This window comes from Halomonas meridiana, from assembly GCF_009846525.1.
Lineage (GTDB): Bacteria > Pseudomonadota > Gammaproteobacteria > Pseudomonadales > Halomonadaceae > Vreelandella.
The window spans coordinates 1760951-1818621 of the sequence record NZ_CP024621.1; the positions used below are offsets into that span (position 1 = coordinate 1760951).

The 57671-nt window shown below is 57.1% G+C and carries 51 protein-coding genes (2 of these 51 running past the window's edge); 32 read left to right on the top strand and 19 right to left on the bottom strand.

Annotated features, from left to right (window positions below; all coding sequences use genetic code 11):
• The 6 genes from infC to CTT34_RS08510 form a co-directional block, all read left to right on the top strand.
• Positions 1-193, top strand: partial view of a translation initiation factor IF-3 gene (gene infC, locus CTT34_RS08485; RefSeq protein WP_159343739.1) — the final stretch only. The gene continues 347 nt to the left of window position 1, outside the view; 193 of the gene's 540 nt are visible here — the last part of the coding sequence; its start codon lies off the left edge, out of view; its stop codon occupies positions 191-193.
• Positions 194-274: 81 nt separating this feature from the next.
• Positions 275-469, top strand: a complete 195-nt coding sequence (gene rpmI / locus CTT34_RS08490; protein WP_009724291.1) for a 50S ribosomal protein L35 — start codon at positions 275-277, stop codon at positions 467-469.
• Between the two features lie 57 nt (positions 470-526).
• The gene (rplT, locus tag CTT34_RS08495) at positions 527-880 is read left to right on the top strand and encodes a 50S ribosomal protein L20 (RefSeq protein WP_009097607.1); all 354 of its coding nucleotides are present in this window, start codon (positions 527-529) and stop codon (positions 878-880) included.
• Between the two features lie 157 nt (positions 881-1037).
• Complete coding sequence (gene pheS / locus CTT34_RS08500; protein WP_159342031.1) at positions 1038-2057, top strand: phenylalanine--tRNA ligase subunit alpha; 1020 nt, start codon at positions 1038-1040, stop codon at positions 2055-2057.
• Between the two features lie 26 nt (positions 2058-2083).
• A complete protein-coding gene (pheT, locus tag CTT34_RS08505) occupies positions 2084-4465 on the top strand; it encodes a phenylalanine--tRNA ligase subunit beta (protein ID WP_159342032.1) in 2382 nt (793 codons plus the stop codon).
• 67 nt (positions 4466-4532) lie between these two features.
• Positions 4533-4832 (top strand): integration host factor subunit alpha, encoded by a 300-nt coding sequence (locus CTT34_RS08510; protein ID WP_159342033.1) that lies wholly within the window; start codon positions 4533-4535, stop codon positions 4830-4832.
• 101 nt (positions 4833-4933) lie between these two features.
• On the opposite strand, the gene CTT34_RS08515 is transcribed toward CTT34_RS08510, so the two are convergent.
• Positions 4934-5140, bottom strand: coding sequence for a DUF2788 domain-containing protein (locus CTT34_RS08515; protein ID WP_159342034.1), 207 nt, complete (start codon positions 5138-5140; stop codon positions 4934-4936).
• Positions 5141-5296: 156 nt separating this feature from the next.
• On the opposite strand from CTT34_RS08515, the gene CTT34_RS08520 reads away from it, so the two are divergent.
• From CTT34_RS08520 to CTT34_RS08555, 8 genes are all read left to right on the top strand, one after another.
• Positions 5297-5758, top strand: coding sequence for a flavodoxin (locus CTT34_RS08520; RefSeq protein ID WP_159342035.1), 462 nt, complete (start codon positions 5297-5299; stop codon positions 5756-5758).
• Between the two features lies 1 nt (position 5759).
• Entirely contained in the window at positions 5760-6131 is a 372-nt protein-coding gene (locus tag CTT34_RS08525) for a hypothetical protein (RefSeq protein WP_159342036.1), read from the top strand.
• Positions 6132-6280: 149 nt separating this feature from the next.
• Complete coding sequence (tig, locus tag CTT34_RS08530) at positions 6281-7630, top strand: trigger factor (protein ID WP_159342037.1); 1350 nt, start codon at positions 6281-6283, stop codon at positions 7628-7630.
• Between the two features lie 65 nt (positions 7631-7695).
• The gene (gene clpP / locus CTT34_RS08535) at positions 7696-8313 is read left to right on the top strand and encodes an ATP-dependent Clp endopeptidase proteolytic subunit ClpP (RefSeq protein ID WP_159342038.1); all 618 of its coding nucleotides are present in this window, start codon (positions 7696-7698) and stop codon (positions 8311-8313) included.
• Positions 8314-8387: 74 nt separating this feature from the next.
• Positions 8388-9668, top strand: coding sequence for an ATP-dependent Clp protease ATP-binding subunit ClpX (gene clpX, locus CTT34_RS08540; RefSeq protein WP_159342039.1), 1281 nt, complete (start codon positions 8388-8390; stop codon positions 9666-9668).
• 200 nt (positions 9669-9868) lie between these two features.
• The gene (gene lon / locus CTT34_RS08545; protein WP_159342040.1) at positions 9869-12295 is read left to right on the top strand and encodes an endopeptidase La; all 2427 of its coding nucleotides are present in this window, start codon (positions 9869-9871) and stop codon (positions 12293-12295) included.
• Positions 12296-12487: 192 nt separating this feature from the next.
• Complete coding sequence (locus CTT34_RS08550) at positions 12488-12760, top strand: HU family DNA-binding protein (protein ID WP_009724302.1); 273 nt, start codon at positions 12488-12490, stop codon at positions 12758-12760.
• Between the two features lie 111 nt (positions 12761-12871).
• Positions 12872-14689 carry a SurA N-terminal domain-containing protein gene (locus tag CTT34_RS08555; protein WP_159342041.1) on the top strand — a complete coding sequence of 606 codons (1818 nt, stop codon included), beginning with the start codon at positions 12872-12874 and terminating at the stop codon, positions 14687-14689.
• Positions 14690-14771: 82 nt separating this feature from the next.
• Here CTT34_RS08555 and CTT34_RS08560 read toward each other — a convergent pair whose 3' ends face one another.
• Complete coding sequence (locus CTT34_RS08560; protein ID WP_159342042.1) at positions 14772-15542, bottom strand: UDP-2,3-diacylglucosamine diphosphatase; 771 nt, start codon at positions 15540-15542, stop codon at positions 14772-14774.
• A gap of 14 nt (positions 15543-15556) precedes the next feature.
• Positions 15557-16057, bottom strand: a complete 501-nt coding sequence (locus CTT34_RS08565) for a peptidylprolyl isomerase (RefSeq protein WP_159342043.1) — start codon at positions 16055-16057, stop codon at positions 15557-15559.
• A gap of 156 nt (positions 16058-16213) precedes the next feature.
• Here CTT34_RS08565 and CTT34_RS08570 point away from each other — a divergent pair, with 156 nt between their 5' ends.
• The 10 genes from CTT34_RS08570 (at position 16214) to CTT34_RS08615 (ending at position 28739) form a co-directional block, all read left to right on the top strand.
• Entirely contained in the window at positions 16214-17893 is a 1680-nt protein-coding gene (locus CTT34_RS08570; protein ID WP_159342044.1) for a glutamine--tRNA ligase/YqeY domain fusion protein, read from the top strand.
• Positions 17894-17904: 11 nt separating this feature from the next.
• Positions 17905-19290, top strand: a complete 1386-nt coding sequence (cysS, locus tag CTT34_RS08575) for a cysteine--tRNA ligase (protein WP_159342045.1) — start codon at positions 17905-17907, stop codon at positions 19288-19290.
• A 105-nt stretch (positions 19291-19395) separates the two neighbouring features.
• Complete coding sequence (gene osmF, locus CTT34_RS08580) at positions 19396-20319, top strand: glycine betaine ABC transporter substrate-binding protein OsmF (RefSeq protein ID WP_159342046.1); 924 nt, start codon at positions 19396-19398, stop codon at positions 20317-20319.
• 3 nt (positions 20320-20322) lie between these two features.
• Positions 20323-21522, top strand: a complete 1200-nt coding sequence (locus CTT34_RS08585; RefSeq protein WP_159342047.1) for an ABC transporter permease — start codon at positions 20323-20325, stop codon at positions 21520-21522.
• On the top strand, positions 21519-22484 hold the full coding sequence (locus CTT34_RS08590) for an ABC transporter ATP-binding protein (RefSeq protein WP_159342048.1): 966 nt from the start codon (positions 21519-21521) through the stop codon (positions 22482-22484). Before CTT34_RS08585 ends, CTT34_RS08590 begins: the two co-directional genes overlap by 4 nt.
• Complete coding sequence (locus CTT34_RS08595) at positions 22474-23250, top strand: ABC transporter permease (protein ID WP_302476125.1); 777 nt, start codon at positions 22474-22476, stop codon at positions 23248-23250. Before CTT34_RS08590 ends, CTT34_RS08595 begins: the two co-directional genes overlap by 11 nt.
• Before the next feature lie 152 nt (positions 23251-23402).
• Positions 23403-24605, top strand: coding sequence for a thiamine pyrophosphate-dependent dehydrogenase E1 component subunit alpha (locus CTT34_RS08600; protein ID WP_159343741.1), 1203 nt, complete (start codon positions 23403-23405; stop codon positions 24603-24605).
• Position 24606: 1 nt separating this feature from the next.
• Complete coding sequence (locus CTT34_RS08605) at positions 24607-25584, top strand: alpha-ketoacid dehydrogenase subunit beta (RefSeq protein WP_044629412.1); 978 nt, start codon at positions 24607-24609, stop codon at positions 25582-25584.
• Between the two features lie 17 nt (positions 25585-25601).
• A complete protein-coding gene (locus tag CTT34_RS08610; RefSeq protein WP_159342049.1) occupies positions 25602-26849 on the top strand; it encodes a 2-oxo acid dehydrogenase subunit E2 in 1248 nt (415 codons plus the stop codon).
• Between the two features lie 18 nt (positions 26850-26867).
• The gene (locus CTT34_RS08615; RefSeq protein ID WP_159342050.1) at positions 26868-28739 is read left to right on the top strand and encodes a protein kinase domain-containing protein; all 1872 of its coding nucleotides are present in this window, start codon (positions 26868-26870) and stop codon (positions 28737-28739) included.
• A gap of 9 nt (positions 28740-28748) precedes the next feature.
• Here CTT34_RS08615 and CTT34_RS08620 read toward each other — a convergent pair whose 3' ends face one another.
• The 7 genes from CTT34_RS08620 to CTT34_RS08650 all read right to left on the bottom strand — a co-directional run bounded on the left by CTT34_RS08620 (position 28749) and on the right by CTT34_RS08650 (position 36073).
• Positions 28749-29351 (bottom strand): ABC-type transport auxiliary lipoprotein family protein, encoded by a 603-nt coding sequence (locus CTT34_RS08620; RefSeq protein ID WP_159342051.1) that lies wholly within the window; start codon positions 29349-29351, stop codon positions 28749-28751.
• Positions 29348-30289 (bottom strand): MlaD family protein, encoded by a 942-nt coding sequence (locus CTT34_RS08625; protein ID WP_159342052.1) that lies wholly within the window; start codon positions 30287-30289, stop codon positions 29348-29350. The genes CTT34_RS08620 and CTT34_RS08625 overlap by 4 nt, the downstream gene beginning before the upstream one ends.
• Before the next feature lie 5 nt (positions 30290-30294).
• A complete protein-coding gene (locus CTT34_RS08630; RefSeq protein WP_089675199.1) occupies positions 30295-31098 on the bottom strand; it encodes an ABC transporter ATP-binding protein in 804 nt (267 codons plus the stop codon).
• A 17-nt stretch (positions 31099-31115) separates the two neighbouring features.
• On the bottom strand, positions 31116-32228 hold the full coding sequence (locus CTT34_RS08635; RefSeq protein ID WP_159342053.1) for an MlaE family ABC transporter permease: 1113 nt from the start codon (positions 32226-32228) through the stop codon (positions 31116-31118).
• Positions 32229-32310: 82 nt separating this feature from the next.
• On the bottom strand, positions 32311-33132 hold the full coding sequence (locus tag CTT34_RS08640; RefSeq protein WP_044629405.1) for an IclR family transcriptional regulator: 822 nt from the start codon (positions 33130-33132) through the stop codon (positions 32311-32313).
• 142 nt (positions 33133-33274) lie between these two features.
• Positions 33275-34483, bottom strand: a complete 1209-nt coding sequence (locus CTT34_RS08645) for a 3-oxoadipyl-CoA thiolase (protein WP_044629404.1) — start codon at positions 34481-34483, stop codon at positions 33275-33277.
• 57 nt (positions 34484-34540) lie between these two features.
• Complete coding sequence (locus tag CTT34_RS08650; RefSeq protein WP_159342054.1) at positions 34541-36073, bottom strand: 3-hydroxyacyl-CoA dehydrogenase; 1533 nt, start codon at positions 36071-36073, stop codon at positions 34541-34543.
• Positions 36074-36267: 194 nt separating this feature from the next.
• Between CTT34_RS08650 and CTT34_RS08655 the strand changes: the two genes are divergently transcribed.
• From CTT34_RS08655 to CTT34_RS08685, 7 genes are all read left to right on the top strand, one after another.
• Entirely contained in the window at positions 36268-37419 is a 1152-nt protein-coding gene (locus CTT34_RS08655) for an acyl-CoA dehydrogenase family protein (RefSeq protein WP_159342055.1), read from the top strand.
• Entirely contained in the window at positions 37419-39020 is a 1602-nt protein-coding gene (locus CTT34_RS08660) for a class I adenylate-forming enzyme family protein (RefSeq protein ID WP_159342056.1), read from the top strand. Before CTT34_RS08655 ends, CTT34_RS08660 begins: the two co-directional genes overlap by 1 nt.
• Positions 39017-39487 carry a PaaI family thioesterase gene (locus CTT34_RS08665; protein ID WP_159342057.1) on the top strand — a complete coding sequence of 157 codons (471 nt, stop codon included), beginning with the start codon at positions 39017-39019 and terminating at the stop codon, positions 39485-39487. Before CTT34_RS08660 ends, CTT34_RS08665 begins: the two co-directional genes overlap by 4 nt.
• Positions 39484-40869 (top strand): hypothetical protein, encoded by a 1386-nt coding sequence (locus CTT34_RS08670; protein ID WP_159342058.1) that lies wholly within the window; start codon positions 39484-39486, stop codon positions 40867-40869. The genes CTT34_RS08665 and CTT34_RS08670 overlap by 4 nt, the downstream gene beginning before the upstream one ends.
• Before the next feature lie 125 nt (positions 40870-40994).
• Positions 40995-41744 carry an electron transfer flavoprotein subunit beta/FixA family protein gene (locus tag CTT34_RS08675; protein ID WP_159342059.1) on the top strand — a complete coding sequence of 250 codons (750 nt, stop codon included), beginning with the start codon at positions 40995-40997 and terminating at the stop codon, positions 41742-41744.
• Between the two features lie 45 nt (positions 41745-41789).
• Positions 41790-42716 (top strand): electron transfer flavoprotein subunit alpha/FixB family protein, encoded by a 927-nt coding sequence (locus CTT34_RS08680; protein ID WP_159342060.1) that lies wholly within the window; start codon positions 41790-41792, stop codon positions 42714-42716.
• Between the two features lie 204 nt (positions 42717-42920).
• Positions 42921-43880, top strand: coding sequence for an NAD(P)H-dependent flavin oxidoreductase (locus tag CTT34_RS08685; protein WP_159342061.1), 960 nt, complete (start codon positions 42921-42923; stop codon positions 43878-43880).
• Here CTT34_RS08685 and CTT34_RS08690 read toward each other — a convergent pair.
• The 8 genes from CTT34_RS08690 to CTT34_RS08725 all read right to left on the bottom strand — a co-directional run bounded on the left by CTT34_RS08690 (position 43862) and on the right by CTT34_RS08725 (position 54926).
• Positions 43862-44641 (bottom strand): enoyl-CoA hydratase/isomerase family protein, encoded by a 780-nt coding sequence (locus CTT34_RS08690; protein ID WP_159342062.1) that lies wholly within the window; start codon positions 44639-44641, stop codon positions 43862-43864. The genes CTT34_RS08685 and CTT34_RS08690 overlap by 19 nt on opposite strands.
• 10 nt (positions 44642-44651) lie before the next feature.
• Positions 44652-45770 carry an acyl-CoA dehydrogenase family protein gene (locus CTT34_RS08695; protein WP_159342063.1) on the bottom strand — a complete coding sequence of 373 codons (1119 nt, stop codon included), beginning with the start codon at positions 45768-45770 and terminating at the stop codon, positions 44652-44654.
• Between the two features lie 10 nt (positions 45771-45780).
• Positions 45781-46974: an acyl-CoA dehydrogenase family protein gene (locus tag CTT34_RS08700; RefSeq protein WP_159342064.1), complete on the bottom strand. Its 1194-nt coding sequence runs from the start codon at positions 46972-46974 to the stop codon at positions 45781-45783.
• Positions 46971-48419: an enoyl-CoA hydratase/isomerase family protein gene (locus tag CTT34_RS08705; RefSeq protein WP_159342065.1), complete on the bottom strand. Its 1449-nt coding sequence runs from the start codon at positions 48417-48419 to the stop codon at positions 46971-46973. Before CTT34_RS08705 ends, CTT34_RS08700 begins: the two co-directional genes overlap by 4 nt.
• 185 nt (positions 48420-48604) lie before the next feature.
• Complete coding sequence (locus CTT34_RS08710; RefSeq protein WP_159342066.1) at positions 48605-49750, bottom strand: TAXI family TRAP transporter solute-binding subunit; 1146 nt, start codon at positions 49748-49750, stop codon at positions 48605-48607.
• Between the two features lie 20 nt (positions 49751-49770).
• Positions 49771-51777: a TRAP transporter permease gene (locus CTT34_RS08715; RefSeq protein WP_159342067.1), complete on the bottom strand. Its 2007-nt coding sequence runs from the start codon at positions 51775-51777 to the stop codon at positions 49771-49773.
• 49 nt (positions 51778-51826) lie between these two features.
• Entirely contained in the window at positions 51827-52987 is a 1161-nt protein-coding gene (locus tag CTT34_RS08720; RefSeq protein WP_159342068.1) for a TAXI family TRAP transporter solute-binding subunit, read from the bottom strand.
• Positions 52988-53222: 235 nt separating this feature from the next.
• Positions 53223-54926, bottom strand: a complete 1704-nt coding sequence (locus tag CTT34_RS08725) for a SulP family inorganic anion transporter (protein ID WP_159342069.1) — start codon at positions 54924-54926, stop codon at positions 53223-53225.
• A gap of 237 nt (positions 54927-55163) precedes the next feature.
• Here CTT34_RS08725 and CTT34_RS08730 point away from each other — a divergent pair, with 237 nt between their 5' ends.
• Positions 55164-56804, top strand: coding sequence for a methyl-accepting chemotaxis protein (locus CTT34_RS08730; protein ID WP_159342070.1), 1641 nt, complete (start codon positions 55164-55166; stop codon positions 56802-56804).
• Here the strand turns inward: CTT34_RS08730 and rarD are convergent.
• Positions 56778-57671, bottom strand: partial view of an EamA family transporter RarD gene (gene rarD / locus CTT34_RS08735; protein WP_159342071.1) — the 3' portion only. The gene runs 12 nt beyond the window's last position; the window shows 894 of its 906 coding nt (coding positions 13-906); its start codon lies beyond the right edge, outside the window — the gene reads right to left on this strand; the stop codon is at positions 56778-56780. The genes CTT34_RS08730 and rarD overlap by 27 nt on opposite strands.

Here is a 57671-nt window from a genome sequence, read left to right on the forward strand (position 1 = left end):
CCGCTTCTTGGAAGGTGGTGACAAGGGTAAGGTCACATTGCGCTTCCGCGGTCGTGAAATGGCGCACCAAGACATCGGTCGTAAGCTGATGGAACGGATTGCGTCAGACCTGGAAGAGATCGGAGCGGTGGAGTCTTTCCCGAAAATGGAAGGCCGCCAGATGATCATGATTCTTGCCCCGAAAAAGAAGTGATCCAACGGCGAAGTCAACGGGCTAGCGCTTAGGCGCTAGTCGGCCCTGGGTTTTCTAAAAAATATCGAGCGGAGTTTTCTCATGCCGAAAATCAAAAGCAACAGCGGCGCTGCCAAGCGCTTCAAAAAGACTGCGAATGGCTTCAAGCATAAACAGTCTTTCCGTAGCCACATCTTGACCAAGAAGTCGACCAAGCGTAAGCGTCAGCTGCGTGGCATGAAGCAGATCCATGCTTCCGACAAAGCGCTGATTCAGCGCATGCTGCCGAACCTGTAAGGTCGAATTTTCTTATCTGAGTGCCTCTAGCCTCAGTCATAAAGTCAGGAGTGTGTTATGACCCGTGTTAAGCGTGGCGTAGTTGCCCGTCGTCGCCATAAAAAAGTTCTGAAGCAGGCCAAAGGTTACTATGGTGCACGTTCGCGTGTTTTCCGTGTAGCCAAACAGGCTGTTATCAAAGCCGGTCAGTATGCGTACCGTGACCGCCGCAACCGCAAGCGCCAATTCCGTGCGCTGTGGATCCAGCGTATCAACGCTGGTGCGCGCATCAACGGCATGTCTTACAGCCGCTTCGTTGGCGGTCTGAAGAAAGCCGGTATTGAAATCGACCGTAAAGTATTGGCCGACCTGGCAGTACACGAAAAAGCAGCATTTGCTGCTATCGTGGAAAAAGCCAAGGCTGCCCAATAAGGTCATTTGCACTGAGCTGATGCCAGTGTGAGATGACAGAGGTCATTTCAGTGTGACCCATGCAGGGGAAGAGCAGCCGCTCTTCCCCTGTTTTTTTGTCACCTTCAACATGCCAGCCATCCTCAGAGATGGAATCGCTTAATTCGGAGTAAATCGGATGGATCACCTTCCTACTCTGGTGTCAGAGGCCCGCGATGCTATTCAAGCTGCGCAGAGCGTCTCAGCGCTAGATGAGTTGCGCGTACGTTACTTAGGTAAGAAAGGCGAAGTGACGGCCTTGTTGAAAGGGCTGGGCAAGCTGTCGGCAGAAGAGCGCCCTGCGGCTGGCGAGCAAATCAATCAGGCCAAGCAGACGCTGTCGAGTGAGATCGATGCCAAGCGGCAGCAACTGGAGAGCGAAGCGCTCAATGCCCGCTTAGCGGCTGAGCGAATTGACGTCACGTTACCTGGTCGAGGCCAAGAGAGCGGCGGGCTTCACCCCGTTACCCGTACGCTGGAGCGTATCGAAGGGTTGTTTACGCGTATTGGTTACGATGTGGCCGTGGGTCCCGAGATCGAAGACGACTATCACAATTTCGAAGCGCTCAATATTCCTGCTCACCATCCGGCGCGCGGAATGGCGGATACCTTTTATTTCGATGCGACTCGCCTGTTACGCACTCATACGTCTCCGGTGCAAGTGCGCACTATGAAGAGCAGTGAGCCGCCCATTCGTATCGTCTGCCCTGGGCGCGTCTACCGTAGCGATTCGGACTTGACCCATACGCCCATGTTCCATCAGGTCGAAGGTTTGCTGGTGGATGAAGGCGTCAGTTTTGCCGACTTGAAGGGAACGATCGAAGATTTCCTACAGGCGTTCTTCGAGCGTGACGATTTGTCGGTTCGCTTTCGCCCCTCGTACTTCCCCTTCACGGAGCCCTCTGCTGAGGTCGATATTCAGTGCGTGATGTGTAGCGGTCATGGCTGTCGTGTCTGCTCCCATAGCGGCTGGTTGGAAGTCATGGGTTGCGGCATGGTTCACCCTGAGGTATTTCGGCACTCCGGTATCGATACCGAGCGCTATACGGGCTTTGCCTTTGGTATGGGCGCTGAACGTTTGGCGATGCTTCGATACGGCGTTAATGATCTGCGCTTGTTCTTTGAAAACGATCTGCGCTTTCTTCGTCAATTCACCTAAGACCGCTGCCAGCGACGGGAATCAACATGAAATTTTCAGAACAGTGGCTGCGTGAATGGGTAGCTCCGCAGCTGGAAACGCAGGCCATGGCCGACCAGATTACCATGGCGGGCCTTGAAGTAGATGCCGTTGAGCCGGTCGCCGCTGCTTTTAGCGGTGTGGTCGTGGCTGAAGTGCTGACCAAAGAGAAGCATCCCGATGCCGATAAGCTCAATGTCTGTACCGTCAATGACGGCACGGGTGAGCCTGTGCAAGTGGTGTGTGGTGCGCCCAACGTCGACGTAGGGCAAAAAATTCCCTTTGCCCAGGTGGGGGGTGTTTTGCCAGGGGATTTCAAAATCAAGAAAGCCAAGCTGCGTGGCGTTGAATCCCGCGGCATGATCTGCTCGGCTTCAGAGTTGGGGTTGGAGGAGGAAACCTCTCCAGGCATTCTGGTACTGCCCGAGTCGGCGCCGGTTGGTACGCCTTTCCGTGACTACATGCAGCTCGATGATATGACCATCGAGGTGGATTTGACGCCGAACCGCGGCGACTGCCTCAGCATCAAAGGGCTGGCCAGAGAAGTCGGCGTCCTTAACCGTTTGCCGGTGCACGGTCCGGACATGACCGAGGTCGAAGCCACCATCGATACGACTTTCCCCGTTGTGGTCGATGCGCCAGAGCAGTGCCCTCGCTACGTGGGGCGGGTGATCGAAGGCGTGAAAGTGGATGCCGAAACACCGCTCTGGATGGTCGAGCGCCTGCGTCGCAGCGGCGTGCGCTCCATCGATCCGGTGGTGGATGTCACCAACTACGTCATGCTAGAGCTTGGCCAGCCGTTACACGCATTCGATCGCGATCATTTGCAGGGCGGTATTACCGTGCGTCTGGCCAAAGACGCCGAACGCTTGACGTTGTTGGATGGCCAAGAGGTCGCTTTGCGCCCCGAAACGCTCGTCATTGCCGATGAGCGAGGCCCCCTGGCGATGGCTGGTATCATGGGGGGCGAGAACTCTGGGGTTAGCGCAAATACACAGACTATTTTCCTAGAGTCGGCGTTCTTTGCGCCGCTTGCGATTGCTGGGCAGGCGCGCTCTTACGGGCTGCACACCGATGCATCGCACCGTTTCGAACGTGGCGTCGATCCTGAGCTCCCCGTCATGGCAGTCGAGCGTGCCACACAGCTTCTGTTGGAGATCTGTGGTGGTCAGGCGGGGCCGGTGGTAGAGACCGTTAGCGAGGAACACTTGCCCGCACCGCGCGCGATTACGCTGCGTGAAGCTCGTCTTGAAAGCGCGCTTTCCAAGCGGCTATCGGCGGACGATGTGACCGATATTCTCCAGCGTCTTGGGCTTGCCGTCGATAAGCAGGCGGAAGGTTGGTCGGTGGTCGCGCCTAGTTGGCGATTTGACGTCGCCATCGAGGAAGACCTCATCGAAGAAGTGGCGCGTATTCATGGCTACAACAACCTACCGGTGCGTCGTCCCGCCGCCCGATTGGCGCTGCGATCCGCGAACGAAGCCAGCTTGACCCAGTCACAGTTGCGTAACCAAATGGTCGCCCGCGGCTTCCAAGAAGCAGTGACGTACAGCTTCGTTGCACCTGATCTGCAGGCTGCAATGCTACCCGACGCGGTTTCTCCCGTGCTCGCTAACCCGATCTCATCGGATCTGTCGGTGATGCGTGCCAGTCTCTTTCCCGGTTTGGTGCGAGCGCTCGAGCACAACCTGAATCGTCAGCAGACGCGTGTGCGTATTTTTGAAACGGGCTTGGTGTTCAATGGGCCGTTGGATCACTTGACTCAGGTGCCGATGATGGGCGCACTGGTTTGTGGTGGTCGCGAGGCGGAAGGGTGGAATGGTGCCAAGGCGCAGGTGGACTTCTATGACCTGAAGGGCGATCTAGAGAGTCTACTGGCCATGGGCGGCGCTCAGGACGAGTGGCGCTTCGAACCCGGAGAGCACCCTTCGCTGCACCCAGGGCAAACAGCGCAGCTCTTCCACCGGGGTAAACCAGCAGGCTGGATTGGTACGCTACATCCGCAAGTGCGAGCGACATTGGGCCTCAAGGTCGATGCCGTGCTGTTCGAGGTCCGTTTGGATGCGCTGAGCCAAGGGGCGATTCCGGCGTTTGAACCGCTGTCCCGCTATCCAGAGGTGCGTCGTGACTTGGCGTTCATCCTCAAAGATGCCACGCCAGTGCAAGCGCTGTTGGATTGCGCTAAAGCCAAGGCAGGGGATTACCTGAAAGACATAAAGCTATTTGATGTCTATGCTGGTAAAGGCGTGGCCGAAGGTTATAAGAGCATTGCATTGGGCTTGACCTGGCAACACGCTTCGCGCACGCTAAATGATGAAGAAATCAATCAGTTGGTCGACTCGATCATTACTAACGTGCGAGCCGAATTAGATGCCGAACTTCGCGGCTAACTAAGCTATGCCATGACACGACGCTTATCACGTTCTTGGCAATGCGTATGCTACATGGAGGAGCCCTATGGGTGCGTTGACCAAAGCAGAGCTAGCTGAGCATTTACACACAGAGCTGGCGCTGTCGAAGCGAGAAGCAAAAGCGATGGTAGAGGCGTTCTTTGAAGAAATTCGCGCCTGTTTGCGTGAGAACGAACAGGTGAAACTGTCGGGCTTTGGCAACTTTGACCTACGTGATAAGCGTGAGCGGCCAGGACGAAACCCCAAGACCGGTGAGGAGATTCCCATTTCTGCTCGGCGTGTCGTCACGTTTCGCCCCGGTCAGAAGCTCAAGCAGCAGGTGGAGCGCTACGCGAGTAGCCAGTAGTATCACCCTGCCATGGCTGCCCAACGAAAAGGAGTGCCGTCAGGCACTCCTTTTTTGCATCACTCATATGGGCTTCTGGATGTGTCGTAATGAGTGCGAAGTTAAATACCGCGTCCTTCAATCAGCCAAGTGATCACGACTTTAATGACGTAGCCCAGCATGCCAGCGCCTAGCACGACAAACAGCATGATCGTGCCAAACTTGCCAGCGTTCGATTTTTTGGCCAAATCCCAAATGATGAAACACATAAAGATGATCAAGCCACCCACCATGATGGGCGTGATCCATGTCTCGAAGGCCTGCTGCATAAGCGCTCCTGTTGCGCAATTGTCGAAGCCCCACGTGGGGCGTGCGTCGTTTTTGCCAGTCGTGTTAATATTTGAGCAAATTCATCAGGTATTTGTCGACTGAACTTTGTGGAGATCACAACGTAAGGTGCGACACCATTGCCTAGGAGTAGAACAATGCCGACGTTAACCATTCTGGTGGGCACCATGTATGGCGGTGCATTGGATGTGGCGGAACAGGTCAAGCCTCTGTTTGAACAGGCTGGTTATGCTGTCGACATCTCTGAGCAGCCAACGGTTGAGGATATTACCCAGAGAAATGACCTGACCCTGTTCTGTGTTTCGACCACCGGCAGTGGGGATTTTCCCGGTAATTTCGTTCCCTTTGTACGCAGCCTGAAAGACCAAAGCCCTTCACTTACAGGATTGCGTTATGGCCTCATTGCGCTAGGTGACAGCTCCTATGGGGACACGTTTTGCGGCGCGGGCCGGGCGCTGGATGACCTCCTTCAAGACCACGGTGCTCAACGGTTAGGTGAGCGTCTTGAAATCGATGCCATGGAAACCTTCATGGCCGATGATGCTGCGCTACCTTGGGTCGAGGAGTGGATCGAAACTCAGCAGCTGAAGGTCGTTTAACATGCAGCGAGCGCTTTACTCCCCTGAGCGGGTCAGCGTGGCACTGGGGTTGTGCGTCGTGATGCTGTCCGCATTGCCACGTTACATGGCGGGCGGGCACGAAACTCGCCAGACGCTACTGCTGATAGCTTTGGTGTTCGTAGCAGGTGCTGCCATCTTTCAGTGGAAGATGTTGTCACTTGAAGCCCGGCAAGCAGTGCCGCCATTGCTTAAGCGCTTGGCCATGATGCTGGTGTTGGGGGCTTTGGTAATGGGAGCCTGGCATGCCGTGTTTACCGAATGGATCAGTTGGCAGGTCTTCATCTCCCACGCGACGACCTGTGGCCTCCTGCTGCATGCGGTATCGTTATGGTGGCCAGCGCGTGACGCGTGAGTTTTTGTCCTGCTAACCCCTTGTATTTGATGCTCGTGCCCCCATCTTGCGAGCATGGCGCTTGCCACCATGCGTCAGGGTTCTTAAAATTGACCCCTTGAATATATTTTACGCAACTAACACAACGCCCAGCCGCTAGAGGACAATTCATGCAAGTTTCCGTCGAGACGACCTCCCAGATCGAACGCCGTATCACTATTCAGGTGCCGGCAGCAGATATCGACGAGGCCGTCAGCGCTCGCTTGAAAGACACCGCGAAAAACGTTCGCTTGAACGGTTTCCGCCAAGGCCGGGTGCCAATGGCCGTCGTGCGTCAGCGCTATGGCGACAGCGTGCGCAATGAAGTGGTAGGCGAAGTGATGCGTGAACGCTACGTGCGTGCGATCACTGAAGAAGGCCTCAATCCTGCTGGTTTCCCGCAGATCGAGCCAAAAGTAAATCAAGAAGGCAAAGATCTCGAGTTCGTTGCCATCATGGAAATCTATCCGCAGGTCGAACTGGCGTCTATCGAAGGCACTGAGGTTGAGCGTCCGGTGGTTTCCGTTAGCGACGCCGATGTCGATGAAATGATCGACACGCTGCGTAAGCAAAACGCCGCGTGGGAAGAGGTTGACGCGGCCGCAGCGGATGGCGACCAAGTCACCATCGACTTCCAAGGTTTCTTGCGTGACGAGCCGTTCGAGGGTGGTAGCGCTGAAGGCCACGCGTTGGTCATCGGTTCCAATAGCTTCATTCCGGGCTTCGAAGAGCAGCTGATCGGTGCCAAAGCGGGCGAAGAGAAAACCATCTCTGTAACGTTCCCGGAAGATTACCAAGCCGAGCACCTTGCCGGTCAGGATGCGACTTTCAAAGTTACCGTCCACAAAGTCAGCACTCAGAAGTTGCCGGAAGTGGATGCAGCGTTCATCGAGCGTTTTGGCGTAGAAGGTGGTGACGAGACCAAATTCCGCGCTGAGATTAAAAAGAACATGACACGTGAGGCGTCACAGGCGGTCGATAATCGTGTGAAGCAGCAGGTATTGGATGCCCTCAAAAAGGCGAACGACATTCCTGTTCCCAGCGCGCTGGTTCAGCAAGAGACTGACGGCATGAAGCGTCAGGCAGCTCAGCAGTTCGGTTTGGGTGAAGACTTTGATGTCAGCCAACTGCCGAACGAGCTGTTCGAAGAGCAGGCCAAAGGTCGTGTTCAAGTCGGTCTGCTGTTGGCTGAAGTGATCAAAGCCCACGAGCTTGACGCTGACGACGCTGAGATCAAAGCGAAGGTCGAAGAGCTGGCCGAGCAGTATCAAGACCCCTCCGAAGTGGTGGAGTACTACATGGGTAACGAGCAGCTGAAGACCCAGGTAAAATCTGCCATTCTCGAAGAGAAAGCCGTTGATAAGCTGCTTGAGCAAACGAACGTAAAAGACGTGGAAATGTCTTACCAGCAAGCGCTGGCTGCCGCTCAGCAACAGGCTGAGCAAGATGAGAACGAAGAGGGCGAACAGGCAAGCGCCTGATCTCATCGCGTGGCGCACCCTGCTGGGGTGCGCTTTTCCCTTACCGGACGCAAGGAATCACCCGAATGAGTGAGTTTGATATTCAAAACGCCGGCGGTTTAGTGCCCATGGTGGTTGAGCAGAGCGCCAAAGGGGAAAGAGCCTACGACATTTACTCGCGTCTTCTCAAAGAGCGCGTGATTTTCCTGGTAGGCCCGGTAGAAGATTACATGGCCAACCTTGTCGTGGCGCAGCTGCTGTTTCTTGAGTCTGAGAATCCTGATAAGGATATTCATCTTTACATTAACTCGCCCGGTGGTTCGGTGACGGCAGGGATGTCCATCTACGACACCATGCAGTTCATCAAGCCGGATGTCTCCACCGTGTGTATCGGTCAAGCGGCTAGCATGGGCGCACTTCTGCTCACCGCGGGTGCCGCAGGCAAGCGTTACTGCCTGCCTAATTCCCGTGTGATGATTCACCAGCCGCTCGGTGGTTACCAAGGCCAAGCATCGGATATCGAGATTCACACCCGTGAAATTCTCGGTATTCGTGAAAAACTGAATCAAATTCTGGCCCATCACACCGGTCAAGAGATTGAGAAAGTGGCCCAAGATACCGACCGCGACAATTTCATGAGCGCCAATAAGGCCAAAGAGTACGGCTTGATTGACGCAGTGCTGGATAAGCGGCCTACATCCTGATAGCGTGATAGGATTCTGCTTTTCTAACGAGCTTTTAAGGCGGCGTCAGCCGCCGCAGTGACAGAGGTACGCGAATGGCCGACGGCAAAGGCAAGGACGAAGGTGGCAAACTGCTCTACTGCTCGTTTTGTGGCAAAAACCAAAACGAAGTACGTAAGCTGATTGCCGGCCCGTCCGTGTATATCTGCGATGAGTGTGTCGACTTATGTAATGACATCATTCGCGAAGAAGTTCTCGAAGCCGATGCCGAGAGCGATGAGGAGCGTTTACCTACGCCCCGCGAAATACGTCATACATTGGACGACTACGTCATCGGACAAGACCGCGCCAAAATGGTGCTGTCCGTAGCGGTGTATAACCACTACAAGCGTCTGAAGTCAGAAGTGCGTGAAGGCGATGTGGAGCTAGGTAAATCCAACATCCTGCTGATTGGTCCGACGGGCAGCGGTAAAACGCTCCTCGCCGAAACCATGGCGCGGCTACTGAATGTACCTTTTACCATTGCTGATGCAACGACGCTGACCGAAGCAGGTTACGTGGGTGAAGATGTTGAAAACATCATCCAAAAGCTGCTTCAGAAGTGTGACTACGATGTCGAGAAGGCCGAGCGCGGCATTGTTTACATCGATGAAATCGACAAGATTTCGCGCAAATCGGACAATCCGTCGATTACCCGTGATGTCTCTGGCGAAGGCGTGCAACAGGCGCTGTTGAAGCTGATTGAAGGCACGACGGCCTCTGTTCCTCCGCAAGGGGGGCGCAAGCATCCTCAGCAGGAGTTTGTCCAGGTAAATACGGCGAATATCTTGTTCATCGTCGGCGGTGCGTTTGCGGGTCTCGATAAAGTGATTCGTGATCGTGCCGAGAAAGGCGGGATTGGCTTCAACGCCAGCGTCAAGAGCAAAGAGTCCTCTCGCGGTGTGGGAGAGCTGTTGGCAGATGTCGAACCTGAAGATCTGGTCAAGTTCGGTTTGATCCCAGAGTTCGTCGGTCGTCTGCCCGTTATCGCCACGTTGACCGAACTCACCGAAGATGCACTGGTGCAAATCTTGACCGAGCCCAAAAACTCGCTGATCAAGCAATACGCCAAGCTCTTCGAGATGGAAGACGTCACGCTGGAGTTTAGAGACGATGCGCTGAAAGCCGTGGCGGCGAAAGCCATGGAGCGTAAAACCGGCGCGCGTGGCCTTCGCTCCATACTAGAGTCGGTTCTGCTCGACACGATGTATGAAATTCCATCCTTGGAAGGGGTGAGCAAAGTCGTCATCGATGGCTCGGTTATCGCTGGCGAAAGCGAGCCACTGTTGATCTACTCGCAGCAGGAAGAAGCCCGGGTCGACGGCACCGACGGCTAACCCCGACGTGCGTGCCACGGCCTAGCTCTCCACCGCTGGTGCCAAACCAAGGGGTCGCCTAGGCGGCCCCTTGTTGTTAACACACGACTTGAAATGGCTGATCAGCACGCAGTGAGCGTGTCCTGCCATGCCCTTTCACACTGTGAGGTACTTGGCTAAGTACCGTTCAAGTACTCATCCGAATTTGAGGAACGTCTGCGATGCAGCAGAACGCCGATCAGACACAATGTCTACCCCTGTTGCCATTGCGGGATGTCGTAGTGTACCCGCAAATGGTTATTCCGCTTTTTGTTGGTCGTGAAAAGTCCATTCAGGCCCTGGAAGCCGCAATGGAAGCCGACAAGCGTGTACTGCTGGTGGCTCAGCGAGAAGCCTCACAGGATGATCCTGACAATGCGGACCTCTACGCGATGGGGACCGTTGCAGACATCATGCAGCTGCTGAAACTGCCAGATGGCACTGTAAAGGTGTTGATTGAAGGCAGCTTCCGCGCTGATGTCATCGATATCGAAGAAAACGAGGCGGGCTACACCCAAGCGCATTTAACGCCGCGTGAAAGCGAGCCGCTCACCAGCCGTGAGCAGGAGGCGCTGGTGAGAGTGCTGCTGAATCAGTTCGAGCAGTACGTCAAACTCTCCAAGAAAGTCCCCAACGAAGTGCTGAACTCGCTCTCCGGCATCGAAGATCCGAGTCGGCTGGTGGATACCATCTGCGCCCACCTGTCGCTGAAAATCGGTGACAAGCAGGAGCTGCTCGAGATGGATCGCGTACGTGACCGTATCGAGCACTTGATGGCGCTGATCGAGTCTGAAATCGATCTGCTCCAGGTAGAAAAGCGCATCCGCTCGCGTGTCAAAGAGCAGATGGAGAAAACGCAGCGCGAGTATTACCTTAACGAGCAAATGAAGGCCATCCAGAAAGAGATGGGTGAGCTGGATAACGTGCCCAATGAGGCAGAAAAGTACGAACAGGCGATCAAAGAGTCCGGCATGCCCAAAGAGGCATCTGAAAAAGCGACGCAAGAGCTCAACAAGCTCAAGATGATGGCGTCGAACTCTGCTGAGGCGACCGTAGTGCGTTCGTATCTGGACTGGCTCATCGCCGTGCCGTGGAAAAAACGCACGCGGGTCAAGCATGACTTGGTCAAAGCACAAGAAGTGCTCGACGCGGATCATTACGGTTTGGAAGAGGTTAAGGCGCGCATTCTTGAGTACCTGGCAGTCCAAAAGCGCGTGCGAAAACTGAAGGGGCCGGTGCTTTGTTTGGTGGGGCCGCCTGGTGTGGGGAAAACCTCATTGGGGCAGTCCATTGCCCGTGCGACCAATCGTAAGTACGTTCGCCTGGCGCTGGGTGGCGTGCGCGATGAGTCGGAGATTCGTGGCCATCGTCGTACCTACATTGGTTCGCTCCCCGGTAAGCTGATGCAGCGCATGAGTCGTGCCGGTGTGAAAAATCCGCTGTTCCTGTTGGATGAAGTGGACAAGCTGGGAATGGACCATCGGGGAGATCCCGCCTCCGCGCTGCTGGAGGTGTTGGATCCCGAGCAGAACAGCAGCTTTAGCGACCATTACCTCGAGCTGGACTACGATCTCTCCGAGACGCTGTTTATCTGCACGGCGAACTCGATGAACATTCCAGGCCCGCTGCTGGATCGTATGGAGATCATCCGCCTGCCCGGCTACACCGAAGATGAGAAGCTGGCCATCGCCAAGCGCTACCTGCTGCCAAAACAGCTGGAAGCCAACGGTTTGGAAGAGCAAGAGTTGGCACTCGGTGACGATGCGCTACTGGAGCTCGTACGCTACTACACCCGTGAAGCGGGTGTGCGGGAGCTTGAACGTCAAATCGCCAAAGTGTGTCGCAAGGTACTGCGCGAGCGCCTTGAAGCCGAGCGCACCTCGAAAGACAAAGCCGGTAGCAAGCTGCAGGCTCCGCAACTCTTGTCTGCCGATCAGATCGAAACCTATGCGGGTGTCCGTCGCTACAGCTACGGTTTGGCAGAGCAAGAGGATCAGGTAGGCCGAGTCACCGGCTTGGCATGGACGTCCGTGGGCGGCGAGCTGCTCAATATCGAATCGGTCGTCACGCCAGGAAAAGGTCGCATCAATAAAACCGGCTCTTTGGGCGATGTCATGAAAGAGTCGGTGAGTGCTGCTCAGACGGTGGTCAAGGCGCGAGCCGATGCCTATGGTATCGACCCTCAGCGTTTCGAGAACGAGGACCTGCATATCCACGTGCCTGAAGGTGCAACGCCCAAAGATGGGCCTAGCGCGGGTATCGCCATGGTGACAGCCATTGTCTCGGCCTACACGCAACGCCCGGTACGCTGCGATGTGGCCATGACAGGTGAGGTCAACCTACGGGGCGAAGTGCTGCCGATTGGTGGTCTAAAGGAGAAATTGCTGGCGGCCCGGCGGGGTGGTATAAAGACCGTCCTAATCCCTGAGGAAAATCGTCGAGATCTCAAGGAAGTACCGGAGAATATCAAAGGAGCACTTGATATTCGTCCCGTACGGTGGATAGATGACGTGCTGGCGGTTGCGCTGGCGGAGAACGTGACCGAAGGGGCCACGCTAAAAGGCGCCGATAAGTCGTTCAGTACAAATGCTGTTGCAAGCACCCATTAAGCATTAAAGCACCTTCCGCTTTAATTTTACTTAATAAATTTGCCCAATGCCTTGAGCAGCGGGCATTTCACGGCCCGGTCGCTTGACAGGTGTTTCAAGGCATTGCTATAAAACGCAGCTATGCTTTGAGGTTGATGCACTCGGTGACCGTGCCGTTCAGAGCCATTTTTTGAAACAGTTAAGGGGTGAAGTGTGAATAAGTCCGAGCTGATTGAAGCTATTGCCGCGTCTGCAGATATTCCGAAAGCAGCGGCAACCCGCGCATTGGATGCCATGGTGGAGTCTGTCACCGATAGCCTCAAAAAAGGCGAGAGTGTTTCTCTGGTCGGTTTTGGTACTTTCGCAATCAAAGAGCGTGCTGCACGTACCGGCCGTAACCCGCAAACGGGCCAGCCCATCGAAATCAGCGCCGCCAAAGTACCCAGCTTTAAAGCCGGTAAAGCGCTGAAAGACGCCGTCAACTAATTGGCACGCGTTTGCTGTAACCTAATGGGCGCATCGCATCCGCGATGCGCCCATGTTCTTTTCTGGCCCGATGATTTGGGCAATAGATGGCTTTGATGATCTGAGGCTAGCATGCTGCAAAGTATACGAGATGGCTCCAGAAGCTGGGGTGCCAAGATAATTATCGGTCTCATGGTGGCGGCCATGGCACTGTTTGGCGTGGAATCGCTGTTTAGCGTGTTTGGTAGCGACCCCAACGAAGTCGCCAGCGTGAATGGTGAACCCATTATGCGCCAAGACGTCGAGCTGGGCGTTCAGCGTGCACTGCGTTCTGGCCAGGTGCCGCCCGAGCAAGAGCGAGCGCTGCGCAATGACATGCTCGACCAGCTCATTACCCAAACCTTGCTGACCCAATACGCCGAAGACGGCGGTTTTCACGTCTCCGATGCACAGTTGGATCAAATGATCGTCAGCCTGCCGGAGTTTCATGACCAAGACGGGCGTTTTTCGGCCGAGCTGTTCCGTAACCGTCTCGCTGGCGCCGGTTACACGCCACTCTCATTTCGAGAAGAACTGAGAGTCGATATCAAACGTCAGCATTTACAGCAGGGGCTTGCGTTTAGCGATTTCAGTCTACCCAGTGAAGAGCAGCGCTTGGCCGATCTGCAGCGTCAGCAGCGCGATTTTCGCTACGTTATGCTGAATGCAGATGATGTCGAGATCGACGTCAACGTCACCGACGAACAGATGCAGGCGTACTACGATGCCAACCAGTCACGTTTCGAGCGTCCTGAACAGGTGCGCGTCGAGTACGTGTTGATCGATCGCCAAGCTATGGCGGACGACGTCGAGGTGGACGAGCAGGCGCTTCGGGAAGCGTGGCGCGAGCAGAACCAAAGCGCTGACCGTCGTGTATCACACATCATGGTAACCTTCGACGATGAGCGGAGTCGCGAAGAAGCTGAAGCGCTGGCGAGCGAAGCGCTTGCGTCATTGGAAGAGGGCGAAAGTTTTGCGGATACCGCGGCGCGCTACTCGGACGATACGGCCAGTGCCGAGGACGGTGGCGATCTTGGCGTCATTAGCCGTGGTTTTTTTGGTGATGCCTTCGATGAAGCGGCGTTTTCTCTTGGCGTAGGCGAGACCTCTCAGTTAGTAGAAATGGACGGTGCTTTCCACATTCTTCGGGTAACCGAACTGGCAGGCCCATCGTTTGAAGAGCAGCGCGATGCGCTGGCACAGGACGTAGCACTCAGCAGTATCAACGACGAATTCAACGAGCAAGTGCAGCGCCTGATCGACGAGAGCTTTGCTGCCGATGACCTGCAAAGTGTCGCTGATGATCTCGGCCTGACGCTCGAGCGAACGGAATGGATCGCCCGTGGTGAAGGAGAAGGTGTGCTGTCTGAGCCCGGCGTTCTGGATGAAGCTTTCAGTGCAGACGTGCTGGAAGAGGGCTACAACAGCGAAGTAATCGAACTCGATAATGATCGACGTCTCGTGCTGCGGGTGGCCGAGCATCGGGACGCGACGGTTCTGCCCTTGGAAGCCGTTCGCGAGGAAGTCGAGCAGGCTGTTGCGGCTCAGCAGCGCCAAGAAGCACTTCAGGCCCAGGCCGCAGAGCTAATTGCTTCCCTGCGGGAAGGTGAGAGTGTCGAGCTGGAGTGGCTGGAAGCCAATGACGTGTCGCGTCAGTCGGACACCACGCTGCCTCAATCGCTGGTGGGTGAAGTCTTCCGTATGCCTCGTCCAGACGAGGGCGAAAGCGTTTACCGTGCCGTCAACATGCCGCAAGGGGTGGCTGTCGTTGCGCTTGACGACGTTTCCGTTGGCGAGGTGGATGAGCAAATGACGGCGTTCGTGGCCCAAATGGCCGAGCAGCTTCTTGCGCAATCGGTCATCCAGGGCTTGATTGACGACTTGCGTAGCGAGGCGGAGATCGAGCGCTAGGGCATAGCCCCGCGTTGGAGGAACGCCATAGAAAAAAAGCCGATCGATTTGATCGGCTTTTTTATGTCGCAATGAGCGCAGGTTAGGGCGGAGCGTTGAGTGGAAACTGCCGCAATACGGGTTCGGCGTGACGCTCGTCAGAGCGCTCCACTAGCACATCCCAGCCGTGTTCGCTGTCCCAGTCCCCTAGTACGAAGCGTTTGGCAGGCACGTCTTCCACTGTGAGGTCGTGTACGTTGGGCCGGTGAGTATGACCATGAATCATGGTCGATACGCCGCAACGTTCCATAAGTGCCACGACTTCGTCTTGGGTGACGTCCATGATGTCGTCGGCTTTGCCCGCATTGGCATCACCTGACTGCATGCGCAAGCTTTTGGCAAGCTCCAATCGCTGCTCCAATGGCAGCGAGAGAATCTGATGCTGCCACTGCTCGCTTCGCGACTGAGCGCGAAACGCCATGTAAGCTTCGTCTTTGGTACACAGGCTGTCGCCGTGAAGAATAACGGCGGGGACACCTTGCAGTTCGACTTCTTCACTGTCTGGCAGCAGAGTGGCACCACAGCCGTTGATGAAGCGCTCACCCAGTAAAAAATCGCGGTTGCCATGAATGAAATAGATGCTAGTGCCCGCGTCACTGAGTACACGTAGCCGTTGAATGACGTTATGGGCCACGGCGCTCAACGGATGCGGCGTGTCCAGCAGGTCGTCGCCAATCCAGGCATCGAAAAGATCGCCCAGAATGTAGAGCGCGTCTGCACCTTGAGCGGTTTGTTCCAAGTAACGGTAAAACCCCTGATTGATCTCAGGGGTATCGTGACTTAGATGCATATCAGCGATGAGCAGAGTACGCATAAAGCTCCTAACGGTTATTCCGCTTCCTTCACGTAGGCGCGTTCGATGATGACGTCTTCTGCGGGAACGTCAGCATGCATGCCGCGACGTGTGGTGCTCACACCTTTGATGGCGTTGACCACGTCCATACCATCGACGACCTCTCCAAACACCGCGTAGCCCCAACCTTGCAGGCTTTTGCCGCTATGGTTGAGGAAGCTGTTATTACCGACATTGATAAAGAACTGCGCCGTGGCGGAGTGGGGGTCTTGCGTACGGGCCATGGCCAGCGTGCCGATAGTGTTTTGCAAACCGTTGTCAGCCTCGTTTTCGACCGGATCGCGTGTCGGCTTTTGGTTGAACTCTTGGTCGAAACCTCCGCCTTGAATCATGAAGCCATCGATGACCCGGTGAAACAGCGTGCCGTCGTAAAAACCGTCGCGCACGTACTGTTCGAAATTCGCCGCAGTGGCCGGGGCTTTTTCATGATTAAGCGCAATGGTGATGTCACCGTGGTTCGTCTGTAATACGATCATGGATAAATTCCTGTTCAATAAAGGCGTTCGCCTTGGCGCTGTGCATCGGCGTCACGTTATAATAGCGGTTTTGCTCGGCACCGCGAAGCGCAAACCCCGATTGCCTTCGTATCGTTTGCCCAGCACGCCATCCACCATGAGGTTATCAACACCACCATGACCAACGAGACCACCCCAGCGCCGAACTTCATTCGCAACCAAGTACGCGACGAGATAGCGGGCGGCCAGGTCACCAAAATCGTGACGCGCTTTCCCCCGGAGCCCAACGGCTTTTTGCATATCGGCCACGCCAAGTCGATCTGTTTGAATTTCGGGTTGGCAGAGCAGTTGGGTGGTGAGTGTCATCTGCGCTTTGACGACACCAACCCGGCGAAAGAAGAGCAGGCGTACATCGATGCCATCAAAGAAGACGTTAGCTGGTTGGGCTTTGAATGGGCCGGTCCGGTGCGCTTCGCTTCCGACTACTTCGATCAGCTCTACGCCTGGGCCCAACACCTGATTCGCGAAGGGAAAGCCTATGTGGATGATCTCTCCCCGGATGAGATTCGTGAATATCGAGGCACGCTGACCGAGCCCGGCAAGCCGAGCCCTTACCGTGAGCGCAGCGCCGACGAGAACCTGGACCTTCTTGAGCGGATGCGCAACGGTGAGTTTGGTGAAGGCGAAAAAGTACTGCGCGCCAAAATCGATATGGCGTCGCCCAACATCAATTTGCGCGATCCGATTTTGTACCGGATTCGTCATGCTCATCACCACCAAACCGGTGATAAGTGGAAAATCTACCCCTCGTACGATTTTACCCACGGCCAGTCGGATGCCATCGAGGGCATTACCCACTCCATCTGTACGCTGGAATTTGAAGACCATCGCCCGCTGTATGAGTGGTTCTTGAATAACCTGCCGGTGCCCGCAAAACCGCGTCAGATCGAATTTGCCCGTCTCAATCTCGACTACACGCTGACCTCCAAGCGTAAGCTGAAGCTGTTGGTGGATGAGCAGATCGTCGATGGTTGGGATGACCCACGGATGCCGACCATTTCCGGTATGCGTCGCCGTGGCTATACGCCCGCTTCGATTCGTAAATTCTGTGAAATGATCGGCGTGACCCGCTCCGACGGTGGTTTGGTGGATATCGCCATGCTGACCCACGCCATCCGCTCAGATTTGGAAGATAACGCACCCCGCGCCATGTGCGTGCTCAAGCCGTTGAAAGTGGTACTGACCAACGTGGCGGAAGACCACGAAGAGGTCTACGAGGTGCCAGGCCACCCGGCGCGTGACGACATGCCCATGCGGAAGGTGCCGTTTGGGCGTGAACTCTACATCGACCAAGACGATTTCATGGAAGACGCACCGAAGAAATTCTTCCGCCTAGCACCGGGCAAAGAAGTGCGTCTGCGCAACAGCTACGTAATTCGCTGTGATGAAGTGATCAAAGACGATGCAGGTGAGATTGTTGAGCTGCGTTGCTCCGTGGACTTCGACACCCTGGGTAAAAACCCGGAAGGCCGCAAGGTGAAAGGCGTGATTCACTGGGTCAGCGCTGCCCATGGTGTACCGATGGAAGTCCGCCTGTACGACAACCTGTTTATGGTCGAGCAGCCGGACCGTGATAAGGATGTCGACTTCCTGGAGCACCTGAACCCCGAGTCGCTGGTGGTATGTGAAGCCATCGGCGAACCAAGTTTAGCCAGTGCAGCTCCAGAAGATCGCTTCCAATTCGAGCGAGTAGGTTACTTCTGCGCCGATCGTCACGCATCGACGGCTGAGCACCTCGTGTTTAACCGTACCGTCGGTCTGAAAGATAGCTGGGCGAAAATCAAACAGAAGGGTTAAGGAAACGTCATATGCACATTTACAATACGCTGACACGCCGCAAAGAGCCTTTTAGCCCACTGGTTGCTGGCAAGGTCAGCATGTACGTTTGCGGCATGACGGTGTATGACTACTGTCACCTTGGCCACGCCAGGGTGATGGTGGCCTTTGACGTGATTACCCGCTACTTGCGCCACCGCGGTTACGACGTGACCTACGTGCGCAATATCACGGACATCGACGATAAAATCCTCAAACGGGCCGAGGAGAACGGCGAAACCATCAGCGCGCTCACCGAGCGCATGATTGCCGCAATGCACGAGGACGAGGCGCGACTGAACGTGTTGCCGCCTAGCCAGGAGCCACGGGCGACGGGCCACATTGGCGATATCGTCGCCATGATCGAAACGCTCATCGAAAAAGGCTTCGCCTACGCAGCGGCCAATGGTGACGTTTATTACCGAGTGCGTAAATTCGCCGACTACGGCAAATTGAATAACCGTCAGTTGGATGACATGCGCTCTGGTGCACGGGTCGATGTGGATGTGCACAAAGAAGATCCGTTGGATTTCGTGCTTTGGAAAGCGGCCAAGCCGGGTGAAGCCCACTGGCACTCTCCCTGGGGAGACGGGCGACCGGGTTGGCACATCGAGTGTTCCGCGATGTCGACCTGCTGTTTGGGCGATACCTTCGATATCCATGGTGGCGGGCCGGATTTGACCTTCCCCCATCATGAAAACGAGATTGCCCAATCGGAAGCGGCGACAGGGAAAACCTACGTCAATACCTGGATGCATGCCGGAGCCGTTCGCGTCAACCAAGAGAAGATGTCCAAATCATTGGGTAACTTCTTCACCATCCGCGACGTGCTTGACGAGCATGATCCAGAAGTGGTGCGCTACCTGTTGGTGGCAAGCCACTATCGCAGCGCCATCAATTACTCGGTGGACTCCCTGGTCGAAGCGCGTAAGTCGCTGACGCGGCTTTATACGGCATTAGATGGCGTGAACGCTGACGAGCAGGCAGCCGCCAGCGACGCCGCAGAGCGCTTTACCGCGGCAATGGACGACGACTTCAACACGCCTGTCGCCTTGGCCGCGCTATTCGACTTGGCCCGCGATCTCAACCGAGCGAAAAGCGATCAGCCGGCAGAGGCACCGCGTTTGGCTGGTGAGTTAAAGCGCTTGGCCGGGGTGCTGGGACTACTGCAGCAAACGCCACAAACGTTCCTGAAAGGTGCCCAGCAGCAGGTAGCGCTAAGCGATGAGGAGATCGAAGCGAAAATCGCCGAGCGGTATGCAGCGAAAGCCAGCAAGGATTTTGCCCGCGCTGATGCTATTCGTGACGAGTTGGCAGCGCTTGGCATCATTCTCAAGGACTCCCGGGAAGGAACCACCTGGGTGATCGAAGCGCCTTAATCGCGCGCCTGGGTCAGACGTCGTTAACGCGGCGTCTGACTTCAACGCAGCAGGCTCTTATACTGAAACGATAAGCCCTAGACGCTCATTGAAAAGGATGACCCCATGCGCTCACTGTACACACCTTCGTTGGCTGCCTGTCTATCGACGGTAGCCTTTTCTGTCGCCACACTCTCCACCGCCAGTGCTAACGACCCTGTGGTGGTCTCTTCCAAGATCGATACCGAAGGGTCCGTCCTGGGCGAGTTGATCATCCAGACGCTGGAGCGTAACGGGATTCCCACCGAAGATCGCCTGCAACTGGGGGGCACCAGCGTGGTACGCAGCGCCCTGCAAGCAGGCGAGATCGACCTTTACCCCGAGTACACGGGGAATGGCGCGTTTTTCTTCGACATGACCGATAGCCCGGTGTGGAACAGCGCAGAAGAGGCGTATCAAACCGTTAGCGAACGTGATGCTGAACAGGGCTTGATCTGGCTCCAGCCTGCCAGTGCCAACAATACGTGGGCCATGAGCATTCGTCAGGACGTGGCCGAGGCCAATGATTTGGTGACGCTGGATGATCTGGCCGCGTATCTTGCCGACGGCGGGGAGTTCAAATTTGCTGCCAGCGCCGAATTTGTCGAATCTGCCCAGGCGCTACCTGCTTTCCAAGACGCCTACGGCTTCGAGTTGAGCGATGACCAACTGCTGGTGCTTTCTGGTGGCAATACCGCGGCGACGATGCGTGCAGCGGCTCAGCAAACCAGCGGTGTCAACGGTGCCATGACCTACGGGACCGACGGTGGTTTGAGCGCGTTAGGGCTTGTCGTCCTCGAAGACTCCAAAGGCGTCCAGCCGGTGTATCAACCCGCCCCCGTGGTGCGTGAGGAAGTACTGAACGCTTACCCTGAAATGGAAGCGGTGCTGAATGAAGTATTCGCCACGCTCGACCTCGTCACGCTTCAAGAGCTCAACGCAGATGTCGCGGTGAATGGCTTCTCGCCGGATCAGGTCGCCAGTGACTACCTTGACGGCCTGGATGACTAATGAATGTCGTTAATCGACGCTTTGCCATCGCCATCGTTTAAACGACGCCCTTGGTACCCGAATGTTGTGCTGTTGTGCCTAAGCGTTGCCATGCTGGCTGCCGCTTGGCTGTTGAGCTTCGTGAGTGTTGCCCCTAATCGCATCGTTTCCGGTACCACCTTTGGCATCGTCGACGCTATTCGTTGGCCAGGGGCGATACTCGTGTCGCTACTCTTTGTTGCCATGACGACTCTGGCCTGCGTACCCAGCCCCCGACACTACCGGGCGATACTGGGTCTTATCACACTCACCTTGCTACTCATGCCATTTGGCTTGATGGTAGCTGGGCATTGGCTGGTCGACCCTTCACTGCCCCAGGCCCGGCTTGGCATAGGTCCGGCCTATTGGTCCGTGCTGTTCGTCTTACTGCTCTGTTTGGTAGAACTGCGACTGCGCTTGGGATTGTCGCGCTGGTGGCCCACTCTACTGCTAGGAGGGGTAGGCGTGGCTTGGTGGGGGTGTGCGGCACTCTGGCTGGATCACCTTGCGCTCGTGCAGGAGTTTCAGGCGCGCGAGCAGCAGTTTTATCAGGCGGTGGGACAACACATTGCGCTGGTGAGCACCGCCGTAGGCGTCAGCGTGGTGCTGGGGATGTCGTTAGCGATGCTGATGCGTCGCTATCAGCGCCTGCAAAAAGTCGCCTTTACGCTGCTGAACTTTTTACAAACCATCCCCAGCTTGGCGCTTTTTGGACTGTTGCTAGGGCCCCTGGCTTGGTTGGCAGCGAACGTACCGACACTGGCGGCATTAGGGGTGAGCGGTATTGGTAACGCGCCCGCGTTGATCGCGCTCATAGCCTACAGCCTGCTGCCGATGGTACGTAATACCTACATCGCCCTCGAAGAGGTGAGCGAGGACACATTGCAAGCTGCTAAAGCCATGGGCATGCGTACGAGCCAGCGTTTTTGGCAAGTGCGTTTTCCGCTGGCGCTTCCCGTACTGTTAGAAGGCGTGCGTATTACCTCCGTTCAGGCCGTCGGGTTAACCGCTGTGGCCGCGCTGATCGGGGCCGGTGGTTTGGGTACGTTCATTTTTCAAGGGCTGGGTCAAGCCGCCATGGATATGGTGCTACTGGGCGCGCTGCCCATTCTAATCTTGGCACTAATGGTGGATGCAGGGTTAGGCGCGTTAGCAGACGCGCTGCGTCCCGGAGGACAGGAATGATCGAGCTTTCCCACGTTTCAAAACAGTTTGGCGACGACACCGCCGTGGATGACATCACGCTACGGGTCGCAAAAGGAAAGTTCTGTGCGCTGGTGGGGACCTCTGGCTGTGGTAAATCCACCACGCTGCGTATGATCAACCGGCTGATCGATCACAGCAGCGGCGACATCATTTTGGATGGCCAAGCGATCGAGCAGTACGATCCGGTGAAATTGCGTCGTCGAATCGGCTATGTGATCCAGAGTACCGGGCTGTTCCCGCACTGGAACGTCGCGCGCAATATTGGATTAGTCCCTCGGCTGCTGAAATGGCCCGCTACAGAAATTAACGCCCGTGTAGAGGAACTGATGGGCTTACTTGGCCTGCCAGTGGGCGAGTTTGCGCATAAATATCCCCATCAGCTCTCAGGTGGTCAAGCGCAGCGGGTCGGGGTGGCCCGTGCCTTAGCCGCAGACCCCGATATACTACTGATGGATGAGCCGTTTGGCGCACTGGACCCAATTACCCGAGAAAAGCTTCAGGATGAGCTGGCCAAGCTACAGGCACGGCTACACAAAACCATTGTGTTCGTGACCCACGATATGGATGAAGCGCTGAAGCTAGCCGACCATTTGGTCGTCATGCGTGATGGCCGTATTGTCCAGCAGGGCACGCCGCTGGCACTGCTTCAGCAGCCCGCTGATCCGTTTGTGGAATCCCTGCTCGGTGGGCTTGAGCGGGGGTTGAAGCAGGCAGCTTTAACGCGCGTAAAAGATCATATGACATCGCTTGGGCCTACTTTACCGGCACAATCTCGAATTCCCACCGATTTCTCGCTGCGCCAAGCGCTTTCTATGATGCTGCGCGATCAATGCGACCGCTTAACCGTGGTGGATCAAGGCGATGTACCGATAGGGGAGCTTTCGCTGCGCCGCATCGTTAAAGAGGCGCAGTTGGATAAGGTGAGCCAACGTGACGCGTAATTCTGCCACCGTCAGCTTGCCGAATGCACCGAGCATTCAATGGTTTCTGCCGCTTATTTGGGCCGCGCTACTGGCGATGTGCATCGTCGGCATGCCGCTCCTAGAGGGCCTGTTTCGTTGGGTAGAGCCTGACGCCCGGCAAGTCGTCTATGATCGCGCGGCGTTTTACGAGCTGCTGGGCCGCCATGTGTTAGTGGTTGGCGTGGCGGCAGTGGTCACCATTGCGGTTGGTTTGGCGGCAGGTATTGCCGTTACCCGCGAGCGAGGGCGGGATTTTTTGCCTCTGGTGGGGCAGTTGGCCTCTTTAGGGCAAACGTTTCCTCCGGTGGCTGTGTTGGCGCTGGCGGTACCCGTTCTGGGGTTTGGTACGCTGCCTATTATCGTTGCGCTGATGCTTTACGGGCTGCTGCCAATCGTACGCAATACGCTGGCGGGCATTAACGATGTTGACGCGACCATCAAAGAGGCGGCCCAGGCCATGGGCATGACGCCTTGGCAGGTGCTGCGTCACGTGGAGCTTCCCTTAGCGGCTCCTGTCATATTGGCAGGGGTACGTACTTCCGTGACGATCAATATTGCCACGGCAGCCCTTGGAGCGACGGTAGGGGCTAGCAACCTGGGTGATCCGATTATTGCCGGTATCGTCAATGGCAATATGGCCTACGTGCTGCAAGGCGCGCTATTGATCGCGCTGCTGGCGCTGAGCGTGGATAGCGCCTTTAACGTCTACCAGCAGCGGCTTCGCCAACGCCTCTCTGCTTCTTAAGTGCTCTCTGCGTCTTAAGTTGAATCCCTAAACGGCTTGCACTGAGTTACTGTCCAAGTGTTGCGTTGACCCTTGTCAGATAAATCCACTGGCATAAAAGGTCATGACCGACAACACTGCCCTCAAAAGGGGTAAAAACAAGGACAATAATGATGACTCAGTACGTACACCAACCGGCTTTCATGACCGGTGATGAATTCTCGATCGAGACGTTCAGTCTACTCAATCCGGATGGTGAGCTGTATCCGGGTGGCGAAGAGCCCGCGCTCACCCGAGACCACGCTCGTAGACTGTATCAAGCCATGTTAGCCACGCGTATTCTTGATGAGCGCATGATGGCCGCGCAGCGCCAAGGGCGGCTGAGTTTCTATATGCAGTGCACCGGTGAAGAAGCAGCCGTGGTAGGCGCTGCCGCCGCGCTTGATGATGCCGATATGATCATGGCCCAGTACCGCGAACAGGGTGCCTTGATGTATCGCGGTTTCTCTATCGATGAGTTTATGAATCAGCTGTTTGGCAACGAGCTTGATTACGGCAAAGGCCGCCAAATGCCGATTCATTACGGCTCTCGCAAGCTGCACTACATGACCATCTCTTCCCCGCTAGCGACTCAGATCCCGCAAGCCACCGGCTATGCCTATGGTCAAAAGCTGGCCGGTGAAGGTCACTGTACGCTGACCTTTTTTGGCGAAGGTGCGGCCTCAGAAGGGGACTTCCACGCCGCGCTCAATATGGCCTCGGTGCATCAGGTGCCGGTGATCTTCTTCTGCCGCAACAACGGCTACGCTATTTCTACTCCCTCCACAGAACAGTTTGCCGCTGACGGAATTGCTCCCCGTGCCTTCGGCTACCATATGCACGTGATTCGTGTGGATGGTAACGATGCCCTAGCGGTGTATGAAGCAACCCGGCAGGCTCGAAAAATCGCCGTTGAGCAGAACCAACCGGTGCTGATTGAAGCCATGTCTTACCGGTTAGCTGCCCACTCATCGTCGGATGACCCGTCAGGCTATCGCGCTAAGAGCGAAGAGGAAGCATGGCGCGTAAAAGACCCGCTGTTGCGTATGCAGCGCTGGCTGGCTAAGAAAGGCTGGTGGAGCGATGAAGAGGAGGCTACCCAGCAGGAGAGCCTGCGCCGTGAAGTGCTGGAAACCATGAAGCGTGCCGAAAAACGCCCGCCGCCGCCGCTTGAATCGTTGATAAGCGATGTTTACGCCGATGTGACGCCTGCGCTACAGCGTCAGTTGGATCAGTTGAAGCGGCATATTCGCCGCTACCCAGAAGCCTACCCGCGCGGCGCAAAATCACTCGATCTGACGCTTTCGTCAGCCACTGATACCCAGGGAGAGGCGTAATATGGCGACGATGAATATGCTCCAGGCGATTAATAACGCGCTGGATATCGCCATGGCGGAAGATGAAAAAGTCATCTGTTTTGGTGAAGACGTGGGTATTTTTGGCGGTGTTTTCCGAGCCACCAGCCATTTACAAGAAAAGTACGGCAAAGCGCGCTGTTTTAATACGCCGCTGGTAGAGCAGGGCATCATTGGCTTTGCTAACGGACTGGCTGCACAAGGCTCTGTACCCGTCGCTGAAATCCAGTTTGCGGATTACATCTTCCCCGCATTTGATCAAATCGTTAACGAGACCGCCAAATTCCGCTACCGCTCTGGGGATCTCTTCAACGTAGGCGGGCTCACCATTCGCACACCCTATGGCGGCGGCATTTCCGGGGGCTTATACCACTCGCAATCTCCTGAGGCGTACTTTACCCACACGCCGGGCTTAAAAGTGGTGGTGCCGCGCAACCCCTATCAAGCCAAAGGGCTGCTGCTGGCGGCGATTCGTGACCCCGACCCCGTGCTTTTTTTAGAGCCAAAACGGCTCTATCGTGCCGCCGTAGGTGAAGTGCCCGATGAAGATTACCAACTGCCAATTGGTGAAGCAGAAGTGATCAAAGAGGGAACCGATATTACCCTGGTGGGCTGGGGTGCGCAGATGGAAGTGATCAGCAAAGCCGCCGAGCTTGCTGAAGAGCAGGGGATTTCCTGCGAGGTCATCGACCTGCGTTCGCTGCTGCCTTGGGATGTGGATACCGTGGCAGAGTCGGTATTTAAAACCGGCCGTATGATTGTTAGCCATGAAGCGCCGCTCACCGGCGGCTTTGCAGGTGAAATTGCCGCGACGATACAGGAGCGCTGTTTTCTCTATCTGGAATCGCCGATTACTCGGGTTACCGGGCTGGATACGCCTTTCCCGCTTGTGCTGGAGAAAGAGTACTTGCCCGACCACCTGAAAATTTTTGAAGCGATTCGCGAAAGCGTGAACTTTTAGCGCCAGGGAGAACAGCCATGAGTGATTTTTTACTGCCAGATATCGGTGAAGGCATTGTTGAGTGTGAAGTGGTGGAGTGGCGCGTGGCCGAAGGCGACACCATCGAAGAGGATCAGCCGATTGTCGAAGTGATGACCGACAAGGCGCTGGTGGAAATCACCGCGCCAGAAGCCGGGACGGTCACCAAGCTGTATGTGCCCCAGGGTAAGATCGCCAAAGTTCACGCGCCGCTTTATGCTTACCAAACCGCCGGTCAGACGAACAGCGACACTACCGCTACCGAGCAGGCACCTTCAGCGCCGCCCAGCAGCCACGGAGTGGCCGCGGATGAAGGTCAGCCGCCGAAAAGCCAAGCCGTTACCGCGGCTTCTTCAAGCAAAGTGCCCGCTAGCCCTGCGGTACGGCGCTTAGTACGCGAGCACAGCCTAGCCCTGTCGGAAATTTCAGGCAGTGGTAAAGATGGCCGAGTGTTGAAAGAAGACGTGCTAGCGCACCTCAACGCGCCAGCGGTATCTACCCAAACGGCCAGTGTTGCGGTGCCTTCAAGCACAGGCTTAGCACCCTCAAAAGTAGAGCCGCTGCGCGGCGTGCGGGCGGTGATGGCCAAGCGCATGGTAGAGGCCGCTAGCTCCATTCCTCATTTTCACTACGGTGAAGAGATTGATGTCACTGAGCTGTTGGCGCTGCGCGAGCGGCTCAAGCCGCAGTTAGAGGCAAAGGGCGAACGGCTCACGCTGATGCCGTTATTTATGAAAGCGATGGCGCTGGCCGTGGCGGAGACGCCGATCATCAATGCACAGTTAAACAGCGAAGCCAACGAGCTGAGCTACTACGGCCAGTGCAATATCGGCATGGCGGTGGATAGCAAAGCGGGGCTTTTGGTCCCTAACGTGAAGGGTGTCGAGGGCTTAACGCTGTTTGAGATTGCCAAAGAGGTCGGCAGGCTAACCAATGCCGCGCGGGAAGGGCGCGTGGAGCAGGCGGATCTAAAGGGCGGCACCATCAGCATCTCCAACATTGGTGCCCTCGGGGGAACCTACGCGGCGCCGATTATTAATGCGCCGGAAGCCGCCATTGTGGCCATTGGCAAAACCCAGTGGCTGCCGCGCTTTGATGAGCACGGGGCTGTGCAGCGCCGGGCAATTTTGACGGTCACGTGGGCAGGCGATCATCGCTTTATTGATGGCGGTACCATTGCTCGTTTTTGCAACGCCTGGAAAGGCTTTCTCGAGGCGCCGGAAAGCATGCTGCTTCATCTGGCCTAACCGTGTAGGCACCTTGCTATGAGCCAGGCACCGCTGCAGCAGTTTTACATACCCGAAGAGCAGTCGGTGTACCTGCTAAGCCATCACGATGCGCGAAAGCTAAAAGACTGGGTAGCGCTGTGCCAGGCACAGCTTGCCCAGTTGGGCTATTCGAATATCGAGCTGATTGGTAAGGGGGCTTACGGGTTTGTGTTTGCGGGTAGCGCTTGGCAGCAAGGCGTCAAGGCGCACTACGTGTTCAAGTTTTCACGCATTACGCTGCCCACTCATTTACAAGAACGCCTCGAAGAGGAGGCGTTTATGCTTGATCAAGTGTCACACCCTCGGATTCCTAAACTCATCGCCTATCAGCGCTCACGCGGCCAGTCGATTCTGGTCATGGAGCGTGCCCCTGGCTGGAACCTGGAGCAAGTGTCGCTCAAGCAGGGAAGGCTCACACCTCGGTTAATTGTGCGCATCGCCGCACAGTTAGCAGACATCCTACAAGCACTGCGTCGTGAAACAGGCCCGAACGCGCGGCCGGTGGTACATGGCGACATTAAACCCTCTAATCTGGTCTTTGACGCCACCTGCGAGGCCATTGCGCTGATTGACTGGGGCTCGTCGGTGTTTGCCCAGTTGGATGAAACGCTGCAGTTTGTTGGCGCCAACGTGATGGAGTTAATGTCCGACAACCTTCAGCAAACCAATGCTCGGCTGGGCGATGTCTACTTTATTGGCGAAGAGCAGCTTAACGGAGCGCTCTCGTCGCCACGGTTCGACGAGCAGGGGGCGGCAGGTACGCTCTATGCGCTAGCGTCTGCGCAGTCCTGTCGTTTTGGCCATCGAGCGATTCCAGCAAGCGCATTGGGGTTGCCGATCGAGTTCGCGCGCACGCTGGATGGCATGCTCGACCCCGACCCACAGGTGCGGCGTAAAGCGGGGGATTACTTTATTCGTGAAATGCCGCGCATGGCGAAGCTGGTTATGGTTGACCTGCCAATCGCCCCCCAAGCGCCGCTAGTGCCCGTATGGGGAAAAGGTCTGCGTCGCCCGGCTAGCCAAGAGATTGATACCGTGGTGTACAGCTCACGAAAGGCGTTTTTACGCGAGGCAAGCGCTGAAGAGACGTTAAACGACGTTAACGATGTGCAGCTTGATCGCTACTACAAACAGTTTATGCAGGGGATGGGAGAAACCGAAAAAGCCTTTTTGGCTTCGGTGAGCCGGTTGGGCAAATACCCAGTCGTCGGTGGTTTAGCGGTGCGCTGGGAGCGGGAGGGGGTCTATATTGATTCGTCGCTCAACCTGCATGACCCAGCGCTAAAGCCCGCGTTTATCGAAGCGGTGAATAACATGGTGCACTTAGCACGGGCCATTCATCGCCAGGGGGTATTTAAAAGTTGTCTGTTCAATGCCCGCCAAACGCTGCACTTAGAGCGTGCTAGCCCTGAGGAGGCGTTTCACTGCCAGCCAGAGATGGCGATTAATTACGAAGTGAGCGCGGTGCCGGAAATGGAGGATCGCACCCGGCAGCACAGCTACTTTGAAGATGGCCCTGACCCAGAAGAGCTATTGGTGCTGCCGGATACCATTATGCAACTGCTTCAGCGGCTCAATGAGATTCACCATACCGGTATGATCATCTTTGAAGCGCTGCCCAAACATCTCAAAATCCATAGCTACTACCGGCTGCTCGACCCTCAACGTGAGCAGGAGTTTCGCAGCCTACTGAGCCGAATGCTGGCCGCTGTCAGTCAAATCGAGGGGCTGGGCGTGTCAGGGTTTATGAAGATGCCCTACAAAGACACGCGCTTTTTTACCCACTTAGAACGACAGCCAGAGCACTTCTACCCCAAAGACCCAAAAGAGTATGTGAGAAAAAGCGCCTTGCCCGCGCCGCCGCGTTAGGCGGCACTGTTAATTCGGCGCGTTTGTGATTAGCCAGCTCGCCAACTGTTCGGTTAAACGGTCGGTGGCGCTACCAAAGGCGCTCACCACATCGGGTATCCCAGTGCTTGTGGCGCGCTCCCGGATCGCAAAGCTGGTGGAGGCCACGGGCTGTTGGTCCGCGCCGAGTAATTGGACGTCCAACTGCAGGTTAACGCTTGGCGGAGAGGTGTCATACTCGCTCTGAAAGTGGCGCAGCTCGCTTAATAGCAGCAAGTCGTGAGGGAGCCGGTCGCTGCTCACATTGGCGAAAAGCTCTTGCTGCTGAAGGCCTGCAATCAGCTGGGCCTGCAGCATGTCCGGCGCATCTTCATGCCAGCGAGCACCCTCATACACATTGACCACATTGCCTTCAGGAAACACCACGATACGATTGCTGCTGAGCAGGTGGCCCGCTTCTGGTGTAGCGATACCCAGTCGCTCTGGCTGCGTGATGGTGGCAGGGGCGCTCTGCATCGTGGTAGCAGGCAAGCGATACAGCGTCGATGGCGCTTTCTCCGGTAAAATAGAGCAGCCCGAAAGGGTAAGTAAGGCACTTAGAAAAAAGCCGTTACGTAAAGCGTGCATGTTCATGGGTGGAACTCCTCTACTTGGTCGCGGCCTAGGAAAAAGTCCGTGGGGCTCTCCTCAAGCTCCCGTGTAATGCGGTCGAGGGTGGCGAGTGTCGAGCGTAACGCCGCTAGGGCCGGGGCAATGTCGCGAGTGCTTTGTAGAGTGCTTTCGACAGCACCCGCGTTATCGTTCACCAACTGTTCTATCCGCTGGGCAGCGCTGGCAACATTGCGGCTGGCGCTCTCTGCGCTGCGCATCACCTGCTGACCCTCCTGGCTCAGCAAGCGGTTCGCCTCTAGGCTAAGCGATTCGATACTTTCAAGCGTGGTGGAGGCTTGGCGTGACACATCGCCAAAGAGCGCCATGTTTTCATCCAGGGCAGACTGCTGAGAGGCAATCATCTCGGTGATTTGGGCAATATTGGTCAGGATATTGCCTGCTTGCTCACGATTATTGTCATTGAAGAGTTCGTTCACACTCTGCAAAATCGCGTTGAGGTTTTCGACCATCTCTTCGCCTTCGTCAAACAGCGTAGCAATAGGCGACGGGTCGGCTTTAATAAAAGGCGTATCGTCGCTGCTCTGCGCTAGCAAGCGTTGGCTTTCTGGGGTGCCGCCATAGAGCTGCACGGACATACTGCCGGTAATGCTGGCAAAGGCTAGCTTTGCGCGGGTATCCACTTTAATCGGAGTGTCTTCATACACGCGAATAAGTGTGATCACTTGGCGTGGGTCGTCAGGATTGAGGGAAAGCTCGGTAACATCGCCCACTTCAATGCCGTTGTACTGCACCTTGCTGCCCACTGAGAGGCCGCTGACGCTGCGCTCGAACAAAATGCGGTAGGGTTGATAGTCGCGTTGGCCAGCCGCATAGCTCATCCAGAGCGCAAACAGCAAGGCGGCAGCGGCCGTCAGCACGGTAAACAGGCCAATCAAAATATGGTGCGCTCGGGTTTCCATGTGCGTCACTCCTGAGAAGAGGTTGGGCCAGCAGAGCGCTGTGCAGCGCGTCCACGCGGTCCATTAAAGTAATCCTGTACCCACTCGTCGTCCGTTTTTGCGACGTTTTCCAGGGTATCCACCACCAGAACGCGCTTTTGCGACAGCACCGCGACCCGGTCACAGGCCGCATAGAGGGTATCGAGGTCGTGGGTGACCAAAAAAACGCTAAAGCCCATTGCATCGCGCAGCGTGACCAGCAGTTGGTCAAACGCGGCGGCCCCAATGGGGTCGAGTCCTGCGGTAGGCTCATCGAGAAACAAAATATCCGGGTCCAGGGCCAGTGCCCTGGCAAGCGCGGCACGTTTCACCATGCCCCCAGAGAGCGATTCTGGAAATTGTCGGGCGGCATGAGGGGGCAGGCCTACCAGCGAGAGCTTGATACGCGCCAGATACTCGGCCTCTTGCCGAGAGAGTTTGGCGTGCTCGATAAGCGGCAGCGCAACGTTTTCTTGCAGGTTGAGCGAACTAAATAGCGCCCCACGCTGAAAGAGCACCCCAAAGCGCCGCTCGACTTGGCTGCGTTGGGACTCACTTAACTCATTTAACCGCTGGTTCAGCACTTCTACTGTGCCGTCATTTGGCCGCTTTAAGCCCACAATACTGCGCAGTAGAACTGATTTACCGGTACCTGAGCCGCCGACAACGCCGAGAATTTCGCCTCGGTAGAGGGTCAAGTCCAGCCCTTCGTGAACGACGTTGTCGCCAAATCGATTCACCAGCCCCTGCACGCGAATAACCGCTTCCTCGCGCTCGGGCTGTTGAGGCATCTCTGAATATCGCTCGGTCACCAGCCCATCTCCATGAAAAATAACGCCGCTAATGCATCGATGAGAATCACCATGAAGATGGCTTGCACCACACTGGATGTCGTGTGGGCACCCACCGATTGGGCACTGCCGCTAACTTTAAACCCTTCTAGGCAGCCAATGACGGCAATCACAAAGGCAAATACCGGCGCTTTGCTCAAGCCGACCAGAAAATGAGTGACCGACACGTCTTTTTGCAGTGTGGTGATGAACTGACTCACAGAAATATCCAACGATAGGGTGGCTACCACCGCGCCGCCGACGAGGCCGCTCAGCATGCCCACAAACGCCAGCAGCGGTAGGCTGATCAACATCGCCATCACCCGGGGAAGCACTAGCAGCTCAATCGGGTCGAGTCCCAATGTTTTGAGGGCATCAATCTCTTCGTTGGATTTCATCGCGCCAAGCTGGGCGGTAAAGGCGCTGGCAGTGCGGCCCGCCAAAAGTATCGCGGCCAAGAGTACGCCAAATTCCCGTAAAAATGAAAAAGCTACGAGATCAATGGTGTAAACCGTTGCACCGAAATCTTGGAGCACCGTGGCCCCCAAAAACGCCACCACTGCGCCCACCATAAAGGTTAAGAGCGCAACGATAGGCACCGCATTCAAGCCACTTTGCTGAATATGCGCGACGGTGGCGGTAATACGCCAGTGGCGGGGTCGAAACAGAAGTGAGGTAAATGTGGCCAGCACCAAGCCAATGAAAGCCAGTAGCTGGCGCTGCTGAGACCCCAGCGCCACCATTTGCTGGCCCACTGTCGCTAAGGCTTCGCTAATCCGGTTGGGGCGGGGTGTGGGGCTCTCAAGCGGAGCGTCCATAGCCTCGGCAATGCGTATTAGCAAGGCCTGCTGCACCTGGGGAAGATCGCTTGCCCACTCGCCAATTTGTTTGGTTTTTTCAACACCAATTAGCTCAACGATCAGCGCCGCGCCGGCGGTATCCAGCCCCTCAAAGCCGGGTAGCGACAGCGCTGCCGAGCTTAGCCGACCCTGCTGCTGTAGGGCGCGCTTCAGCTCAGCGTAGTGGCGTAGTGTCCATTCGCCGTGCAGCGAGACATGCTCGCCCTGTTGAGTGATCCACTCGTTTGGCATCCCTGCTCCTCAGTGCCTTCACATGCAGTGAAGGCCTATGATGCAATAAAACGAGCGTTAGTGAAAGGTAAGCCGTCGTTTCTTAACGTGACGCACGATACTTGGGGGCCAGCTCCTGCATAATTTTTGCTGCTACTTCCTTGAGTCTGGGGCCAAGGTTGTTGACCAATCGATCATGATCTAAACGCAGGCTAGAGCCACCGCAGTTAATCGCCATCACTTCGGCACCATCTTCTAAAATGAGCGGCATGGCCACGGCGCTGATATCCCGCTGCCAATCCTGTTCGGATAGGCAAAAGCCATACTCGGCATAGTCGCGCAGGCTCTGTTCAATACCGGCATGAAGGCGCGGCCAATCGCTGCCGTGAAACGCGGCTAGCTCTTGCATCACCTGTTGGCGGCGCTCGTCAGATAATCCGCACAGCCAGGCACGACCAATCGCCGAGGTGGCAATCGGTAGACGAGAGCCAACATCTAAGCGAATAATCAGCGGGCCGTGGCCGTGGCAGGTTTCCAGATACACCATGTCGCTGCGGTCGGCACCGCCCAGGCTCACGTTGCAGTCGGTGGCGTCGGCAAAGTGCTGTAAATGGGGGCGAGCAATTTCGCGAATGCCCATATTGGCCAGAAAGCGGTAACCCAGCGCCAGCACACCTGGCCCGAGGCGGTACTTCTCCAGGTGACGGTTGTGTTGCAGGTAGCCTAACTGGGTCAGCGTATAGGTTAACCGGGACACCGTGGGGCGCGGGATGTGGGTGCGATTAGAGAGCTCTGCATTGCCCAGGTACTCTTCCCCTGTTCCAAAAGCGCGGAGCAGTTCTAACCCCCGCGCAAGCGCGGTGACAAAGTTGCGATCTTTTTCGGGTGATTGCGGCTCATCAGCAGCGGCGTCGGTTGGTTCCATCAAGCGTCTCGGCTAATCAATCATTGAATGGCAAGTATCGCATACCTGCGCTGGGGCGTTGCAAAGCGCGATAAGAGAGCTTAGTCAACGCTTGGCCTGCGGCGCCTGCCTTAGATACTGTGCTAGCGCCGCAGGAGGGCGGTTAGCTGTCCAGGCGTTCAATGATGGTCGCGATGCCCTGGCCAACGCCAATACACATGGTGACCAGCGCATAGCGCCCGCCGGTGGCTTCTAGCTGGCGCAGCGCAGTGAGTGCCAAACGTGCGCCCGAGGCACCCAGCGGGTGGCCAATGGCAATGGCGCCACCGTTGGCGTTAAGGCGCGGGTCGTCGGCGGAAAGCCCCAACTGCTGAACGCAGCCCAACACCTGCACCGCAAAAGCTTCGTTGATTTCAATCACGTCCATCTGCTCAAGCGAGAGGCCAGCCCGGGCCAGCGCTTTTTGCGAGGCGGGTACCGGCCCCAAGCCCATGACGCGGGGAGCAACGCCCGCCACGGCGCTGGCAACGATACGCGCTCGCGGAGCAAGCCCAGCTCGCTCGCCTGCTGCACGCGTGCCGACAATCAGCGCGGCAGCCCCGTCATTTAATCCAGACGCGTTGCCTGCGGTCACGACACCACCTTCAAACAGCGCGCCGAGTTTGGCTAGTTTTTCCTCGGTGCTTTCAGCGCGGGGGTGCTCGTCTTTATCTACCAACAGCGGCGGCTGTTTGCGTCCTTGAGGCACGTCTACCCCAAACATTTCGCCTTCATAAAAGCCGTTTGCCAGCGCCTTGGCATAGCGCGCTTGGGAGCGGGCGGCAAAGGCGTCGCTGGCCTCGCGGCCAATGTTCAGGTCGTGGGCAATGTTATCGGCAGTTTCCGGCATGCTGTGGCTGCCGTACTCTTTGGCAATCCACGGGTTGGGAAAGCGCGAGCCAATCACGGTATCAAACATCGGCTGATTGCGAGCGTAGGGGGAGTCGGCTTTGCCCAGCACGTAAGGCGCGCGGGACATGGACTCCACGCCGCCAGCCAAAAATAGCTCACCTTCGCCTAAGCGAGCGGCACGGGCGGCATCCATCATCGCGGCTAGGCCACTACCGCACAGGCGGTTGACGGTTTGGCCTGCCACCTCAATCGGCAGGCCCGCTAGCAGCGCACCGTGACGGGCCACGTTGCGAGAATCTTCCCCCGCTTGGTTAGTGCAACCCGCCAACACCTCTTCGTAGCTTTCTGGGGCAAACGGATTACGCGCCACCAGTGCTTTGAGCGTTAAGCCCAGCAGCTCATCCGGACGAATGGCCGCTAGGCTGCCGCCATGGCGGCCGAAAGGGGTGCGTAATCCGTCGTAAATATAGGCGTCTTGCATGGTTATTTTCCTTGTTTGTGTAAGCCTTACTTAAGCCGTAATTGAAACTGAGGGGGTTCAGCCCGTTGGCCCGTCAGTGAGGGGCATGCCCAGCGCGGCGCGGCGGCGCAGCCACGGGCTAGGGCGATAGCGGGGGTCACCGGTGGCGTCTAATAGGTTGTTCAAAATGGTCAGGATGCGCGAAGCGCCGTAATGGTCGCCCATGCGCAGCGGGCCAAATGGGTAGCCCAGGCCAAGTTCCACCGCACGATCAATAGTGGCGGGTGCAGCGACGCCTTGCTGTGCGATATCTGCCCCAACGTTGACGATGCAGGCCACCAAGCGCTGCAGCACAAAGCCGGTGCTGTCTTGTAGGGTGCTGACCGGCGTGCCGTCAGCATTCAACAGGCTGGCGGCGGCATTGACTAGTTCGGGTCGGGTAATGGGGGAGGCCATCAGGCTGCGGCGCTTATCCAGCCCCGCCAGCATATCCACCGCGACGCACTGCTCGGCATTCAAGCCTTGGCGCAGAGCGCACTGTGTGGTGTCTTCGCCCAGCGGTGTCAGCAGGCACAGCGCCTCTGAGGAGGGCTGATCCGCACTTTCTAGTGGCCAGCCCGCCGTGGCGACCAGTTCGGCAAGCTGGGCGGCGCTGCCAGGGTCGTCTTGGCTGATCCACACGGGGCAAGGCGAGGCTGTCGCAATGGCGGGCTCTTCCGGCATCTGCTGCTGGCCATCCACGTAGCGATAAAAGCCTTCACCGGTTTTGCGCCCCAGCAAGCCTGCTGAGAGCCGCTGGCGGGTGAGCGGTGAAGGGCGAAAGCGCGGCTCTTCATAATACTGGTGGTACACCGACTCCATCACCGCATGGGAAACATCCAGACCCGTCAGGTCCAGCAGGGTAAACGGCCCCATCCGAAAACCGCCTTGATCCACCATGATGCGGTCAATGGTGGCAGGGTCGGTCACGCTCTCACTCAGAACGCGCAGCGCTTCGGTACCAAAGGCGCGCCCGGCGTGATTGACCAGAAAGCCAGGGGTATCGGTGGCCTGGGCGGTAAAGTGGCCCATGGAGGTGCCCAGGGCATTAACCCGCTGAGTGACATCGTTAGCGGTACGTAACCCTGGAATCACTTCCACAATTTTCATCAGCGGGACGGGATTGAAAAAGTGAAAGCCAATCACGCGCTCTGGGCGCTGGCAGGCGGCAGCAATTGCGGTAACAGACAGCGAAGAGGTGTTGGTGGCAAGAACGGCATCCTGGCGAACAATGCCCTCTAAATCGCTAAACAGCCCCTGTTTGGCTTCCAGCTTCTCGATGATGGCTTCAACGACGATATCGCAGGGGGCGAGGGCGGCGAGGTCGCGGGCCTCAATCAAGCGTTCGCCGTACTGCTCGGCTTGGGCTTGGGTAATCCGCTGCTTGTCGGCGCTGCGCCGCCATAACCCATTAATAAAGGCAGTCGCTTCCGCCACCGCGCCTTCTTTTACATCAAATAGCATGACGTTCAGGCCTGCCTGCGCGGCGAGCTGAGCAATCCCTCTACCCATGGCCCCGGTGCCGACAATGCCAAGAGTGTTGAACGAATGGGCGACTGCGTCGTTGGACATAGGTCAAAATCCTCGCTGCAAGTGTTTATTGTTCTGCATTGCAAAATAGCATTTCGTTTATTGACTGCCATCCTAGGCTATGCAAAAGTGCCTGACAAGAGAGTGAACGCTAGTTTCGCCATGCAGAATTATTGCAGGCCTCACTGCCCGCGCGAACGCCAACCATAAAAATATCGTTGCTACCAGGAGCCGTTATGATCCGTGATCCCGAACTGCTGAATCAGTTGGTTGATACCATTGCCCGCTTTGTACGGGAGCGTTTGATTCCCAATGAGGCACGGCTTGCCGAAGAGGATGCAGTGCCCGCCGAGATCCTGGCGGCAATGAAGGAGATGGGGCTGTTCGGGCTATCCATTCCTGAAGAGTACGGCGGCTTAGGGCTCACGATGGAAGAAGAAGCTCTGGTAGCCATGGAAATAGGCAAAACGTCTCCCGCGTTCCGCTCGGTATTTGGTACGAATAACGGCATCGGTGCCCAGGGCATTCTGATTGACGGCACTGAAGAGCAGAAAGCCAAATACGTGCCGCGCTTGGCCACCGGGGAAATTCTCAGCTCGTTCTGCCTGACCGAACCGGACTCCGGCTCCGATGCCGCCAGCCTGCGCACCACCGCCGTGCGCGATGGCGACCACTATGTGTTAAACGGTACCAAGCGCTATATCACCAACGGCCCGGAAGCGGACCTGTTCACCGTGATGGCGCGTACCGACCCAGACAACAAAGGCGCTGGCGGTATCTCTGCCTTTATTGTTGAAGGCAATACGCCTGGTCTGATTCGCGGCCCGGCAGATAACAAGATGGGCCAGAAGGGCGCGCATACCTGCGATATCATTTTTGATAACTGCCGTGTACCGGCTGAAAACATCATTGGCGGCAAAGAGGGGCAAGGCTTTAAAACCGCCATGAAAGTGCTCGACCGTGGGCGACTGCATATTTCTGCGGTGTGTGTGGGCGTGGCCGAGCGTTTGGTCGAAGAGTCGCTGCGCTACACTATGGAGCGTAAGCAGTTTGGTGCGCCGCTGGCGGAGCATCAACTGGTGCAGGCTATGCTGGCAGATAGCAAAACCGAAGCCTACGCAGGCAAAACCATGGTAATGGACGCCGCACGCCGCAAAGATGATGGCGAAAACGTCTCAACCCTAGCCTCCTGCTGCAAGCTGTTCTGTGCCGAGATGGTGGGTCGCGTTGCGGATCGCGCCGTGCAGGTGCACGGCGGTGCGGGCTATATGTCGGAATACGCCGTTGAGCGTTTCTACCGCGATGTGCGTTTGTTCCGCATTTACGAAGGGACGACGCAAATTCAGCAGCTGGTGATTGCCCGGAACATGGTGCGGGAGGCGTCCTAATGGCTCTGTCGGTCCCTTACCAAGCGCCAGATGAGAAGATCTTTGGCCGTCTGGCAAGCGAGCTTTTAGCAGAACTCCCCGAGCGCTTGAGTACCCGCGTGCTGGAAAATGCGAAACGCCTAGCGGATCACCCCGCGCTTGTGGATGGCAACGTTCGCTGGAGCTACGCCGAGCTGGGGCAAGAGATTCATGCCGCCTACGAGTGGTTAGCTAATTTAGGCATACGGCCCGGCGACCGTATTATGACGGTCAGTGAAAACTGCCGTGCCCTGGTGGTACTGCTGTTGGCCGCCAGTGAAATGGATGTTTGGGTCGCGATTGTCAATTCGCGCCTCTCCGCTCAGGAAGTGGATTTAATCCAAGGCAATTGCCTGCCGCGCCGAGTGTTTTACACCTGCGAAGCCTCCCCAGAGGCGAGCCAGCACGCCGAGCGCCACGCGGCTGACCGCTATCAGCATCCGCAGCTCGGCGGCCTAGCGATTTCACCGCTATTTGATAGCGAGCCAGAGCCTGTTCACGCCAGCGGTGCCGAGCAGGTAGCCGCGATGATCTACACCTCAGGCACCACCGGTACGCCGAAAGGCGTCATGCTGACCCATCGCGGTATTCTGTATATCGCCTCTATTTCAGGCGGCATGCGTCATCTGAGTGAAGGGCAGCGGGTGTATGGCGTGCTGCCGATGTCTCATGTGTTTGGCCTCTCATCAGTGTGTATGGGTTCGCTGTATAACGGCGCGTGCCTGTACACCGTGCCGCGTTTCGAGGCTGCTCAACTGTTGGCAACGTTGAAAGAGGAGCGTATTACGGTGCTCCAAGGTGTGCCTGCCATGTATGCTCGCGCCCTGGAGTATTTGAAGCGTGAGCAGCGCGCGTTAGAAGCGCCTGCGCTTATCTATATCTCCGCAGGCGGCTCGCCGCTGGATAGCGATACCAAAAAACGCGTGGAAGCTGCGTTTGGCCTAACGCTGCACAATGGCTACGGTCTCACCGAAGCTAGCCCGACGATTAGTCAAACCCGCATTGAAGACCGCCACCAGAGCAGCACCGTGGGCCGCGTGCTGCCGCTGTTGGAGTATCGGTTAGAGCCCCTAGGCAGCAGCGGCACGTCAGAAAAGGCAGGCGATGAGATCGGCGAGCTGTGGGTGCGTGGCCCTAATATCATGAAAGGTTACTTCCGCCAGCCGGACGCCACCCGCGCCACCTTAACGGAAGATGGCTGGCTCAATACCGGTGATATCGCCAAACTGGATCACGACGATCAGCTCTATATCGTGGGCCGCAGTAAAGAGCTGATTATTCGCTCGGGCTTCAACATCTACCCGCCGGATGTGGAAGCAGTGATTAATGAGCATCCTGCGGTGACGTTAACCGCAGTGGTCGGGCGGCAGGTGGCTGGCAATGAAGAGGTCGTGGCATTTGTGCAGTGTGAGCCGGGCATTGAAGTCGATATGGCAGAACTCAAAGCCTTTATTGCCGAGCGGCTTGCGCCCTATAAGCGTCCGACGCAGATTATGCTAATGGATGCGCTGCCTTCCACCGCCAGCGGTAAGATTTTAAAAGGACGGCTACGCGACTTGGCCCAGCAGGAGAGCGCTTTATGAGCGAATCAGACAGCGCTAACGCCTCAACAATACCCCAGGCGCTGATGGGCTATCACGAATTGCTGGGCATGCACGTGGTGGAGTGGGAAGAGGGGCGCGCGGTGGTGGAACTCACCATTGAACCCAAGCACCTTAACCGCAGCGGCAATGTGCATGGCGGCGTCTTGGCTTCCATGCTGGACAGCGCCTTAAGCCTAGCGGGCCTGCACTGTGATGTGCCAGGGCATATTCGCCGTGGGATGACGCTATCACTCACCACCACCTTTGTCGGGCCTGCTCGGCATGGCGTGTTGCGGGCCACGGGCACGCTGCGTGGCGGTGGGCAAAAAACCTTCATGACCAGCGGTGAGATTATCGATGAGCGGGGCAATCTGGTGGCTATGGGCGAAGGCTCGTTTCGCCGCCGCAGTGGCAGCGAATCGTCACAAGGCATTCCCGACCCGCAGTTGAGGGAGCCTGGCGAGTGAGCCCAGCCCGTTTCCGGGTTTCCTGTTTGCTACTGGTGACGCTTGCCACGCTGATTCATTTGGTCGGTGGCAGCGTGGCGTGGCAAGCCGCAGGCATCGTTGCGCTGCTGCTTTATTTGGTGACCCTGAAAGGTCAACTCACCCGCATGGCCAAGGGGCTGCTGTGTGCCGCTGGCGTACTCGCGCTGCTCGCGCTATGGCGCTCGCCCACCCCTGGGCAGCTGCTGTTTGAGGCGAGTGGGCGTTTTGCGTTTTTTGCCACCTTTATAGTGGCGCTGAGTATGCTGCGCTTACCTGCCTATCGCTCCCGTTTAGTGCGCCGCTGCGGGCAAAGCATGCTGCTTCAATCCCCCAGCCGCCGTTATCCGATCTTATCCCTGGGCTCGGCGCTGTTTGGCATCATTCTGAACATTGGCGTGCTGAATCTGTTTGCCGCGATGATCGAGAAGAGCAATACCCTGAGTGCCGCCCAAGGGCGCGCCTGGGTGCGTGAGGCCCGCCAGCGGCGAATGATGCTGGCGCTGCTGCGCGGATTTTCGCTGGCACCGCTAATTTCGCCCATGGGTATTGGGGTAGCCGTGGTGCTTTCAAGCCTTCCCCAGGTCACCTGGTCACAGCTGGCACCCTATATTCTAGGGGCCGCCGCGCTGATTTTTATGGCGGGCTGGGCGGTGGACTATTTCACCGGCCCGCACCCACCCGCCAATAAAACCTATGTCACCCCGTCGCTGCGCCCGTTGGCGCAGTTTAGCGTTTTGCTAATCGGCATTGTGGCGCTGGTGTTCTCTATTGCGTGGCTGCTGGAGTTACGACTCCCCATTGCCGCGCTGCTGGGCGCGCCTACCGGGGCGCTCTTATGGCTGGCTTGGCAGCGTCGCAGGCTGGGCTTTGGCGGGTTGCCTGCCGCCATAACGGCGGTGCATCGTCAGCTACCTTGGTTGCTGTCTCCCAGCGCTAATGAAATCGTGGTGCTGGGGGCGGCAGGCTATTTGGGGCATGTATGCGTGGGCTTGGTGGATACTCAGCAGCTAGCACCGCTATTGGCGGTGCTAGACCCGCTGGGCACTTTGAATGCGGTGTTAGCCATGCTGATGGTGGTGGGGCTAGCGCAAATAGGCGTCAACCCGATTGTCACGGTGACGCTGTTGGTGGGCTTGCTCCCTACGCTGGGCATTGAGGGGTTAACGCCTGAGCTGATTGGGGCATCGTTAATGGTAGGCTGGGCGCTGGCGCTGATGTCATCACCCATGACCGCTTCCATGCTGATTCTCTCGCGCTTTACCGGCGTACCCGCCACCCGCATCGGTTACCGCTGGAACGGGCGCTTTTTGGTCGCTGCCATCCCGCTGCTGGCGTTATGGTTTGGTTGGTCGCCTTTCTGAGGTTGGCTGTTCAAGGAAACGCTTGACCTTTGGCAGGCGTTTTTTTATTGTTATTTTTATAAAGTGAAATATTATTTTGCTATGCGGAATAAAAAGCCGATGGTTCAATCGCTGGAGCATGCCTTATGAAAATCCTCGTCGCGGTGAAACGCGTCATCGACTACAACGTCAAAATCCGCGTCAAAGCGGACCATTCTGATGTGGACCTTACCAACGTCAAAATGGCCATGAACCCCTTCTGCGAAATTGCCGTGGAAGAGGCGGTGCGCCTGAAAGAGAAGGGCGTGGCCACCGAAGTCGTGGCCGTGACCGTGGGCCCCAAGGCCGCCCAAGAGCAGCTGCGCACCGCGCTGGCGCTGGGGGCTGACCGTGCCATCCACATTGAAACCGACGAGCGCGCCGAATCGCTGGCGGTGGCCAAACTGCTGGCCAAAGTGGTGGACGAAGAGCAGCCCGGCCTCGTCATCCTCGGCAAACAGGCCATCGACACCGACAACAACCAGACCGGACAGATGCTCGCCGCGCTGACTAACCTGCCGCAAGGCACCTTCGCCTCAGAAGTCGCGGTAGACGGTGACAAGGTTAATGTCACGCGTGAAATCGACGGCGGCCTGCAAACTGTCGCGCTGACACTCCCGGCCATCGTCACCACCGACCTGCGCCTGAATGAACCGCGCTACGCCAAGCTGCCGGACATCATGAAGGCTAAGAAGAAGCCGTTGGATGTCAAAACCCCCGCCGACTATGGCGTTGAGGTGGCTTCCAAGGTCACGCTGCTCAAGGTGGAATCCCCTGCTGAGCGCAAAGGCGGTATCAAAGTGGCCTCGGTAGACGAGCTGATCGACAAACTGAAAAACGAAGCCAAAGTGATCTAAGGTCGGCGTGACGTTGATCGACATGCTTTGAAAGGAGTGAATTCTATGAGCATTCTGGTACTTGCCGACCTTCATGAAGGTCAGTTAGCGGGCGCCACCGCCCACGTCGTGGCGGCCGCCCAAGCCATCGGTGGCGATATTGATATTCTGGTCGCCGGTGAAGGCGTTCAGGCAGCAGCAGACGCCGCTGCCAAGCTCGACCGCGTCAACAAAGTACGCGTTGCCGATAACGCCGTGTACGCCCACCAGCTTGCCGAGCCCATGGGAGCGCTGCTGGTCGCGCTGGCCGATGATTACAGTCACGTGCTGGCCAGTGCCTCCACCACCGGCAAAAACGTCCTGCCGCGCCTGGCCGCGCTAAAAGACGTCAGCCAGCTATCGGATGTGCTGGGTGTTGAAAGTGCCGATACCTTCCTGCGCCCGATCTACGCCGGTAACGCCATTGCCACGGTCAAAAGCGATGACGTGCTGAAAGTCATCACCGTGCGTACCACTGGCTTCGATGCGGTGGGCAGTAGCGGCAGTGCAACGATCGAAGCCGTCGATACCGTGTTGGAAAACACCCAGTCCAGCTTTGTGAAGCAAGAGCTGGCGCAAAGCGACCGCCCAGAACTCGGCGGCGCCAAGGTCGTCATCTCAGGCGGCCGCGGCATGGGCAACGGTGAAAACTTCACGCTGCTGAACGGCATTGCCGACAAGTTGGGCGCCGCCATTGGCGCTTCTCGCGCGGCGGTAGACGCCGGCTTCGTGCCTAACGACATGCAGGTGGGTCAGACCGGTAAGATCGTCGCACCCGAGCTCTATATTGCGGTAGGTATCAGCGGTGCGATTCAGCACTTGGCGGGCATGAAAGACTCCAAGGTGATCGTCGCGATCAACAAAGACGACGAAGCACCGATCTTCCAGGTGGCCGACTATGGCCTGGTCGGGGATCTGTTCGAGATCCTGCCGGAACTGGAAAGCAAGCTGTAAAAGCTTCTTGCATCCACGTCTTGGTCGGAATAACCCGTAGCGGGGGTCTTTCGCCATGGATGGCGAAAGTAGCGCCCATGGATGGGTTCACAGCGCCCCCACGCAGGGTTGTTCCGACCATGCCACTGCAGTGTGGCATCTTATTGAAAGGCCCTGTGGTGCCTTTTGCAGTATTGCTTCAAAATAATAACTAGCGAGTTTTCCATGCTAACCCAACTGACTGCCTCGATGGCGCTGCCGGTTATCGGCTCTCCCATGTTTATCGTTTCTGGCCCTGAGCTGGTCATTGCCCAGTGTCAGGCGGGGATTATTGGCGCGTTACCGGCGCTGAATGCCAGGCCTGCGGAAGTGCTTCGGGAGTGGCTGCAGCAGATTACCGATACCTTAGACGACTATAGCGCTCAGAATCCGCAGCAGCCCGCCGCGCCGTTTGCGGTGAATCAGATCGTGCACCCCACCAATGACCGCCTGGAGCATGATGTGGCGCTATGCGCTGAGTACAAGGTGCCACTGATCATTACCAGCCTGCATGCGCCCAATCGAGTGGTCGAGCAGGTGCACGCCTATGGCGGCCTGGTGTTTCATGACGTGACCACGTTGAGGCACGCTAAAAAAGCCATCGATGCCGGGGTGGATGGGCTGATTTTGGTCTGCCATGGCGCAGGCGGTCATGCGGGGCGGCTTAACCCCTTCGCTTTTGTGGCCGAGGTCAGGCAGTTTTACGATGGCCCGCTGGTGCTGGCAGGGACGATAACCAAAGGCGAGCAGATCGCCGCCGCCCAGGCGCTGGGCGTGGACATGGTGTATATGGGCACGCGCTTTATTGCCACCCAGGAGGCCAATGCTCAGCCAGCGTACAAGCAGATGGTACTGGAAGCCGCTGCGGGGGATATCGTCTATACCAACCTATTTACTGGCGTGCACGGAAACTACCTGCGCCAAAGCATCGAGCTGGCCGGGCTTGACCCAGAGGCACTGCCAGAGGGCGACAAAAGCGCCATGCGCTATGGATCAGGCGGCAGCAGCAAGGCAAAAGCGTGGCGGGATATTTGGGGTGCAGGGCAAGGGGTGGGGGGCATTACCACACTGAACAGCGTGGCCGATGAAGTAGCCACGCTGCGCGACGATTACCAACAAGCGCTGAATCAATTGCGGCGGCGCTGACGAAAAGCAGCCACGCGAGCATGAAAATCCTCGGTGGCCTTACACTCATCCTGCAGTGCGCCTTCAAGCGTTAGCGTGTCGTCTAACGGCAGGTTCGCCGCCTGTCGCATGGCCCGTTTTGTTGCTCCCAGCGCTTGGGGTGACTGAGCCACCAGGGCCTGTGCCAGCGCTCGTGCTTCCGCTAACACCTGATCATCTTCCACTGCCCGGTTGGCCAAGCCCAGCGCCACACAGCGCTCGGCATCCATTGGGGTAGCCAGTGCCGCCATCTCAAAGGCCTGGGCGTGGCCAAGCTTGCGTACCAAATGCCAGCAAGCGCCGCCGTCGGGAATCAAGCCAATATTGATAAAGGCCAGTTTTAGGTAAGCCGAGCGGCCCATCACCACTATATCGCTGGCCAGCACGTAGGACACACCAATCCCCGCGGCAGCGCCGCTTACGGCGGCGATTACGGGCTTTTCCATCGTCATCATGCTGCGCAGCGCAGGCAAAAAAAGCGTTGCCAGCCGTTGGCTTGCAGGCTGGGTGGAGGCCTTTTCGAATTCTGCTAAATCAGCACCGGCACAAAAGGCGCTACCTTCACCGCTCAGGATCACGCAGTGCACCTGCGGGTCAACTGCCACGGTGGCTAATGCGTTATTGAGCGCCAGGGCCGTGGGCTCGTTGAGGGCATTGCGCACCGCAGGGCGCGCAATGGTCACTTCGGCGATACCGCCCTCGGTAGTCTCAAGGTGTACTAACGGATCGTCTTCCCTGCGCATGAGCTTCTCCTTAGGCGGCGTCGAGCTGTTCGCTCACCGTCTCAAGGTGATAGTCGCTGTCGCCCAGGTAGTGATCAAACATCACCAAATGTTTGGCGTAGTGGGCCACGTAGCACTCTTCGGTCATACCCATGCCGCCATGAAGCTGAATGGCCTGTTCCGCAATAAAGCGCGCAGACTCGCCGCAGTAGGCCTTGGCCGCGGCGATTTTATAGTCCCGTTCGTCAGCAGGCAGCGAGAGGCTGGTGGCGGCGAGAATCGCCATGGAGCGCGACTGCTCCAGGTGAAGATGCATATCCACCATGCGGTGCTGCAGTGACTGGAACGTGGCCAGCGGCAGGCCAAACTGCTTGCGCTCTTTTAAATAGGCGAGGGTTTGGTCGCAGGCGGTTTCCATTGCGCCGATGGCTTCGGCGCAAAGTGCGGCGCGGCCAAGAGCCAGTACCTCTGCCAGCGCGTCACCTGCGTCTTCGCTTAGGCAGTTCTCTAGCGGCAGAGTCACGTTATGCAGCGTTAGGTCACCGGCGGGCTGGTCATCCATCGTGAGATAGGTCTGTAAGGTGACGCCGTGAGTGTCCGCAGGGATGATAAACAGCCCCAGTTTGCCGGTAGGCAGTTGGGCGGTCACCAGCGTGGCGGCGGCACTGCCCAGGTTCATTACGACATCTTTGCGGCCGTGAAGCTGCCACTGGCCATCTTGTTGGCTCGCTTGGGTCGAAATATCGAACGCGTCATAGCGGGCGGTGTGTTCTTGCCAAGCCAAGGCGAGCTGGTGTTCACCTTCCAACAGCGGGGCCAGCCAGCGCTCCTGCTGTGCGGGGTTGGCGCATAGCGCAAGCAGCTGCCCGGGCATGACTAACCCAAACAGGTACGCTTCTGGCACTAAGCCGCGCCCCAACGCTTGCATAATAATCATTAAGTCGGTGCCGTCGCCGCCTAGCCCGCCGACGTCTTCGCTAAACGGCATATGCAGCAGGCCCAGCTCGGCAAAAGTGCGCCATAGCGGGCTGGCCCCTTGGGCAGGCGCTTCAAGCATAGCGCGGCGCTGTTCGGGCGTTACCTGGTCGGCCACTAAGCGTGTCAGTGTCTCTTCGAGCATGCGCTGCTCGTCGGTGAGTGCAAAATCCATGGTGACCCCCTTACATACCTAAAATGGTTTTAGCGACGATGCTTTTTTGAATCTCGTTGGCACCGCCATAAATCGACAGCTTGCGACGATTAAAATACTGGGCGCTGGTGGCAGCGCCTTGGGCATATTCATCAGCCAGCGATTCATCACCATGGAGAAACTCGGGGAAGAACGGCAGGGCAGCAGGGCCAAGCGCACGGCGGGTAAGCTCGCTAATCTCTTGGCGCAGTTCAGAGCCGCGTACTTTTAGCAGCGAGCTTTCTGCCCCCGGCACCCCGCCATCTCGCGCTGCGGCAATCACGCGCAGGTTGGTCACTTCCAGTGCCATCAGCTCAAGCTCGGCTTTGACCACCCGCTGGCGAAAGCTGGGGAGCGATAAAAGCGGCTTGCCGCGATGCTGCATACGGGTTGCGAGGGACTTCAAATGGCGCAGCGCCTGCTTAGCGTGGCCAAGCCCGGCGATGCCGGTGCGCTCGTGGGTTAGCAGGAATTTGGCGCAGGTCCAGCCTTGGCCCTCTTCACCCACGCGGTTTTCTACCGGCACGCGCACATTATCGAGAAACACTTCGTTGACTTCATGAGCGCCGTCGAGGGTGATAATCGGCCGTACGGTAATGCCGGGGGTCTGCATATCAATCAGTAAAAAGCTGATGCCCGCCTGCTTTTTCGCGTGGGGGTCGGTACGCACCAAACAGAACATCATGTTGGCGTGCTGGCCCAGGGTGGTCCAGGTTTTCTGCCCGTTGACGATGTAGTGGTCGCCATCGAGCACGGCGCGGGTGGATAAGCCCGCCAAATCCGAGCCAGCACCCGGCTCGGAGTAGCCCTGGCACCACCAGTCCTGGTTATTAAGAATCCGCGGCAGGTAGTGCTGTTGCTGCTTCACACTGCCAAATTTCATGATCACTGGCGCGACCATGTTGACGCCAAAGGGCACCACCGTAGGGGCGTGGGCGGCGGCACACTCTTCATCGAAGATATGTCGCTGCACTGGGCCCCAGCCTGGACCGCCGTGCTCAACAGGCCAGTTGGCGGCAAGCCACCCTTGTTCGCTGAGAATATTCTGCCAGCGGATGTGGTCATCGGCGCGCAGATGCCGCCCAAGGCGCACGCGCTCACGGATGTCGCTCGGCAGTGCATCGGCTAAAAATCGGCGGACTTCCTCGCGGAATGCCTGCTCTTCGGGGCTAAACGTCAGGTTCATGAGTGTGCATCCTCGGAAGGCGTCTTTTTGTGAATCGATAAATGGGATGGCAGCGTGGCTTGGCGGTGCGGCCCGCCTAAATGGCGTGGGTAGCCCAACGCTTCCACTGCCAGCAGATCAATATCGCTCTCGCGGTAGCAGGCGCCTTGCTGCGCTAGCGTCAGGCTCGCCTGCTCCATGGCTGACTGAGCGTCGTTGTTGGGCGCTTGTGTTGCGGCGTTATAAAGCGTGCTCAATACGCTAGGCGACTTGCTAACCACCACGTTGGCTCGCAGCGCTTTGAGCGTTAAGGCTGCCCGCTGCTGGTCGGTCGCGCTGGCACTGTGATTCATCAATTCATGGAAGGGGCCGCGCTCGGCAAGCACTAGGCTGAGAGGCGATGTTGGGGCATTTGCGGTAAGTAACTGCAGCGATACGGTGACCGCTTGAGAAGGGCAGGCGCTTGCGTCTTCGCCAGGGGCGAGCAGGCACAGCTCAGTGCTATCGTTTGGGGTATCGGTTAGCGTTATGTTGGCGCGCTGGGTGGCGCTATGAAGCGTCTCAAACAGCGGGTGCTCACCGATAAGGGCGATCTGCGCAAAGGGCTCAGCATTGTCTACGCCAGGGACGACATGGGGATTTCTAGCGGCAAAAAACAGGTGAATCAGCCCTGCGCGCTGGGGGGAGTCCATACAGGCAAGAAATAGCTCACGCTCGCGACGCAAACCCTCTTCCAGTGATGTGGCTTTGGTGCAGGCATCAACGGCTTCCACAATGCGAAACGGTGAAAACAGTGCCGGTGCGCTGGATTCAAGCTGCTTTCGCATGTCATCAATGGCCTGGGAGTTGGCCTCTGGAGCGAGTAACTGACCGGTGATGCGCGCCTGCTGTTGTCCCGCTAATACCTCTTTTGCCGCTGCCAAACCCGCTTCCAGCGGTGTTTGGGCATCGCTGATGGCATCGATAATGCCGATATCCTGCGCTTCAGCGGCTTCCACAAATCGCCCGCTGGTGATGATGTCTAAGGATCTTTCCACACCTACCAAGCGGGGCAGCCGTTGGGTACCGCCTGCGCCGGGCAGTAAGCCAAGCTTCACTTCTGGTAAACCTACGCGTGTGCCTGCCAGCGCAACACGATAGTGGCAACCCAGCGCAACTTCCAAGCCGCCGCCTAGCGCAGTGCCGTGTAGCGATGCAATGAGCGGTTTCGAGCAAGCTTCTAGTTGTGTGATGACATCCGGTAGCAGCGGTGCTTGGGGCGGCTTACCAAATTCACGTATATCGGCCCCGGCGATAAAGGTGCGCCCCTCTGCCATCACCACCAGTGCTTGGGCCTGCTGGTCGGCCAACCCCTCTTCAAGGGCGCTGAGCAAACCGCTACGCACCGCTTGGCTCAATGCGTTGACGGGCGGGTTAGCGATACTAATGACGCCGACCTCGCCATGTCGCTGGTAGTGAACACTCATAGTGGCTCCCATGTTTCGCTATATGAAATTTAAAGTTGTTATACGGAATGAGGTGATCATGGCGAAAGACACCGTTGGAGTCAATAATGCAAAATAACGTTCTGCACTGCGGAATATAGTTGGCTAAACAAAAGGCCGCACAGTGGCGGCCTTAGGTAATGACTTCCGTCGTGATTGAAGCAACATCAGAAAACGGGGTTTAACCCAGCTTCTTGTAAGGCGACGCGCCGACTTTCCATCCAGCCGTCGATAAATGCCGCTTCGTCTTCGGGGGCATCGGCTTGATAGGCTTCCCAGGTGTCCATTAGCAGCTGTTGCCGCTCCACCAGGGCGTTTTGGTGGGCGTCCATTTCATCGGTCCATACACCGCTTTCTTGGTAGTACGCCACCACAGCATCGTGGAAAGGTACTACCCAGGTCATGTTTTGATTCTCAAGGGCATAGCCGCTAGCCCCTGGGGCGTTATCTTTATAGTCGTCAAACGACTCCACTAGCGTGGTGATCAAGCCGGTGACAGTTTCAGGGGCTAAATCGGCGTTGCTCACTAGAATGGGGTAAGGGTAGCTGGCGCTGGCCAGCGGCTGTTCAGCGTTAATACCCGCGCCTGACGTCACATCGTGGGGCTGGAAGTAGGGCGCCAGTTCCAGCATCTGTGCCCAGCCCGCTTCATCGTCAGTGGGCAGTTCTGGCCACTGTAAGCCACGAGGGCTAGCCGCTAACCGCTGCGCCGCCGGTGTCACGGTGGTGGTAATAGCGGCATCGGCACGGCCGCTGATAATGCCGTCGAAGGCGGCGTTGTAGCCGGGGAAGTCGACGCGTTCAACGTCATCCCAAGTCAAACCTGCGAATGCTAGGTAGGCTTCAGCAGCTTTGTTCAGCGCATCGTCGCCGCGCAGGTAGGCTAGCCGTTTACCTTCCAGATCAGCGATGGAACCCATCTCTACGTCGCCTGCCACCGCCATGCCTATGCCAAAACTCGCCATGGAGGTTGAAATCACCCGAATAGGCTGCGGGCCCCAGTCCGGCCTGGCGAACATCATCACGCCTTCAGAGCCGTAGTAGCTGGCAATGCCGCAGGCGCAGAGATCCACGCGTCCCGTTTTCAGCGGCGTCATGCGCATGGTGTCGTTTTCACCTGGAATAACGCGGGACTGAGTGCCGTGCTCCTCTTGTAGCAGCTGGCTGATGGCCATAATCTGCGCATGGCCACTGGTGCCGGTGCCATACGCGGTCCAATTCAGCGTGCTAGGCATGGCGCTAGCGCTTCCAGCCGCCAGCAGGCCTGCCGTTAAACTACCGAGTACGAGGGTGAGGTTTGTTTTTGTGCTCATAAATATCCTCGAAGGTGGTATTAAGCGTTGGCAGTGAGCGAACGCTGGTGATGGCGCTGGCTAAGGCGGGCAAGCACCACGGCGGGTAGCAGCGCCACGGCGGCTAAACCGATCAACTCCCACTGGCTTAGCGGTACCATGCCGCCGCCCGGTAGGGCGAGCAGTAGCCCCGCGATCAGTACTAGCGCGCGAATGACGATTTCCTGCAGCGCGCCGTAGCCCAATCGCCCAACACCCATCAGATACCCTTGCATGGCAGAGGCAAACAGAATGATGCCGATGACTGCCTGGATAAACACGGCAATGATCATCAATGGTTCGCCCTGCATGATCAGCGCGGGGTTCAGCACGAACAGGAAGGGGATAAAGTAAATCACGCTGCCTAGGCGCATGGCCTGCAGGCCGGTTTCCATCGGGCGGGCACCGGCCACGGTGGCAGCGGCAAAGGCACCCAATGCCACGGGTGGCGTGATAAAGCTGAGCATGCCCCAGTAGAGGATGAACATCTGCACCGCCATGGGGTCTAGACCGCCGCCTTGAATCAGCGCAGGGGCGAGCGCCACCGCCAGGAAGATATAGGCCGCAGTGACCGTCATGCCAATGCCCAGTACAAAACTGGTGACCGCGCCCATAATCAGCAGTAGCGGTACGCTGCCGCCGGCGATATTGATAAAGTCGTTGGCAATGGTGCCCGACAGGCCGGTCATGGAGAGCGCGCCCACCAGCATACCCACGCCCGCCAGAATGGCGATAAGTTCGGCAAATAGCTTGGCCGCTGACGAGAGCGTTTCGGTGACATCCTTCCAACCCCAGCGGTTCTGCTTAGAGAGTTGGTTGAGCACTAACAGCAGGGCGGTTGCATAGAATGGGGCAACCGCTTCGCGCTGCATGATCAGCAGCATCCACACCAGCAGGCCGAAGACGAAGATAAAGTACCAGCCCTCTTTCAGCGTTTGCTTAATCGACGGTAGCTCTATGGCGGGCAGGCCTTTGATGTCATTGCGCGCGGCATAGGCATCAATTTGAATGAACAGGCCAAGGAAATAGAGAATCGAGGGAATTACCGCTGCCAGCGCCACCGCTGAGTAGGGAATATCCAGGAACATGGCCATCACGAAGGCGGTGGCACCCATCACTGGGGGCATCAATACGCCACCAGTTGAGGCGCAGGCTTCCACACCGCCCGCAAACGAGCGGCTCATGCCAATGCGGCGCATGGCCGGAATCGAGAGTACCCCGGTGGTCAGCACGTTACTGATCACGCTGCCGCTCATGGAACCCATCAGGCCGCTGGAAAAAATCGACACCTTAGCCGGGCCGCCGCGTACATGGCCTAAAAGCGCAAAGGCTAAATTAATGAAGAATTTGCCGCCGCCGCTTTTTTGCAGCACCACGCCAAACACCAGAAAGCCAATCACCAAGCCCGCAAAAGCCTGTAGCGGAACCCCCATGATGCTTTCGGTGCTCATGGTGTGGTACATCGCCGTTTCAGGCAGGCTAGAAGGGAATGCTTGGATGGGGCCAGGAACGATGTCGGCTACCAAGGGGTAAAGCGAGAACACCCCGGCAATGATGGCAATCGGCAAACCGCCGGCTCGGCGGGCGGCTTCGATAATCAATAACCAGTAGGCATAGCTGAAATAAATGGCGATATCTGGAGCTGCAAACGCCCAGCCGCGCTCCAGAATGGGAACAGCGTTATACACAAAGTAGCCACCCACAATTAGCGTGACAGCGCTAAGCAGGTAGTCATACCAGGGAATCGATTGCTCCTGCTGGCTGCTGCGCATGGGCCATAGCAGAAACACGAGCGGCAGAAGCAGTGCCACCACTGCGTAGTAAAACTGAGTTTCCAGCCCGGTCACGAACGTGAGCAAGCCCCAGTTAAACAGGTAGTCCAGCGTCATCATCATGAGTAATACGGTGACGGTGGCAGGCACCCAACGAAGCGCCAGAGGCAGCTCGCGGATTTGGCTGATTTTTTCTTTAACCTGCGGCGTGCTGGCAGGTGTGGTATCGGTGGTCATAGGGCGTTCCATCAATCAGCAGGGGCGGCGAGCGCCGCCCCGTGGCGAGTTACTCGAAGATCGGCTCGAACCCAGCATCGGTGAGCGCCGTGGCGCGGGCGGCCATCCAGTCAGTAGTAAACGTATCGGCATCGCTGGGTGCGTCTTGCATAAACTGCTCCCAGGCCTGCATTAATACGTTTTGACGCTCAACGAGTTGGTCTTGGTGGGCCTGCATCTCATCGGTCCACACGTCGATCTCTTTGTAGTACTCCACCACTGCGTCGTGGAATGGGATTACCCACTGTAGATCCTGGTACTCCAGCGCGTAGCCCACTGCACCCGGCGCGTTATCTTTGTAGTCGTCGTAGTTTTCCTGCATCGCTTTGATTAAACCGTAAGCGACATTGTCATCAAGGTCTTGATTCGCCACCACAATGGGGTAGGGATAGCTGGCGCTGGGTACCGGGTTGTCGGCGCTAATGCCGCCTGCACCGGCGGTGACTTCATGGGGGCGGAAGTAGGGTGCCACCGCCGCCATGCGTTCCCAGCCAGCTTCATCGTTAGGGTCAAGCACCGGCCAGCTAATGCCCCGTGGGCTGCTCGCGAGCTGCTGAGCGGGCGGTGTAACGGTGGTAGTAAAAGAGGCGTCCACATCGCCAGCAATAATGCCGTCGAAAGAGCGGGCATAGCCGGGGTAGTCAACGCGTTCAACGTCATCCCAGGTTAGGCCGCCGAAGGCAAGGTACGCCTCAGTGCCTTTGTTCAGGGCATCATCACCGCGAATATAAGCAATGCGTTTGCCTGCTAAATCGGCGGGGGTTTCAACGTCCAAATCACCCGCCACGGCCAGTGACAGACCAAACGACGCGGTTGAGGTGGTAATCACGCGCAGCGGCTGCGGGCCCCAGTCGCGGTCGGCAAACATCATGACCCCTTCGGCGCCGTAGTAGCTGGCGATACCGCAAGCGCACAGGTCAACGCGACCCTGTTTGAGGGGCGTCATACGGGAGACATCGTTATCGCCAGGCAGAATGCGCACAGAAGAGTCGTACTTATTCTGCAGCATATTGCCAATGGCAACGGCCTGGGCGTAGCCGCTGGAGTTGGTGCCGTAGGCGGTCCAGGCCATGGTGCTGGGGAGTTCTACTTCGTTGGCGTGGCTGACCGCCACTCCTAACAGCGAGAGCGGGAGGGCAGCGATTAACAGGCGGTGAGCAAACGGACGCATTGAAATGCTCCTTTATTGTGGTTGCTTCTATTGTGATTGTTGCTTTTGGGCTCGTTACGTTCAGTTACTTTATGTTTTGCTATGCGGTATTTGGTTTTGCTAAGTGGTCGAGTGATAGTAGGTAAGGCCAGAGAGGCTGTCAACGCTGTTCTCATAGGCGACTACAAATAGTCCTTAGCACAACGTAAAAAGCCAGGCGGTTGCCTGACTTTTCAATAAGTTATGATTCTTAAAGCTAAGAAAATTCGCGCCATGCCGCGTAGGTGCTTAAAAATACCCGCCCGGTTAAAGCATCCAAAAAGTCACTTTTTTTCAACTGATCCATCACCGGTCCTTTCACCTCTGACAGGTGTAGTTTGACATCGGAATCCTTCAAGCGAGCATTGATGGCATCCAGGCTCTCTAAAGCAGAGGCGTCAATCAGGTTGACCGCTGAACAGATCAGCACGACATGCTCAAGCTCCGGGCGGCTGGCCACCAAGTTGTAGACGGTGTCTTCAAGATAACGGGCATTGGCGAAGTAGAGGCTCTCATCGATGCGCAGCAGAGCTGCGTTGCTTACCGTCTCCACATCGTGCCGCTCTACGTTACGAAAGTGCTCGGTATCCGGCACTCGGCCCACTAAGGCACTGTGGGGGCGGCTGGTGCGGTACAAAAAGAGCGCAATGGAGAGCGTCACCCCGCCGATAATGCCTGCTTCGATCCCTTCCACCAGCGTCAATAGAATGGTGACCGCCATGGCGGCAAAGTCGCTGCGGGAGTAGCGCCAGGTTTGGCGCAGCATGGGGATATCCACCAGGGTCAAAATAGACACCGTGATGGTGGCGGCAAGCGTCGCGATGGGCAGATAGTAGAGCCAGCCGGTAAATGCCATGGTCACAAGTGCAATGCCGAGCGCGGCAAAGGCCCCAGCAGCAGGCGTTTGCGCGCCCGCATCGTAGTTGATGACGGTGCGGGATAAGCCGCCTGTAACAGGCATGCCGCTGGTCAATCCTGCCGCTAAGTTGGCGGCTCCTAAGCCAATCAGCTCCTGGTTGGGAGAGATGCGCTGGCGCCGTTTTGCCGCCAGCATCTGCCCCATAGAGACCGATTCCACGAAGCCTACCAAACTGATCAGCATGGCGGGGATAAGGAGTGCCCGCCAAAGTGATACGTCGCTCCAAGGAAAGCTCAAGGCGGGCAGGCCACTGGGAATGGTGCCAACGACGGCTACACCCTCGTTGTAGGCGAGCTGCCAATACCACGTGGCCAGGGTGGTGATGATCACGGCAAACACCGGGCCTGCTTTGGTGATTAAATCAGCGAGTGTGGCGGGGAGGCCAAGTTTGATAAGGCTCTTCTTGCCGAAGCGGCGCATCAGCACCAGAAAGAGCAACGTTCCTCCACCGATGGCCATGGTGTACAGGTTGTAGGTAGATAGGTTGGGTAGCAGCGTCATCAAGCGTTCGACCAACGTAAAACCGCTGCTGGCGACGCCTAACAGGCTGCCCAGCTGGCTGACGGCAATCAATATGCCTGACGCGGTCAAAAAACCGGATATGACCGGATGACTCAAAAAGTTGCTAAAAAAGCCCATCTTCATCGCGCCCATGGCAACCAACAGGGCACCGGAGAGCAATGAAAGCACAAGGGCCGCCTGGAGATATTCGGGCGAGCCCGGAGTGGCCACCGAAGAGAGGGCTGCCCCAGTCATCAGTGCGATGATGGCGACGGGCCCCACGGCCAAGGTTCTGCTGGTGCCCATCAAGGTGTAGAGCAATTGCGGCAAAATGCTGGCATACAGCCCCACTACCGCTGGCAGGCCTGCCAGTAGGGCGTAAGCCAGTGACTGCGGTATGACCATGACGGTCACGATCAGCCCCGCCAGAAGATCGGCTCCCAGCAAACGCTTGTGGTAATGAGGTAGCCAATTGAAGATGGGCAAATAGCGTTTGAACATAAGCTCCTAGGCGTTCGCCACGTCAGTATGAAAGCAACAGCAAAAACGAAGGCAGATAGTTTAGCGCGTTATGTCCTCAATAACGGCATGGTTGGGTTATTTCCCCGTACTGCGCTCTTCCCCCAAAGTGCTACTTATTTCATTAGCATAAACCGTTAAGCTGACTGAGAAAGTGGGAATCTCCCCTATCGCATCGTCTTACGACTCAACAACGTCAATTACAAAAGAGTGCACCACATGCGACTACTTCGTTGGCTAGTGCCACTGCTCTTGATCATTACGGCGACTTGGCTGGTATCGCTTCCTGGACCATGGCCTTATGCGGCGATGGTATGCGCTTTGTTGGCAGGAATGACGGCTGTCGTAAGTTCCCTCTATGGCATTTATAACGCGGGTCAGCAACAGTTGGAACGCACTGCGCTATTCAAACCCCTGCGTGATTATGGGTCCCTTCGGGCCATGGCGTACCGACTGATGAAGCGTGCCAGCAGTACCGCCATCGCCTCGGCAGAAGTGTCGCACTACGCCGACCTGATGGCTCAGCGATTGGGCAAGCAGGAGAGCATGGCGAGCGAGGCGTCCTCAAGTATGAGCGCGATCAACACCGCCATCGTGCAGGTCAGCGCCAGCGCCTCTCAAGTGGCTGCACTGGCTGAAAGCGCTCGTCAAGCTAGCCACCACAATCATGACGAGCTGACGGATATCATTCAGGACATGACCGACGTGGCCGAACGCTCCAGCCAAGCATTGGAGATGCTGACGGCGCTCAACGATAAAATCGAGCGGGTGCGGAGTGTCACCTCGATGATCGAAGACATCGCAGAGCAAACCCACCTGCTCTCCTTGAACGCCTCCATTGAAGCGGCGCGCGCTGGCGAACACGGGCGTGGGTTTGCCGTGGTGGCGGGGGAGGTTCGTAACTTAGCGATGAAAACCTCTACCGCTACCCAGAGCGTCGATGATCTAGTGAAAGACATGCATCAAAGCGGGCAAAGCGTGGTGGTCACGATGAACGATCTGATGACCCGCGTGCGAGAGCGCTCTCAAGGGATGCAGCGTGTCGGCAGCAGCCTAGCGACGATCACGGAAGAGTTCGATCAAGTCGAGCAAGAGATTACCAGCGTGGCGGAGGCCATGAGCAGCACGAAGGCACACAGCCAGACCGTCGCCGACAGTCTACGGCAGTTGGAAGAGGACGTGGACGAAGGTAATCGCAATATGCACGAGCTGGCCTTGCAAGCGCGGGCGCTGATGGATGCTGCCGAAGGCGTCGATGGCGAATTGGCACAGCAGCGATTGCTGGGGCGGCACCAAACGGTATTCATGGCCGCCCGCCGTACGGCCGACCGCATTGGCAAGCTGTTCGAAACGGCTATTGCGCAAGGCACATTATCGGAAGCGGCGCTGTTTCAACCCGACTACGCTGCCATCAGTGGCACCCGTCCGACGCTGTACCATACCGGCTTCGACCGTTTCACCGACCAACAGCTGCCCACGCTACAAGAGCCGCTGCTTAGCGAGCATGGTTTGAGCTATGCGATTGCCTGCGACCGCAACGGATACGTGCCGACTCACAACGCTGCAGTGAGCCGCGAACCCACCGGCGACTACGACCACGACCTTAAGTATTGTCGTAGCAAACGAATTTTCGACGACCCGACTGGCAGTCGCTGCGGTGCGCATGAGAAGCCGCTGTTACTACAAACGTACAAACGCGATACCGGAGAGATCATGCATGACCTCTCTGTGCCCATCTATGTCAACGGCAAACATTGGGGCGGCTTTCGAGTGGGGTATCAACCCGACAAAGAGACCGCCAAGCCAGTGAGCGAGGAGCCAGCACTGCCAGCGTCAAACGGCCGCTTGGCGAGGGCGTGACTGCCAGGATGACCAAGAGTAGAGTGCCAGTCCTGTCCAAATCATTACAAAAGTGGCGAGTTGAATCAGGCCCAGCGGCTCACCAAAGATCGTCAGTGCAATCAAAAATTGAATGCTGGGGTTGATGTACATCAAGAATCCCAGCGTTGCTAAACGTAGACGGCGGGCCGCGCCTGCAAAGGCCATGAGGGGCAGGGCGGTCAAAACGCCACTCACGACGAGAAGCGCAGACATAGGGACATCGTGCAAGAAGTGCGATGTTCCCTGCCAACTCATCCACGTTAACGCGACCAAGGCCAGAGGAAAAAGCAGCAGCGTTTCCACAAAGAGGCCGGATAAGCCATCCAACGGAACCTGCTTGCGAAACAAGCCGTAGCTACCAAAGCTCAACGCGAGCAGCAGACTGATCCATGGTAATTCCCCCAGCATGACGAACTGAATGGCAATCGCTAGGCTGGCAAGGCCCAGGGCCACCAATTGCAATTTAGCCATCACCTCTCGCAGTACTAACATGCCGAGTGCGACATTCACCAACGGCGTGAGAAAGTAGCCTAAACTGGCTTGCAGTACCTGCTTACTCTCCACTGCGTAAATATAGATACCCCAGTTGAAGGCGATCAACAACGCACAGGCCAGCACCCGTCCCAGGCGCTTGGGTTCGATCAATGCCGCTACCACCGGCGGCCAGCGGCGCAGAACACTGATCAATCCGACCAGAAATAGGCATGACCATAAAATCCGATGAATCAAGATTTCGAGCGCAGGAATCCCATCGAAGAGAGCAAAAAAGAGCGGAAAACACCCCCACATGGTGTAGGCCGTCAAGCCGAACATAACGCCTTTGACCGCTTCAGGGTCTCGTGGAGC

Bases quoted from the DNA above. Each gene is read 5' to 3' on its own strand.
- rpmI (WP_009724291.1), top strand. From the start codon at position 275: ATGCCGAAAATCAAAAGCAACAGCGGCGCTGCCAAGCGCTTCAAAAAG.
- rplT (WP_009097607.1), top strand. From the start codon at position 527: ATGACCCGTGTTAAGCGTGGCGTAGTTGCCCGTCGTCGCCATAAAAAA.
- pheS (WP_159342031.1), top strand. From the start codon at position 1,038: ATGGATCACCTTCCTACTCTGGTGTCAGAGGCCCGCGATGCTATTCAA.
- pheT (WP_159342032.1), top strand. From the start codon at position 2,084: ATGAAATTTTCAGAACAGTGGCTGCGTGAATGGGTAGCTCCGCAGCTG.
- CTT34_RS08510 (WP_159342033.1), top strand. From the start codon at position 4,533: ATGGGTGCGTTGACCAAAGCAGAGCTAGCTGAGCATTTACACACAGAG.
- CTT34_RS08515 (WP_159342034.1), bottom strand. From the start codon at position 5,140: ATGCAGCAGGCCTTCGAGACATGGATCACGCCCATCATGGTGGGTGGC.
- CTT34_RS08520 (WP_159342035.1), top strand. From the start codon at position 5,297: ATGCCGACGTTAACCATTCTGGTGGGCACCATGTATGGCGGTGCATTG.
- CTT34_RS08525 (WP_159342036.1), top strand. From the start codon at position 5,760: ATGCAGCGAGCGCTTTACTCCCCTGAGCGGGTCAGCGTGGCACTGGGG.
- tig (WP_159342037.1), top strand. From the start codon at position 6,281: ATGCAAGTTTCCGTCGAGACGACCTCCCAGATCGAACGCCGTATCACT.
- clpP (WP_159342038.1), top strand. From the start codon at position 7,696: ATGAGTGAGTTTGATATTCAAAACGCCGGCGGTTTAGTGCCCATGGTG.
- clpX (WP_159342039.1), top strand. From the start codon at position 8,388: ATGGCCGACGGCAAAGGCAAGGACGAAGGTGGCAAACTGCTCTACTGC.
- lon (WP_159342040.1), top strand. From the start codon at position 9,869: ATGCAGCAGAACGCCGATCAGACACAATGTCTACCCCTGTTGCCATTG.
- CTT34_RS08555 (WP_159342041.1), top strand. From the start codon at position 12,872: ATGCTGCAAAGTATACGAGATGGCTCCAGAAGCTGGGGTGCCAAGATA.
- CTT34_RS08560 (WP_159342042.1), bottom strand. From the start codon at position 15,542: ATGCGTACTCTGCTCATCGCTGATATGCATCTAAGTCACGATACCCCT.
- CTT34_RS08565 (WP_159342043.1), bottom strand. From the start codon at position 16,057: ATGATCGTATTACAGACGAACCACGGTGACATCACCATTGCGCTTAAT.
- CTT34_RS08570 (WP_159342044.1), top strand. From the start codon at position 16,214: ATGACCAACGAGACCACCCCAGCGCCGAACTTCATTCGCAACCAAGTA.
- cysS (WP_159342045.1), top strand. From the start codon at position 17,905: ATGCACATTTACAATACGCTGACACGCCGCAAAGAGCCTTTTAGCCCA.
- osmF (WP_159342046.1), top strand. From the start codon at position 19,396: ATGCGCTCACTGTACACACCTTCGTTGGCTGCCTGTCTATCGACGGTA.
- CTT34_RS08585 (WP_159342047.1), top strand. From the start codon at position 20,323: ATGTCGTTAATCGACGCTTTGCCATCGCCATCGTTTAAACGACGCCCT.
- CTT34_RS08590 (WP_159342048.1), top strand. From the start codon at position 21,519: ATGATCGAGCTTTCCCACGTTTCAAAACAGTTTGGCGACGACACCGCC.
- CTT34_RS08600 (WP_159343741.1), top strand. From the start codon at position 23,403: ATGACTCAGTACGTACACCAACCGGCTTTCATGACCGGTGATGAATTC.
- CTT34_RS08605 (WP_044629412.1), top strand. From the start codon at position 24,607: ATGGCGACGATGAATATGCTCCAGGCGATTAATAACGCGCTGGATATC.
- CTT34_RS08610 (WP_159342049.1), top strand. From the start codon at position 25,602: ATGAGTGATTTTTTACTGCCAGATATCGGTGAAGGCATTGTTGAGTGT.
- CTT34_RS08615 (WP_159342050.1), top strand. From the start codon at position 26,868: ATGAGCCAGGCACCGCTGCAGCAGTTTTACATACCCGAAGAGCAGTCG.
- CTT34_RS08620 (WP_159342051.1), bottom strand. From the start codon at position 29,351: ATGAACATGCACGCTTTACGTAACGGCTTTTTTCTAAGTGCCTTACTT.
- CTT34_RS08625 (WP_159342052.1), bottom strand. From the start codon at position 30,289: ATGGAAACCCGAGCGCACCATATTTTGATTGGCCTGTTTACCGTGCTG.
- CTT34_RS08630 (WP_089675199.1), bottom strand. From the start codon at position 31,098: ATGCCTCAACAGCCCGAGCGCGAGGAAGCGGTTATTCGCGTGCAGGGG.
- CTT34_RS08635 (WP_159342053.1), bottom strand. From the start codon at position 32,228: ATGCCAAACGAGTGGATCACTCAACAGGGCGAGCATGTCTCGCTGCAC.
- CTT34_RS08640 (WP_044629405.1), bottom strand. From the start codon at position 33,132: ATGGAACCAACCGACGCCGCTGCTGATGAGCCGCAATCACCCGAAAAA.
- CTT34_RS08645 (WP_044629404.1), bottom strand. From the start codon at position 34,483: ATGCAAGACGCCTATATTTACGACGGATTACGCACCCCTTTCGGCCGC.
- CTT34_RS08650 (WP_159342054.1), bottom strand. From the start codon at position 36,073: ATGTCCAACGACGCAGTCGCCCATTCGTTCAACACTCTTGGCATTGTC.
- CTT34_RS08655 (WP_159342055.1), top strand. From the start codon at position 36,268: ATGATCCGTGATCCCGAACTGCTGAATCAGTTGGTTGATACCATTGCC.
- CTT34_RS08660 (WP_159342056.1), top strand. From the start codon at position 37,419: ATGGCTCTGTCGGTCCCTTACCAAGCGCCAGATGAGAAGATCTTTGGC.
- CTT34_RS08665 (WP_159342057.1), top strand. From the start codon at position 39,017: ATGAGCGAATCAGACAGCGCTAACGCCTCAACAATACCCCAGGCGCTG.
- CTT34_RS08675 (WP_159342059.1), top strand. From the start codon at position 40,995: ATGAAAATCCTCGTCGCGGTGAAACGCGTCATCGACTACAACGTCAAA.
- CTT34_RS08680 (WP_159342060.1), top strand. From the start codon at position 41,790: ATGAGCATTCTGGTACTTGCCGACCTTCATGAAGGTCAGTTAGCGGGC.
- CTT34_RS08685 (WP_159342061.1), top strand. From the start codon at position 42,921: ATGCTAACCCAACTGACTGCCTCGATGGCGCTGCCGGTTATCGGCTCT.
- CTT34_RS08690 (WP_159342062.1), bottom strand. From the start codon at position 44,641: ATGCGCAGGGAAGACGATCCGTTAGTACACCTTGAGACTACCGAGGGC.
- CTT34_RS08695 (WP_159342063.1), bottom strand. From the start codon at position 45,770: ATGGATTTTGCACTCACCGACGAGCAGCGCATGCTCGAAGAGACACTG.
- CTT34_RS08700 (WP_159342064.1), bottom strand. From the start codon at position 46,974: ATGAACCTGACGTTTAGCCCCGAAGAGCAGGCATTCCGCGAGGAAGTC.
- CTT34_RS08705 (WP_159342065.1), bottom strand. From the start codon at position 48,419: ATGAGTGTTCACTACCAGCGACATGGCGAGGTCGGCGTCATTAGTATC.
- CTT34_RS08710 (WP_159342066.1), bottom strand. From the start codon at position 49,750: ATGAGCACAAAAACAAACCTCACCCTCGTACTCGGTAGTTTAACGGCA.
- CTT34_RS08715 (WP_159342067.1), bottom strand. From the start codon at position 51,777: ATGACCACCGATACCACACCTGCCAGCACGCCGCAGGTTAAAGAAAAA.
- CTT34_RS08720 (WP_159342068.1), bottom strand. From the start codon at position 52,987: ATGCGTCCGTTTGCTCACCGCCTGTTAATCGCTGCCCTCCCGCTCTCG.
- CTT34_RS08725 (WP_159342069.1), bottom strand. From the start codon at position 54,926: ATGTTCAAACGCTATTTGCCCATCTTCAATTGGCTACCTCATTACCAC.
- CTT34_RS08730 (WP_159342070.1), top strand. From the start codon at position 55,164: ATGCGACTACTTCGTTGGCTAGTGCCACTGCTCTTGATCATTACGGCG.